This is a genomic window from Geobacter sp., assembly GCF_030834625.1.
Classification (GTDB): domain Bacteria; phylum Desulfobacterota; class Desulfuromonadia; order Geobacterales; family Geobacteraceae; genus Geobacter.
Genome location: NZ_JAUQXO010000028.1, coordinates 1 through 52,644, shown reverse-complemented (window position 1 = coordinate 52,644; position 52,644 = coordinate 1). Strand labels below are relative to the sequence as shown.

At 53.4% G+C, this 52,644-nt stretch carries 45 protein-coding genes; 16 read left to right on the top strand and 29 right to left on the bottom strand.

Features of this window, described 5'->3' with window-relative positions:
- The coding region (locus RCH91_RS07750; RefSeq protein WP_306534065.1) for an ArdC family protein at positions 1 to 751 on the bottom strand (751 nt) is incomplete at its 3' end.
- Positions 752 to 1,281: 530 nt separating this feature from the next.
- Here RCH91_RS07750 and RCH91_RS07745 point away from each other — a divergent pair.
- Entirely contained in the window at positions 1,282 to 2,079 is a 798-nt protein-coding gene (locus RCH91_RS07745; RefSeq protein ID WP_306534064.1) for an ImmA/IrrE family metallo-endopeptidase, read from the top strand.
- Here RCH91_RS07745 and RCH91_RS07740 read toward each other — a convergent pair.
- From RCH91_RS07740 to RCH91_RS07650, 19 genes are all read right to left on the bottom strand, one after another.
- Entirely contained in the window at positions 2,068 to 3,357 is a 1,290-nt protein-coding gene (locus RCH91_RS07740; RefSeq protein WP_306534063.1) for a DUF6035 family protein, read from the bottom strand. The two genes, RCH91_RS07745 and RCH91_RS07740, sit on opposite strands and share 12 nt — an antisense overlap.
- 120 nt (positions 3,358 to 3,477) lie before the next feature.
- Complete coding sequence (locus RCH91_RS07735) at positions 3,478 to 4,368, bottom strand: hypothetical protein (RefSeq protein WP_306534062.1); 891 nt, start codon at positions 4,366 to 4,368, stop codon at positions 3,478 to 3,480.
- Between the two features lie 289 nt (positions 4,369 to 4,657).
- Positions 4,658 to 4,780, bottom strand: coding sequence for a hypothetical protein (locus RCH91_RS07730; RefSeq protein ID WP_306534061.1), 123 nt, complete (start codon positions 4,778 to 4,780; stop codon positions 4,658 to 4,660).
- 13 nt (positions 4,781 to 4,793) lie between these two features.
- Entirely contained in the window at positions 4,794 to 4,967 is a 174-nt protein-coding gene (locus RCH91_RS07725) for a hypothetical protein (RefSeq protein ID WP_306534060.1), read from the bottom strand.
- 12 nt (positions 4,968 to 4,979) lie between these two features.
- The gene (locus RCH91_RS07720) at positions 4,980 to 5,222 is read right to left on the bottom strand and encodes a hypothetical protein (protein ID WP_306534059.1); all 243 of its coding nucleotides are present in this window, start codon (positions 5,220 to 5,222) and stop codon (positions 4,980 to 4,982) included.
- Positions 5,223 to 5,939: 717 nt separating this feature from the next.
- A complete protein-coding gene (locus RCH91_RS07715; protein ID WP_306534058.1) occupies positions 5,940 to 6,197 on the bottom strand; it encodes a hypothetical protein in 258 nt (85 codons plus the stop codon).
- A complete protein-coding gene (locus RCH91_RS07710) occupies positions 6,191 to 6,664 on the bottom strand; it encodes a hypothetical protein (protein WP_306534057.1) in 474 nt (157 codons plus the stop codon). The genes RCH91_RS07715 and RCH91_RS07710 overlap by 7 nt, the downstream gene beginning before the upstream one ends.
- Before the next feature lie 11 nt (positions 6,665 to 6,675).
- Complete coding sequence (locus RCH91_RS07705) at positions 6,676 to 7,038, bottom strand: hypothetical protein (RefSeq protein ID WP_306534056.1); 363 nt, start codon at positions 7,036 to 7,038, stop codon at positions 6,676 to 6,678.
- Between the two features lie 209 nt (positions 7,039 to 7,247).
- A complete protein-coding gene (locus RCH91_RS07700) occupies positions 7,248 to 8,318 on the bottom strand; it encodes a hypothetical protein (protein WP_306534055.1) in 1,071 nt (356 codons plus the stop codon).
- 63 nt (positions 8,319 to 8,381) lie between these two features.
- Positions 8,382 to 9,272: a hypothetical protein gene (locus RCH91_RS07695; protein WP_306534054.1), complete on the bottom strand. Its 891-nt coding sequence runs from the start codon at positions 9,270 to 9,272 to the stop codon at positions 8,382 to 8,384.
- Between the two features lies 1 nt (position 9,273).
- Positions 9,274 to 10,152: a hypothetical protein gene (locus RCH91_RS07690; RefSeq protein WP_306534053.1), complete on the bottom strand. Its 879-nt coding sequence runs from the start codon at positions 10,150 to 10,152 to the stop codon at positions 9,274 to 9,276.
- Positions 10,153 to 10,278: 126 nt separating this feature from the next.
- On the bottom strand, positions 10,279 to 11,604 hold the full coding sequence (locus RCH91_RS07685) for a hypothetical protein (RefSeq protein ID WP_306534052.1): 1,326 nt from the start codon (positions 11,602 to 11,604) through the stop codon (positions 10,279 to 10,281).
- 286 nt (positions 11,605 to 11,890) lie between these two features.
- Positions 11,891 to 13,768 (bottom strand): type IV secretion system DNA-binding domain-containing protein, encoded by a 1,878-nt coding sequence (locus tag RCH91_RS07680; RefSeq protein ID WP_306534051.1) that lies wholly within the window; start codon positions 13,766 to 13,768, stop codon positions 11,891 to 11,893.
- On the bottom strand, positions 13,761 to 14,117 hold the full coding sequence (locus RCH91_RS07675) for a hypothetical protein (protein ID WP_306534050.1): 357 nt from the start codon (positions 14,115 to 14,117) through the stop codon (positions 13,761 to 13,763). Before RCH91_RS07675 ends, RCH91_RS07680 begins: the two co-directional genes overlap by 8 nt.
- 368 nt (positions 14,118 to 14,485) lie before the next feature.
- On the bottom strand, positions 14,486 to 14,785 hold the full coding sequence (locus tag RCH91_RS07670; protein ID WP_306534049.1) for a hypothetical protein: 300 nt from the start codon (positions 14,783 to 14,785) through the stop codon (positions 14,486 to 14,488).
- Positions 14,786 to 14,817: 32 nt separating this feature from the next.
- The gene (mobF, locus tag RCH91_RS07665) at positions 14,818 to 18,555 is read right to left on the bottom strand and encodes a MobF family relaxase (protein ID WP_306534048.1); all 3,738 of its coding nucleotides are present in this window, start codon (positions 18,553 to 18,555) and stop codon (positions 14,818 to 14,820) included.
- A 35-nt stretch (positions 18,556 to 18,590) separates the two neighbouring features.
- A complete protein-coding gene (locus tag RCH91_RS07660; RefSeq protein ID WP_306534047.1) occupies positions 18,591 to 18,785 on the bottom strand; it encodes a hypothetical protein in 195 nt (64 codons plus the stop codon).
- Between the two features lie 13 nt (positions 18,786 to 18,798).
- Positions 18,799 to 19,146, bottom strand: coding sequence for a hypothetical protein (locus tag RCH91_RS07655; RefSeq protein WP_306534046.1), 348 nt, complete (start codon positions 19,144 to 19,146; stop codon positions 18,799 to 18,801).
- A gap of 2 nt (positions 19,147 to 19,148) precedes the next feature.
- Entirely contained in the window at positions 19,149 to 19,352 is a 204-nt protein-coding gene (locus tag RCH91_RS07650; RefSeq protein WP_306534045.1) for an AlpA family transcriptional regulator, read from the bottom strand.
- A 692-nt stretch (positions 19,353 to 20,044) separates the two neighbouring features.
- Here RCH91_RS07650 and RCH91_RS07645 point away from each other — a divergent pair.
- From RCH91_RS07645 to RCH91_RS07630, 4 genes are read left to right on the top strand one after another with little or no spacing between them, the layout of a single operon-like run.
- Entirely contained in the window at positions 20,045 to 20,695 is a 651-nt protein-coding gene (locus tag RCH91_RS07645) for a hypothetical protein (RefSeq protein ID WP_306534044.1), read from the top strand.
- An 11-nt stretch (positions 20,696 to 20,706) separates the two neighbouring features.
- Complete coding sequence (locus tag RCH91_RS07640) at positions 20,707 to 21,573, top strand: helicase RepA family protein (RefSeq protein ID WP_306534043.1); 867 nt, start codon at positions 20,707 to 20,709, stop codon at positions 21,571 to 21,573.
- On the top strand, positions 21,563 to 22,402 hold the full coding sequence (locus tag RCH91_RS07635) for a hypothetical protein (RefSeq protein ID WP_306534042.1): 840 nt from the start codon (positions 21,563 to 21,565) through the stop codon (positions 22,400 to 22,402). Before RCH91_RS07640 ends, RCH91_RS07635 begins: the two co-directional genes overlap by 11 nt.
- Positions 22,381 to 22,584 carry a hypothetical protein gene (locus tag RCH91_RS07630; RefSeq protein ID WP_306534041.1) on the top strand — a complete coding sequence of 68 codons (204 nt, stop codon included), beginning with the start codon at positions 22,381 to 22,383 and terminating at the stop codon, positions 22,582 to 22,584. Before RCH91_RS07635 ends, RCH91_RS07630 begins: the two co-directional genes overlap by 22 nt.
- A 235-nt stretch (positions 22,585 to 22,819) precedes the next feature.
- Here the strand turns inward: RCH91_RS07630 and RCH91_RS07625 are convergent, their stop codons facing one another.
- The 5 genes from RCH91_RS07625 to dnaE form a co-directional block, all read right to left on the bottom strand.
- Positions 22,820 to 22,963 (bottom strand): hypothetical protein, encoded by a 144-nt coding sequence (locus tag RCH91_RS07625; protein WP_306534040.1) that lies wholly within the window; start codon positions 22,961 to 22,963, stop codon positions 22,820 to 22,822.
- Between the two features lie 48 nt (positions 22,964 to 23,011).
- Positions 23,012 to 23,176 (bottom strand): hypothetical protein, encoded by a 165-nt coding sequence (locus RCH91_RS07620; RefSeq protein WP_306534039.1) that lies wholly within the window; start codon positions 23,174 to 23,176, stop codon positions 23,012 to 23,014.
- Positions 23,177 to 23,417: 241 nt separating this feature from the next.
- A complete protein-coding gene (locus tag RCH91_RS07615; protein WP_306534038.1) occupies positions 23,418 to 24,194 on the bottom strand; it encodes a pseudouridine synthase in 777 nt (258 codons plus the stop codon).
- 106 nt (positions 24,195 to 24,300) lie between these two features.
- Positions 24,301 to 25,257 carry an acetyl-CoA carboxylase carboxyltransferase subunit alpha gene (locus RCH91_RS07610; protein WP_306534037.1) on the bottom strand — a complete coding sequence of 319 codons (957 nt, stop codon included), beginning with the start codon at positions 25,255 to 25,257 and terminating at the stop codon, positions 24,301 to 24,303.
- Between the two features lie 54 nt (positions 25,258 to 25,311).
- Positions 25,312 to 28,785 carry a DNA polymerase III subunit alpha gene (dnaE, locus tag RCH91_RS07605; RefSeq protein WP_306534036.1) on the bottom strand — a complete coding sequence of 1,158 codons (3,474 nt, stop codon included), beginning with the start codon at positions 28,783 to 28,785 and terminating at the stop codon, positions 25,312 to 25,314.
- A 307-nt stretch (positions 28,786 to 29,092) separates the two neighbouring features.
- Here dnaE and RCH91_RS07600 point away from each other — a divergent pair, with 307 nt between their 5' ends.
- Positions 29,093 to 31,057 (top strand): TRAFs-binding domain-containing protein, encoded by a 1,965-nt coding sequence (locus RCH91_RS07600; RefSeq protein ID WP_306534035.1) that lies wholly within the window; start codon positions 29,093 to 29,095, stop codon positions 31,055 to 31,057.
- Positions 31,054 to 32,178 (top strand): patatin-like phospholipase family protein, encoded by a 1,125-nt coding sequence (locus RCH91_RS07595; RefSeq protein WP_306534033.1) that lies wholly within the window; start codon positions 31,054 to 31,056, stop codon positions 32,176 to 32,178. Before RCH91_RS07600 ends, RCH91_RS07595 begins: the two co-directional genes overlap by 4 nt.
- Before the next feature lie 233 nt (positions 32,179 to 32,411).
- Here the strand turns inward: RCH91_RS07595 and RCH91_RS07590 are convergent, their stop codons facing one another.
- Both RCH91_RS07590 and RCH91_RS07585 read right to left on the bottom strand, forming a co-directional pair.
- The gene (locus tag RCH91_RS07590; protein WP_306534032.1) at positions 32,412 to 32,828 is read right to left on the bottom strand and encodes a putative toxin-antitoxin system toxin component, PIN family; all 417 of its coding nucleotides are present in this window, start codon (positions 32,826 to 32,828) and stop codon (positions 32,412 to 32,414) included.
- Entirely contained in the window at positions 32,825 to 33,112 is a 288-nt protein-coding gene (locus RCH91_RS07585; protein ID WP_306534031.1) for a type II toxin-antitoxin system Phd/YefM family antitoxin, read from the bottom strand. The genes RCH91_RS07590 and RCH91_RS07585 overlap by 4 nt, the downstream gene beginning before the upstream one ends.
- 139 nt (positions 33,113 to 33,251) lie before the next feature.
- Between RCH91_RS07585 and RCH91_RS07580 the strand changes: the two genes are divergently transcribed.
- The 4 genes from RCH91_RS07580 to RCH91_RS07565 all read left to right on the top strand — a co-directional run bounded on the left by RCH91_RS07580 (position 33,252) and on the right by RCH91_RS07565 (position 42,882).
- Positions 33,252 to 37,178 carry a TIR domain-containing protein gene (locus RCH91_RS07580; protein ID WP_306534029.1) on the top strand — a complete coding sequence of 1,309 codons (3,927 nt, stop codon included), beginning with the start codon at positions 33,252 to 33,254 and terminating at the stop codon, positions 37,176 to 37,178.
- A 483-nt stretch (positions 37,179 to 37,661) separates the two neighbouring features.
- Positions 37,662 to 38,075, top strand: a complete 414-nt coding sequence (locus RCH91_RS07575) for a nucleotidyltransferase domain-containing protein (protein WP_306534027.1) — start codon at positions 37,662 to 37,664, stop codon at positions 38,073 to 38,075.
- Complete coding sequence (locus RCH91_RS07570) at positions 38,065 to 38,487, top strand: DUF86 domain-containing protein (RefSeq protein WP_306534026.1); 423 nt, start codon at positions 38,065 to 38,067, stop codon at positions 38,485 to 38,487. The genes RCH91_RS07575 and RCH91_RS07570 overlap by 11 nt, the downstream gene beginning before the upstream one ends.
- Before the next feature lie 144 nt (positions 38,488 to 38,631).
- The gene (locus RCH91_RS07565; RefSeq protein WP_306534025.1) at positions 38,632 to 42,882 is read left to right on the top strand and encodes a DUF4062 domain-containing protein; all 4,251 of its coding nucleotides are present in this window, start codon (positions 38,632 to 38,634) and stop codon (positions 42,880 to 42,882) included.
- Between the two features lie 107 nt (positions 42,883 to 42,989).
- Here RCH91_RS07565 and RCH91_RS07560 read toward each other — a convergent pair whose 3' ends face one another.
- Positions 42,990 to 44,435: a glyceraldehyde-3-phosphate dehydrogenase gene (locus RCH91_RS07560; protein ID WP_306534024.1), complete on the bottom strand. Its 1,446-nt coding sequence runs from the start codon at positions 44,433 to 44,435 to the stop codon at positions 42,990 to 42,992.
- Between the two features lie 345 nt (positions 44,436 to 44,780).
- Positions 44,781 to 46,160: a cytochrome-c peroxidase gene (locus tag RCH91_RS07555; protein WP_306534023.1), complete on the bottom strand. Its 1,380-nt coding sequence runs from the start codon at positions 46,158 to 46,160 to the stop codon at positions 44,781 to 44,783.
- Positions 46,161 to 46,426: 266 nt separating this feature from the next.
- Between RCH91_RS07555 and RCH91_RS07550 the strand changes: the two genes are divergently transcribed.
- From RCH91_RS07550 to RCH91_RS07530, 5 genes are all read left to right on the top strand, one after another.
- On the top strand, positions 46,427 to 47,356 hold the full coding sequence (locus RCH91_RS07550; RefSeq protein ID WP_306534022.1) for an SIR2 family protein: 930 nt from the start codon (positions 46,427 to 46,429) through the stop codon (positions 47,354 to 47,356).
- Between the two features lies 1 nt (position 47,357).
- On the top strand, positions 47,358 to 49,268 hold the full coding sequence (locus RCH91_RS07545) for a hypothetical protein (protein WP_306534021.1): 1,911 nt from the start codon (positions 47,358 to 47,360) through the stop codon (positions 49,266 to 49,268).
- A gap of 87 nt (positions 49,269 to 49,355) precedes the next feature.
- Entirely contained in the window at positions 49,356 to 50,645 is a 1,290-nt protein-coding gene (locus RCH91_RS07540; protein ID WP_306534019.1) for a clostripain-related cysteine peptidase, read from the top strand.
- 535 nt (positions 50,646 to 51,180) lie between these two features.
- A complete protein-coding gene (locus tag RCH91_RS07535; protein WP_306534018.1) occupies positions 51,181 to 52,146 on the top strand; it encodes a hypothetical protein in 966 nt (321 codons plus the stop codon).
- 271 nt (positions 52,147 to 52,417) lie between these two features.
- The coding region (locus RCH91_RS07530) for a hypothetical protein (RefSeq protein WP_306534017.1) at positions 52,418 to 52,644 on the top strand (227 nt) is incomplete at its 3' end.

Below are 52,644 nucleotides of genomic sequence, written 5' to 3'. Positions count from 1 at the left end.
GCGGCGGCGGAGCAAGAATCGTGGACAAATTTGTTGAGCGTAAAACCACGCTCAAAACTGGGGCAGCGCCGGTCAGCTGCGCGACCGGGCACCACCTTAAACTCGACGGTTTATTGTCTTGACTATAGGGTCCACTCAACGTCACTCCCTTCCGGCCCAATCTGGAGACATGGCCGGTTGAATGTCCAAGCTCATGAAACAAGGTGGAATAAAATGCTTCATCACCGTGAAAAAGCTCCTGCTTAGGCATGGTGACATAATCGAATACGGGTGAATAACTGGCCTTACTCCCTGTTCTGATTTCCGGACAGCGGGGCATTTCGGAGATGATCCGCTCGGCCTCCTCAATGGGGTTGAATTCTCTCTCAAGTTGGACAATTACGGGGGCCTCAATCCCTTCACATTGTTCAATATTGAAAACGGTGTAATACCGCATGAAAGGAATTTCTTTTTCCTCTCCCGTTTCCCGATCTTCCACCTCCACCCTGGACCAGAAAACCACCGGAAGCCCTTTTGATCCGGCCTTTATATTCCCACCCCTCTCTTGAGCTTGCTTAAAGGTGAGATAGTATGGGGAGGAAAAACCAGCACAAGCGAGAAGGAAAGCGTTGATTCCCCGGTAAGGTTTGCCGGTTGTCAAGTTCCGGGGGGCGAGTGCTGCACCATTCCATGGCTTTCGCCACGGTATTTCCCCTTGCTCCAACTTTGAGATAATTTGCTCGGTGATCATGTCGGCTACGCTCTTCTTCATGGTCGGCTCCTCCCTTTTTTCTAGATTCGATCCCCCCTCGATGAATGATGGGTATCTGGATCGTGCGCTTTTTTTTGAGTCCCTTTTTTCTGAGTTCTCACCCCCGCTCACTATTCGGGCGGGGTGAAACTCTGAAAAAGGGACGAATGGCGCACGAGACAGCACAAACAGGGGGTTGCTGAAGCGTAGGGAACCTGAAGACCGTAAGCGTCAAGCGGCATGTCAACGGGTGTTTCGTTGGCGGGGCGATTGAAAAGCGGCAAGGGATGAAGGTGAATGGAAGCGGAAGCGTGATGGAGTGCCGAAAGGCAACACCTTGGCTTATAAGGGGTAAAATTATTTTAGCTTCAGGGTTCAGCTTGACGATGGAGGGGAGCGGAATCGTGAAGCGTGGTTTTCAGCGAATTGATATCGAAACGAAGTGGAGAGATGAATGAAGCGGGGTTTTATTGCTTGTAATGCGTGGAATTTTACAGTAACAACGATTTTAGACAGTTATCCTCTCCGGGATAGGGAAAAGGAGCGATCCAATGCAATTCAAGAGCAATGGTGTTCCGGTATTATCGGATGAAGAAATCGAAGCGATAGCCTATCAGCTTCTTGGCGAGGTTGATTCCTCCTGCCTTACTCTCCCCTCAAAAGTCCCTATTCCCAGCATCCTTCAGTATCTTGTTGATAATCACGGTCTGAAATTCACCATCTCTGATGAACTCGGTTTCCGTGGCCTCAACAAAATACGTGGGAAAACGATCCTGAGCCAAAATACCATTATTCTGGACAGTGAAATTGTACACAATGATGAACCGCTTTTTTTCATGACAGCAGCCCATGAAATCGGACATTGGCGGCTCCATCGGCACAGAAAGATATTCAGCGATAACGAGGAAGAAACCATTGATTCATTTGAAGATGGAGAGTTTAGTTTTTGGGATAAGGATGAATCGAAATTTATCAGCAAGAAAAAGGAATTGATAACCTCAATAGACTGGCTTGAACATCATGCAAAAGTCTTTGCGGCATCACTGTTAATGCCTCGTGTGGCCTTCTATGAAGCAGTTATCAGCGTACAGAGAAATATCGATATCAACAGAAACCTCGGGAAAATTTATCTAAACGACAATCCCAGCAGCAAAAATGATTTTTCCAACACCATCAAAGGATTACAAGAAATATTTGGCCTATCAAAACAAGCTATTGGTATCAGAATTAGAGAACTTAATTTGTTCATTGATAATAGATATCAATGCCAGAATAAAGATAAAGAAAAATTGAGGGCGTTTTCTTTAGAACAAGATAGAAAAATGTCTTTCGATTATCTAGATTATTAATTCTGGAAACAGGATTTGGAATAGCTTGTTATATCTAGTTTCTTGTTCTACTTTTTCGGATTGAAGTTTACTGAGTTTCTTCTTGAATATTCCTTTTTTCTCGTCACGCTGTAATACATCATTATATTTGTTATAACATTTTAGTGCTTTGATATAAATGCCGTAATATTCTTTTCTGTATTCCAATATAGTGTTAGACAAACCAAGCACATTATCATTTTCGTAACCTATTTTATCGTTTAATTTCAGACACAATATTGCTTGAATAATTTTCTTCAAGGCTGTGCTGCTTGCTTCAAACAAAATACCTTTCTGTGCAAATTTATGCTCATATAATTGGTATAACCTATATCTCTCTTTCCATTCAAAATTATCTTCATTTATAATCAATGTCTTGAATTCTTCGATGAAACTATATTCGAGCTTGTTCTTCAGTTTTTTAGTTTCACCTTCAGAATCGTAATAATACACTTTGTAGTTTTCATAATCCCACTTCAATTCATCAATGCTTACAGTCTTATATTGCCATTTGCGTTTAACACAATTATTTTCTAAATACGGCTCTATGTAGTAGCATCCGAATATAAATTTATTATTCGCATTAGTGATAGATATTGTTTCGTTATTGATGATGAATGCGTTATTGTTGTTTGAATAGATTATATCTTTTTCTGTGAATCTCTGTGAGTCTTCGTCTGTGCTAAATTGGTTGAAGAACCACATAATAAAGGTATTGTTTTTCTTATAATACTCTTCACGTTTTACGATTACACTAAGGAATGTGGTGGATAATTGTATTTCAAAAACAATATCAGTATTGTTAAACTTGCCAGATACGTCTGGTTTTTTCCACTCCTTTAAGAGGCCATTGCCTTTATAAACCTCATCTGTTTTCACATTTGAAAATCTATTATCTAACTTAATACTATCAGTAATGAAGTATTTCAACTTCTTATGGAGAGGACTTTCTTTTACTCCATTGTATTTCATTCGTTCTATTTCGTCTTTTGTATATTTATTGTAGGATTTGTATGGACAATCTCCACTATCAACAAAATGTGCGAAATGAATGGATATAAATCCCTGCTCCCTGCCTCTAATTTTTACTGGTTGGTAACAACACGAACATACAAGTAGTGGTTCATTACGTTGGTTATATTCTTCCAGTTTTCTGCGTCCTTTAAATACTTTATCCTCGGGAAGCGCAAAGAATTTCTCAGCATTTATCAGATTTCCTTTTTGGATATCCAATACTACTTCGATTGATCTTTCACTCATTGAATTACCTCCATGGGACTCAGGGTATTTTCTCCGAAGATAAGTTATTTTTCAAGATGTCAAAAACCCCCTTCCGTTTAAAGCGAAGGGGGCTTATTTCTCATCTGTCTCACTTTACGATCAGAATTCCCACCCCACTTTCAAGGTGAACGTGTCGTTTTTCTCACTGCTAGTCTCACCTCCAGTTGTGGTGTCGAACCGTAACCCCTCATACTGCAAACCGCCCACAAAGCGCCCTTTCTTTACGTCCAGACCACCGAAATATGAATTTTTTGCTTCGATTTTGGGCGTTCTGGTAATATTTCGCACTCGTATTTCCTCCCCCACCATATACTCTACCTGACCCGCCTCCACGTTCTTTACCCGTGTCGGCATGATCATCCCGCCGTTCAGTCCGATACTCCAGCCCCCGACGTTTGTTGACGTTTTGAGTCCAAGGCGGTGATAAGAAATATCCCAACGGCTTTCAAAAGGCCGGTCCTCGTCGAAAATATAATCGTCCTGCTTCTTGTTGAAAAACGACAGCTTATGCCCAAAGGAGTAGAAAGGTACCATGCTGCTATATACCTCGCTCAGGAAGGGAACAAACGGAACCAAATCTACCCCTGCACCACCCTCGATTGAGAAGGACTTATATCCATCAGTATTTTCAAAAGAGCTGTCTCCCTCCAGTTTCCCCATGAGTTTCAGCGACTTGAAAACGGAGATATCGCCCTCTGCTCCGAGTCCACCGAAGGGAATACTATGCTTGAAATCCTTCATCTTCTGCGAAAATTGACCTCCACGGAGATAGAATCTCCCTGTAAATTCAGGGTTCACGCTCCCTGCCGCCTCCTTGAAGAAGGAAACGGAATTTTCAAAAATTCCTTTATCAGGCTTCATCATGGCCGAAATTGGAGGCCCCATTTCCTCATATCCTGCCGGAACCTCCGCCGCCTCCTCTGCTTGTACCGCACCTACCCCCGTCACCATCACCATTGCCATTGCCGCCACCAAAATTACTTTTTTCATGTCTGTCTCCCTCCTGTGGGTTGGTTTTGAAGGGATATATGCTTCTTGGAAGCTGAGATTTAAGCTCTGGGCAATTTCAGAAGAGGAAATAAGGGGAGAGGAAGGGGGAAAATGAAAAAGCCCTTTTTACGGGCTTTTCTGAGGAGGGGAATGGTGGAGGGTATGTTAGAGGGTTTGGGGAGGGTATAAGGATCAGAAAGTTCCGAAACAGATGAAACTGAGGCCGGTAGGTACGCAGTCCCACCATGCTATTCCGAAGAGGAAGAAGGAAAGGAGGAAGGCAAAGGGCTTAGAACGGGTCATCGGGGCTTTCCTCCTCTCTCTTTCCTGTATGGGTATTCACGAGAGGGCCGACGATCCGGATTCCCCCGGTAGGTGTTATCTCAATTTTTCCTATGAAAAGTGGTGTCATGGTAGCTTCTCCTCTATTGCTGGCAATTGCTTTGCCGGAAAAGGGTTTGAAACACTGCTACAATGGCAGTTACTTCTAGTCCTTTGCCGGTTATAACACCAAGGGTGATAATACCGATGGCAAGCACTGATAAAGGGTTTTGGCTTATGATATTCAGGATTGATTTTTTAATGGTATCTGTGAGCATGGCTTATCTCCTTTACAAGAGTCCTTCAGGGATTTCTATTCCGTGGGATTTTGCTAAACGCTTAATAGAGAGATTTGGCTTTGGTCCTTCGATCAGCATCAAATCCCGGATATTGTATTTTTTGTATTGGCTCTGGCTGATTTCGCCTCTTTCTTTCAGATTCATTATCAGCTCAACAATTGAACAATAGAATTCAGGAGCGCCGGGGATTGATGTTCTATTAACAATTTTTTCATATTTGATTTTAGTTTTCATGGTTGTCTCCTTTAATATTGCGTTTTGTCTTTAAGATGTATGCATCGAGTGCCCTTCTAATGCTTTCGGATGGGCTAATACCAGTATCGTCTTGAATTTTTTTTAGATAATTTGATTGTTTTTGAGTGATATAGGTACTTATTTTAAGCATTGTCTTATCCTTTCAGTAATATATTGTCCTTGTATGTCTTTATATATACATTGTCTATGCCAATTATTAAGCCTATTATGTAGGTTTAGAAAATAATTAGACAGCAACAATTTACTTTATAGAATATGAATAATGTATTTGACTATAGTTTGAATTAATCATGATAAGAGACATATTCTGTATATATATCTGTTTGGACTAACATTTTTTGACACTGTTATTGAATGTCTGTCAAATATATGTCTATCGTATATACACATATCTTGTATGAGTTTTGTATTTGACTGTGAGTTTGCATGATGCTTGAGTGTCAAGTTTTGTCACATGGATGTTTAATGGGATGATGTTTCGATAAGCGTATGAAAGGCCGGATTATTTTGAAGCTGGCCTGTAAGAGAGAAAGTAATTTTGGAAAGGAAAAAGGGAGGCTCATTTGAACCTCCCTTCTAAAAGCGCCTTTGGTTTTTGTTGGATAATTTCACCGATTTTCATATCTCCACGGCACTAAAATTGAAATTCCTTTCCTAAATGCCGGGTTTCGGGGTTAGAAAACCCTCTGAAGTTGCTTAAAACAATTTTTGTTGCCTCCACTCTGAAGCATCGATCTTTACCCCCTGTTTCCTCCCTCTCTCCGTCTCTTCCTCGCTCTCACCTCCTCCCCTCTTCACCCTTTCAAGATACCGAATCAGCCGTTCAGCCTCTCGAATAGCCGCTTTAGCCTCTCCACACCGCCCACACTTGCAACATTCCAGAACCTTGAAAGCAACATGCAACTCAGCATCATATACCCTCGTATCTACTCCTTTTTTGAGGCTCTTCACCACGTCACCCCCAGTCCACCGACCACCCCCCTTCGGTTGTTGTAGCCGACCTGGATCAGGGCACGATTCCACCGATACATCAGCCCCCCGGCTCCCTGAAAATATTTGTGGAATTTATCTGAGGCCCCTGTAAACCCGATATCTACCTTGTTTTGCCAGCTTGCCCCTGCTCCGGCCCAAACGGTGAGGTTAAGCGGGGTAACGGTATATCCGGTTTTGACCAAGAAACCGACTTCAGGAGCGTAGTTGTAGGACTTCCCAATGGACTCAGCCCCCCAACTTTCCGGGGCATCGTGGGTGTTTCTCAAGGAAAATTCGGAAGCCAACAGACCCTTTCCGAAGATGAAGTCACTGCCCCCTATTTCAATTCCAAGGCTGTCCCTGCCGATATTTGCCAACGTGTACGGTTGTGCCTGAACTATTCCGGCCAGTGAGAGGACAAGCGAGAAAGCCAAAATTATTTTCTTCATGGCCTCCCCCCTTACCGTTGCTCAAAAGCGAGGGGGTTTACAACCCTCGGCGGTTCGTCTGTTTCCGGTACTCCGCACTGTTTTACTTCGGTGAGAACGCCCGACTTATCGAAAAGAAGATCCACCTTGACGTTGCCCCGACTGTATTTCTTCATCTTCTCGCCTGTTTTCAGGGGTACAGAGGTATCCGGCGCACCGAACATGGCCCTTACCTCTGCCTCGTTGGTTTTGCCGATCTCAAGCCTTTCGCATAGCTCCGTGTCGGTCCTTGCGAATTTCACCGCTGCTCCCACACCCTGCACGATGGACCCCACGCAACCCGTTAAAGTCATCGTTCCCGCTACCAATACCGTTGCAATAGTCAGCTTTTTCATTGCTTTTTCCTCCATATCCGTTGTTTTTGTTCCCGTTTCCGGTTCTTTGAAGGGATATATGCGAAGAAAGAAGGTGAAATTAAGGTGTTATGGGATGAAATTTGGTATTTGGGAGGGGAAATAGGTGAGGCTATATGGAGGGAAGCCAAGAAGAAAGGGGGCACAAGGCCCCCTGAAAACCGGCTTTTAAGAAGGAGAATGGTTTTATGCTACTGGAGATTCGAAACATTCAGGTTCTTCTTATGAGAAAAAACGGCTTTGATGGCCTGTTTCTTGATAAGAGCCGCTTCGTATGCCTTCCCATTAGACTCAAGTTTTTCGGTGTAAGTACTGACATCTGTTGCTATTTTTGAATATTTTGAAGTGCTTTTGAGGGCTTCAATGGCGTCTGAATAACTCCACGCCCTTGAAACTCGATAGGTGCCTGTGAAGCCGCTGTAACCTGCTCCATAAATGGGGATAGACCCGGCATAGAGTTGGGGCTTACCGCCCAGAACAAGCGAGGAAAAACCGCACTTAATATTCGTCACGGAGCTGTCGAAAAAACATGGCCCCTGAGCCTTCAAAATCCGCTCGTGGAGGGCTTTTACTCCCTTGGCCTCTGTTACCCCCTTAGCCAACGCTTTATCAAGGGCCTCAGCCGCTAATTTCAAAATATCATCATGTCCAATCGTTCCAGAATCGCTTTTAAGCTGCTCCACCGCTCCGGTAAGGTTCAAGTATGCCGTTCCGATAAAAGCCCCGTACAGGGCGAGACAGTCCCTATATTGGAGGATTTCTTGCTCGTCTGCCACGTCTGAAACCCTGCCATTTGAAGCGGCAAGTTGCTGAAGGTATTGACTTTTTATGCTGTCAATAGCCCCCGGCGCAAGTTCTGCGGATAACCCGAAGGAAGCAGGGAGGCGGGGATTGCTCATAACTCGGCACGATTTGAAAGATTCTGCTGTCTCCTCTAACTCCAAAATTTTGTTGAGAAAAACGGCTTCGAGACTCATTTGCACATCTGCGCTGCTGCTCTGCATAGCCTGCCTTACCTTCCGCAAGGCGTCCTGAACCTGTTTATCAGTCCCGGTACTTCTGCTTCTCTGGGTGCGATTCCCCTTCGAGTCTTTATTGTCCCTGCTCCGCTTGATGCTCCCAGACCGTTCACGATCCTGCTCGGTGCTACGATTGCTCTCAACTCCAACGTCCGGTGCTCCCCAGACGGACCCCGGAAACGGAACGGTGAAAGCGAAAACTGTAAGAAAAGCAAGGGGGAGTGTGAAAAAGAAACGGCGCATGATCTACCTCCTTCGATTTTATGAAGGTAGATATGCGCCGTTTCACGACTCTTTAAAGCAAAATTATTTTCTGAAGTACGCTTTTATCATTTTTTCCGTTGTACTTGGCTGAGATATGACAACCTTGGAAAAGTCAATAGCATTTCTGAGTCCATCTGTTGCTTGACGTTGCCAAATATCATCTATTATCTGATACGTTGCATTGATACTTACACTGTTTCCTTGCTCTTTCAAATAGGTGGATATTTGGTTGATTGTTGCCGGTGTGGTTACTTCAACAACAGCAAATCTTGCATTTTGATATAGTTCTTTCGATTGAGATTTCAATTGTGTTTCTGCCTTCTGTGACGTATCAATTCTATTAAGTTTCCAGTGTTGATTGTATTTTTCATAATCTGGAGAATCGAACTTCAGGTTTGCAATATTGTAAACCATTCTGTAGCCAAGTGACGGGTGACTTACTATCATCATGCTTTCGGTGAATTCGATAACATAACCATCTTCTGTTTTATTGACCACTCCTATCAATTGGCCTCTGCTGGAACGGAAATAAGACCCTTGATAGCTCCACTCCCCAGAACAGGAAGTACAATCAAAGTTTCCACCAATCCCCAAACTCTTTACCGCACCTTCACAAACTGCTTTATCCAGAAACGCTTGCATCCCGGTTGTCAGTCGGCTATTGCCAAACAAACAACCGCTTTTTGCTAGTCCATCGTTACCCTTATCAATGAATTTAGCAAGCTCTGCGGCGGTGAACTGGTGTCCTGTTACACTATACTGTTTAGACAGTTGTTGAACTACGGATTCTCCCTTAATCGGCCATGTCCCGGCAGGTGTGTATTGATAGTTCTGCTTTGGTGTTATGCTATTTAGTGCATCACCGATTACACCGGCAAAGGTAGTGTTAGCCAAAAGCATTAATGCTATTGTCATTGTTTTAATTGATTTCATGTTAGTATCCTCCCTTGTTTCTCTGAATATGTGACGGGTGGCCTTGCAGTTTTATAGCGTCTGCGAGGGCTTTTTGTAAGTCTGGGCTTCTGAACTTCTTCGCAATTTCGATCAGGCCGCCTATTGTGTTATCGTAACCATTAGCTGATAAAGGGGCGGCTTTATATTTGTCCAACTTCAATTCCGGTATTTTAGCCAACACGCTGTTAACATATTCGCCATCAAGCCTTTCACCTAAGCCTATCTTGACGATTGGTTCAGTAAGAGAAGAATAATTTGGCCTTACACTCACTTCTCCCATTGCTATTTCATGTTGCAGGATTGGGGGTATTTCTATTTTTTTGAGTTCCTTATGAATTTCGCTACTTTTAATATCGTCGTCTTTGACCTTGTAATATTCTGATAATATTTTGCCGTTATCCATAATCAGCCTCAAATATACGGGATGACTCGGATAAAGTAGTGGCATGGTCTTTATCATCACAAGTTGCCCTGCATTGATTCCCGGCCAAACCGCTATATCAGCGGTTCCGCAAGAAGTAGTTGTATATTTTTTCTCTGGGATGGTCATAAACATAAGCTCTGTTTGGCTGTCGAAGACAAAAGCGGCCCCAAGATACCCTTCATCCTTGTCAGGACCGCAGACCGTGGAGTAACGGACCAGAAAACCATCATCCGTGGTGTAGGCTGCTACGGAATACTTGACGCTCCTCAACTGTTGTCCCAGTGCCGATTTTTCGTCTATTCTGTCCACAATTTTGTGAAATTGGGTTGAAGATAGGTCCGTTTTGATCGTTTTTGTGCTCACGTTCGATGTTGCACAGCCCCCCAGTATCAAAGCCATTGCCGCCGTTATCATCGCCCCACATAGCCTTTTCATAGTGCTTTCCTCCCTGTAAATGGTTCTTTGATTGAAGGATATGCACCAGCTATGGAGAAAATTAAGCACAAAAAAACCCCGGCTCCGAAAGGGAACCGGGGTGGGGGGTTGCAATGACCACAAATCTCAGATTTTTCGTTTCAGCAGTTCATAAACGTTTATATTTGTTGTTTTGTAGAGTGATTTATCCAGATTTTGTTCGACAATCCTGTATTTTACTGCGAAACCAAAGTTTATATTACTTTTTCTGGCTTTTTCCGCAGTTATTTTATCGAAAGTCATTTCCTCTTTCATAAAATAATCCAATTGCCTGACAACGCTCAGAGGTCTTGCGAGTTTTGCTTGAGGAGGTAATTCTATCGGCTGGTCTAAGGATATTAATTTTATATCTTTGCCTACGTATACAGATATTGAATACACTTGTATAAATTCTTTTGTCTTATTATCTAGGTTGATAGAATTTCCGTTGAAATCCATAACTATATTTTTATCAGACATATTATATACCGGAAAAACAGTTCCGAAGTCTGCGCTATTAATTAATATGTCATAAACAATTTCTTGTTTAGTATTGCTAGATTTTATTGTTTGTGGAGCATTAATAGTAAAGGCATATCTACCTTTCAGATTTTCTTTGTTGTGGATTAAATTCAAATATGAAATCAAATCTGAAAGTTTATTTTGATATTCTTTAAAGTAGGAATCTTGCTCTCTAAAATAATTTATTGCCATATTTGCTGGTATATCTATCTTTTTAATGTCTGTTTCAGGCAATTCGTTTTGCTGTAAGCTGACAAAAGTAGTCGGGTCAAAGCTGTTATCAAAGAATCCGCTCTTATCTATTATGTTTGGTTTGAGAATTATATTGTTTTGTAACCTGCCGTACTTTTCTAAATATTCTTTCCTCAAATCATCAAATTTATTCAATCCTGAAACCCACTTATCATATTCATCGAACAGTATTTTTCTATCTATTCCGGCATTATTCAGGGCCTCAGTGACACCTTGCCGGTATTTCTCTTCGTTAAAATAGCTATATTTGTAATTGACTCCTGTAAGTGCTGCTCCGGGTATTGCTGTCCCGAAACTCAGTACGGCATAAGCTAAGTTTTTTCCTATAGTATCAGACTTTATTGTTTTAAGTTCTCTGAAATGCGATTCTTTATAGTCACAAGGAATACCTTCTTTTTCATCAGGAGTATTGTAAGACCATTTGCCACAAGTTAGTTCATCTATATCAAATGTTGGAGATAAATCATTCAGTAAATAATCTCCTTTAATATTATTGATGTTGGATAGATAGTATTTTCCATCGACAATATTTATATTTGAATACAATTTATTTTTACCAATGTAATCAAATTTGTTAATAGTTACATTGTGATTCAGACTGGAGCATCCTACTAAAATTATTCCAGAGGTGACTACCGCAAGAGTTTTAGCTATTTTCATTTTACCCCCTTTAAACACGATAATTGGAGGTTTTCATTACAGTATTTCGCTTTAATGAACAATCAAAAAATACACACATATGATATTGATTCGGACATTCGCCAGAGGGGGCGTGGAGTGTCTAAAACACCCCCAAGAAAAGAAACTGAATTTATGCAATCCTGGGTTATTGTGGACAGGGCGGGAAATTGAATCGCCCTTCTGAAGTCCTTTTAAATGTCCGATTTGAAGTCCGTTCAGAAGGGCGATTTGAAGTCCGATTGGACTATCACATTTCCCCATAACCTCAGTATTGTTCGATATCTAGCTCCTGTCCTCTCCTTCCGTCTTCCCGGCTCTGCTGTTTCTGTTGTTGTTCATACTCCGGAAAGTCCATATCCGTTGCCGTTGCCTGTTCCTGATCCTGTTCAAGGTCAAGTTCCGGGTTCAGTTTTTTTTCTTGGGCTTTTAGCTCCTGCTGACGCTTCACGATCTCCTCAAGGTCGAACTCCTTTTTCAGCATGAAAGGCTCTTGAAGAAGAGGGTATTTCTTGAAAGGTATGGTGGTTTTGGTAAGCCCGTGGTCCGGCACGTTTACCAGACACTCGAATTTTTTCAGGTTCTGAATTTCGATGGGAAGCAAAAGGCGTTCACTCCTCTTTGCTTGCCGGAAATTCTCACCGTCCCGATTGTCTCCAACGCCGTATGAGAGGCTGATTTCCTTTTCGAAATATTCGGTTTCCCCTACCTTGTCGCTGAGGAGTTTGGCTGTATTGGGATCGGCAACCGAGAACACAACAGAGGTACCGCAACCGTTGTATATAGCGTCCCTGATATCCCTTCCATAAACGGAATCAAGCTGTCCGAAAGCCTGTAAAAGTATCCAGACTGAGGCACCCTTTCCCGCTCCTTGGTTGAGGGCCATTTCGATGGACGGCAGACGGCCAAGGGCGGTCATTTCATCGAGAAAGTAGTAAACTCTTCTGTCCACGTCCTCTTTCATGGACAGGTGTTTCGATATCATGAAGTCGATGAAAAGGCCGGTAATCGGTCTGAGGGTGTCTTTAACGTCTGAATACGAAGCAACGAAGATCCACCCTTCCCCCTTTTCCAGCCAATCGCATATGGAAAAATCACCGTCTGCATGGGCCAGAAACTCGAAACCTTTTGCGTACACCATGAGTTCGGTAAGGAAACTCAGGGCCGTTCTACTGGTGGGGTCTTGGAGGTGTTTCAAGCCCCGTTCACAACCCGGAACTTGGGAAAACATTTCGGCCAATTTTTCACCTGAAGCTGTTACACATTCCCACACTGCTTTGTTGGTTTTCCGGTCCGTGAAGTAGCAATATTTCAAGATGCTGGTGAATATATCCTTGGCCCCTTCTGTCCATATGGGATCACTGTTTTTGGCGGGAGGGGGGATCAAGGCTCCGGCTATCAGGTCGATATCCGTTACCCGCTTTATGTCGTTGAATACCGTCCATCCCAACGTCCGAACGTCGAGCGGATTAAAGAGCTTGTCGCCTTTGCTTTCGTCTCCAAACTGGCCCCAAAACTCACCCTTGAAGTCGAAGACAACGCCCCGTGCTCCTTTCCGTTTTTTCGCTTTCTCGATGATCGGATTGAGCATCTGGGTTTTACCTTGGCGAGGTCTTCCGAGAACAAAAACGTGCTGTATTTCTGCCTCCACGGGGAGGGATACACCGCCGATTCGGAAGTCAGTTTTTTTGTCGGATTTTTTAATTTCAGAATTCATTTCGGATTCGTTTTTGATTTTGGCTCCACGGATATATTCGGGTTTCGATTGTTCCTGTCCACGCTTCTTGAAGAAGCCAACGGCGAAGGAAAAAACGATGGGGGCGACGGGGAGACTTGTCAGGTAATAGAGGACAATTTTTTCCTTGTAGTGGTTCGCTATCTGCACCGAAAGTTCCACGTCCTGAAGAAGTTCCGGGAACATATAAGCTACCGTACTGCCCCCGCCGATGAGGTGAACCAGACGGGCAAAATAGAACTTGGCCGTGAAGATCAGTCCGGCGGTTTTCAGGTTGAAGAAGACGGCAATAAGGAAAAAAACCATTTGGATTCCGACGCCCCAACCTGCCGAATGCAAGAGCATTTTGATATACATCCTGACGCTGTTCCACCATGTTTCATGGCCTTGATATGCGTTACCGTTATTCATTTTCGGTTCCTCCATTGGAGAGGATTTTATGAGCCAGCTTTTCAGCAATTGTTCTTATCTCATTGTTCAAATTCTTTTTAGAATCCGGGTTCTGTAAACCTGCCAATTCGACTGCTCCAATACTCCCCCTTGCGACGTGATAAACAAGTTGAGAGATATTGAGTGAAGTTAGAGGGATGAGCATTTGTCTAAGCTCTTCTATCTGTCTACTTAAATCATTTTTCTTGATTTCACCTCGAATACATTCACGGATCAATTCACTTGTAGTTAGTCCTTTTGTATCACAAAGCCTGTTCAGCTTCTCCCGGTCCTCATAACTGATTTTGCATGTTATCGTTGCCATTCCCATGACATACCTCCTTGGCTGTTTTCTGGTATTACGTTGGTGATACCAATGGATATGCGGGTTTAGAGGTGTTTTTTAAGGTGCGGTAATACCGCAATGAGAGGAAAGTGGGATTACGTAATACCAATTGGATTTATGCAGGGTTAGGTTTGGTTTTGGGGTGTGGTAATATCAATGCTAATTGCGTAGTGTGTGCTGTCATTAGACGTATAGTTTTAAGGTTTGGTTTTTTGTGGTTTTGACTTCAAAACAGGTGGGGAGTTTCAGACTGTGAGATAAAACCTTTTTGGCTTGTAAGGTGGATGGGAATTTAAAAAGGGGCCGGTGATTTTCACTCAGCCCCTTCGAAGAAAAAATGATTTTGAAAATGTCTATGCTGCATCCTCCTCCGCTTCCGATTCCAGTACCGGAACGGTCATCTTGATTGCATCGGAATCGACTGGTTGCCGTTCCCCATTAACGATTTTCTCAACCGATTTTTTCAAGTCGTCAAGGGTCAATCCGGAGTACTCATTTCCACGATACAACAAAACCATTTTTCCAATTTCAGCCATTGTTTTTTCCTCCTGTTGTTTGGCCTTTTCCTTCTCCAAGCGTTCCAATTTTCTCGCTGCCTCAATCTTCCGTTTTGCCTCTTCCCGAAGCTCCTGAGCCGTTTTCCGTTTCGCCATTTGGGGTTCTCCTTTCGTCTCATTTATGGTGGCTACATTTCCATTCCAACGTCCTGAGTTTTTGCCGATGAAGAAGCTGATTCCGACCTCTCCATTTCCTTGGTTCCCTTCCCGGTTTCGGTGTTTTCTTTCATACTGCTTTTATCTCTCTCGATTCCCTTTTCTCCCCTATCAGTGTCTTTCAGAGAGCTTTCGAATTTTTCTGACAAGTCGGATTTTATTTTGTCTGTTTCGCTCTTTCCTTCTTTGACTTCAGATATGCTCTTGTCGTCTGTTTTGTTAAGCTCCCTATCGCTGTCTATTCCATTTTTTTCTTGGTAGTCCAATGTTGATTTTTTGGTCTGCTCTTCACTTACCTGAGTTTTTAATCTATCTGCATCGTCTGTGTAAACTTTCATTTCTTCCTTGCCACGAGTCGCTGCAACATAGAATGAGTTGAAGTTATTTCCACCTTCATTTGTGTCGGCATGGAAAATAATTTTCTCACTCGTTTGACCCTGTGACTTGTAATCTGTGATTACATAGCCGTGATCGAAACAACCATAATTTTTTACATTGAAACTCACTTCGTTTCCATTTTCCAATTTCACGTTCATTTTGCCGAGCTCGTTGATATTCTGAACCTCACCAGTCATTCCGTTTTGCACTCCAAGTTTCTGACTGTTCTTGAGAAATACAATCTTTTCTCCTGTGCTGAAATTCTTCTCCTGAGACTCATAAACGGAGAGACTGCTACCCCCCTTTTTCAAGTCAAACTCGACCACTTCGCCAGTCTTTTTCTCCAATGTCAGGGTATGGTCTTTGGGATTGATGTTGATGATTTTTGCTTCGTCTCCGGCCCTCATTCCTTCACCTGATTTTGATGAAAAAACGTAGTCGCCTTCACGGTAGGACTGGGCAAAGTGCCGGTTAACCGTGTTGATGCTTTTCGGGGTCCGGACGTTTAAGCTGTGGTCTTTTGCTCCGATTTTTTCCTGTGATTTGAGTTCATCCCGGATGCTCTGATTGATTTCCTGACGGTCTGCGTTGCGAGTTGTAACAACGATAGTATCCTTCCAGTTTTTTTCGCTCGTGTAGTCCTTCACAAGTGCGTTGATCCGTTCGTCCCTGTCGGCTATCTGATGGAGGTTTCCGCCCTTCTCAAGCCTCCCAAAAGCCTTGTCTAGTCGCTTCCCTGTTATGTCGGAAACCACCGCCTTGTAGTCGTCTGTTTTTTGCCGTAAAACCTCATTCATCCGGGTAACATCCACCACCCCGTATTTTTGAGAGTCACTGAACATCCGACCCGCTGCCACGCCCAACAACTGCTTGGTGTCCCCAACAAGGATGACCCTTCCGCCTTCTCTTTCCGCCGCTTTGAATAATTGGTGTGCCTGTCGTGAGCCGACTAAAGATGCTTCGTCAACGATGAAAATTTTCTCTTTTCCAGATATTTTAGTTGGTTCCAACTCCTTGCTTACCCCTTCACCATTTTGGGAAAGAACCACTCTGAAAGGCCCCTTGGACAGCACGACATTCCCGTTTTTATCGAGTCCGAGACTCGCCTTGCTGTTCGTCTTCGGTTCCTTAACAACCCTCGATTCGGAATGAGTGATTTTCACTTCCGGCTGACCCATCCAGTTCGTTGTTTCGTATCCCCGCCATTTTGTCTCTACAACCGTTCCGTCCGGCTTCTTGGTCATCGTTTTCCCGAATTTGAAACCCATTACGGTGAAGGTCCGTGATGATTTTTCAGTGGTTCCATCCTTGCCGGTTATCTTCTCGGTCTGGTTCTTTGCTGCAAAAAGGGTAATCCCCTTGCCACCTTCACCAAAACTGCTTGATTTTATTACGTGTTTATTGCCGTCTGCATCCGTCTTTTCTGTTTTGGTGTAACGGCTCATCCCGTAATCTTCCGTTTTGGAGCGGATTTTTGTTCCCTTATCCTCTCCAAAGAGGATCTTTTCTGATCGTTCATATACCTTGCCCCCTCCCCACACGGTATCCCGACTGCTTTTGGTGCCTATCGACAGGTTCCCGGTTCCCCGCTGATATGAGATGGTCCCGCCGTTACCGTGGGGATTCAGCATTTCTATTTTTTCCCCCGGCTTCCTGAAGGTGCTGGGGGAATCGTTGGTAAAGGTGCGCTCATATGTTTTTCCGTGAAATTGTCTCTCGTCTATGTAAAGGGTTCCCTTCGGCTCTCCCTTGGTTTCGGTTCCTGTTCCGGGGGTAGCGGGAGTATCAGAAAGCTCTTTACCGTCCTTGCCTACGCCGATCAGGAAGCTGTCTATCGTTTGCGATTTGATACCCCCTGAACCTTTTTCAAGTTCTGCCGCCGCTTTACCTGTATATCCGAGGCCCACCAATTCGGTTTGTTTGTCGCTGTACGAAGAAAGAACGTTATTCACGAGTTCAAGAGCCGCTGTCTTACCTACCCCGGCGTCTCCTTGCACGACAAGATAGCGGTCGTTGCTGGTAAGGAGTTTTTGGGCGTATTCCTTCTGTCCACTGGTAAGATTCATTCCGGTGCGGTCCTGATAGTCTGCTATCGCCTTCTCTGCCTCCTGTGGGGTCATCAGTGCTTCGACCTGACCCTTACCCGCCGCCATCATGCTCATGATCTGCTTTTCGGTTTTGATCATCTCCTTGGTGGAAAAGTTGTTCTTGTCGAGCTTCACTATTTCGCCGGATTTCTGAAGCTTCGTGAAAGCATCGACGATATCATTGCTGGGTACTGCTCCACCAGATAGGGTAAGAGCGTTTTTAAGAACCTCCCCCTTGGTGAATGTGCTCTCTGTCTCGGTAATGGCCTGTGTCGAAGTCTTCACGTAGTCCTCGGCGCTGAATTGCTTTTCTCCCCCTGCTCCTGCTGCTGTTTTCATGGCTTCCAAGAGGCTGTTTTTGTCCTTTCCTATCTCCGCAAGCTCACCGTTCCACCGTGTTTGAAGTTCCTCCCGGCTCAGGTTCCCTTTGCTGGCCCGTGTCTCGAAGTTTGCCCGTTCCCTGATTTCGGCATCGTGGACACCTTCATTTTTGCCGTTCTCACGAAGCTCGGCGGCTTTTCCCTGTATTTGGTCGTGTCGCTTTGAGAAAACGTCCTCTGAGCCTTCCAAACCATTTACCCTTATATCGACTACCCCTTTTTCATTCAAAATTGTGAAAGCATCAATTCCGGCCCTCTGGAGGCCATTTGCCAATTCGTTCTTGTAAAAAGAATCGAGCATCTGCCGGTTCTCGAACATCGCCTTGTTTTCGACGGCTCTCCAGCCGTCCGGGGTCTGGGTCATGTTCATGACCAACACGTGAGTATGAAGCTGTGGATCTCCTTCACGGCTCGTACTGTGCTCAAACTTCGCTGCTACCATGTTCCCGGTGTCTACCCGCTCCGTTATGCCGTTCACAGTCTGCCGTGCTTGAGAAAGGTTTTGCTCTGCATACTCCATGGTCTTTTCAACGGCTTGCCGGTGAATATCCAAAACCCTTTCGTCTCCCAGAACCAAACCCGCCACGGAAACAGATTTAGGGGCCGAAAAGGTGTAATCGGTTCCTGCTCGGTGTTCGCCGTTCACACCGTCCTTTACCAACTGCTCGCCGGTCGTGGGGTGGACACCACAAATCACCGCCTGAAAATTCTCTTTTTCCACTGAACCGGATAATCCAAGGGCTTCCGCTCCCTTTCCTTGCCACTCGCTGTTATTTTTAAAAATGCTGTTATTTCCAAAAATGGGGTCTTTTTCGTAGTAGTATCCTGCCGCTTGTGATGCTGACGCATTGTGAGTGCTAATCATGCTGTCCTCCCTTCAGTTTAATGCTCTGTTTGTGGCTATTTCCAGATAAGGCCGAGAATTAATAAGACTATTAGAACTGCAAGCACTAATAGAACAGGGCCTATGATTTGGTTGATTCCTTGCCGGTAGTCGGCTTCGTTGTGGTAGTCGTGGAGGAAGTCTGTGGTTGCGCTGAAGCTTTCTTTGAGGGCTTCTTTGGCTGTATGGAGGAGTGTTTTCAGAGTTTTCATTGTTGGCTCCTTTCTATTTTTTTATACTCTTGAGTAGGTCATCGTTTTTCAGGTCTTTTCCAAGGGCATCGAGGTCTCTTTTGAGGTCCAGCATGTCTTTTTTCTGCTGTTGATCCAGTGCATCGGCTTCGGCCTTGGCTCGTTTTGCCTCTTCGAGTTCGGATTCAGCGGCCTTCTTCTTTTCGTCCCAGAACTGACGTTCTTCTGAGGAACGGGAAAAAGACTTCATTTCCTGAGCCCACTCCTGTTCAAACTTCACTTCGTTCAGGTTCATTTGGGTTTCCTGCGTATTCATTTTTGTTAATACTATGATGAGGGTTATCGCAAGCACCGGTGCTGTAAACATGAGAATTTTGAACATTTTTAGTTTCCTCCATTGTGTTTGGATTTACGGCCTACTTTTGGTCTGATAAATGATTCAATTTCTGAGCGTTTAAACCATAGATAACAATCTCCGAGTCTTTTTATTGCTTTCAATTTGTTTGCCTTCGCATATCTGTATATTGTTGCCTTGCTGCATCCATAGAGTTGTGTCAGTTCATTGATGTTGATGTATTCGTTATTCATTTCGTTGCCTCCTTGATATTATTTACTAATAGATATGCACACTTCATAAATTGTTTAAGACGAATAAAAGCGAACTAAAAACCTTTTTGCTTATAAGAAGAAGTCGTTTTTTGGCATGAAATTTGACTTTCTTCTTTAAAAGCTGATTTGGTTTTTCAGTTCGCTTTTATTCGTGTTTTGTTTTTAGTTTTGCTTTTCAAAAAAAGAGGGAGGATCATAAAATCCTCCCTCGCTTCTTTATAGATTCTTTATAGAATCTTTACACTCGAAAAATGGCTTACAATATGTTGATTTTATTGATGAATTCAAAACGGTCGGTTAAGATAACCCCACGCTTTGGTTAAGATAACCCCACGCATCGGTTAAGATAACCCCACGCTTTTTCCTTCCGCTCGGCCCCTGTCGGTCCAAATAACCCCACGCTTGCTTGTTCATAAAAAATCCGGCTAATCCAGCACCATTCCTGAGTTTGCACCGATTACCGCAACGCTGGAAGGTCACATTTTCCTGTTGTCAGTTTTACCAAAAGTTATAAACATCTGTTTTTGTTCATTTTTTTTCGCAAAACCTCTTGAAAATAAATTTCCAGTGTGATATATCTTAATCATAATTTTGAACCGCCCTGAATCTGCATGGGCCTTTAAAAAAAAATACCGCTTATACCAAATGGTATTTTTTGAAGGAGGCCCAAAATGTTCAGTTCAACTACTCCCACCGTTCAAGCAACAATCGAAAACAACTCCTCTCTTTGGCCCAAAGTCGAATCGTTAATCAAATCGGTTATCAGAAGATCATGTTTTTATAAAGACATGCACGAAGATGTGTTGTCTGAAACAAAAATACTGTTCTTACTGAATAACAAAAATAAAAATCCTTCTGTCTGGTTCCTGAAAAAAACAGTCCTTTTCGCCTGCCGTAACCTTGGCCTCTATCGCCCAAAGTCCAAACAGGACGAACAAACACAGTCAATATCTTTTGCCTCCCTCGAAACCCTCCAAGAAAACGGTTTTGATATAGCCGACACTCGCTATACCGAAAATAAGGAGACAGACCGCCTTAACACTCTCCTCGAATATGCCCTCACTGACCCCACCTTTGTAAAAGCGGTAGCCCTTATAAAAGAGGGCCACGACCTCTCAGCAGTCGCAAAAAGGGAGGGTATAAGCTGTTCCGGCCTGTGGCAGTTCCTGCGCCGGGAAGGGCAAAAAACTCTTCAAGAAATTGAAAGCCCCCAAATGCGGCTTATTTCGGCCAATGAGGTAAAGGTAAAAGCCAAGAGCCGCCCCGTTACAACCAAAAGCAAAGCCTCCACCAGCCAACAACTCCCGCTGTTTGCCGCTTAGGAGGTTTTGTCATGGAAAATGTTGTCACGATGGATTTGAGCAATTGTTTCGAGACAGAACCCCCTCCCCTCGACTTCGTTATTCCCGGTTTCCTCTCCGGGGATGTCGGTGCGCTCGTCTCTCCCGGTGGATCAGGAAAATCCTTTTTGGCTTTGAATATAGCCGTGGCGACTTCTACCGGCCACGATCTGACCAGCGGGGCCTTGGGCGTGACGAGTACCGGGAAAGTAACTTATTTGAACGCCGAAGATGCCCCAGACGCTCTACGCCGTAGACTCCACGCCCTTGGGCAATTTCTCTCCCCGGACGTGCGAAACGAAATGATAGAGCATATGACAGTAAAAAGTCTGAGGGGTCTTAACTGTTGGCTCTTGGACGAAACCGGAAAGGAAAACGCAAAGGCTGTTGACTGGCTTTTGAACGAAGCCAAGGACCAACGCCTTGTCATACTCGACACACTTAGGCGCTTTCATCTTGGAGACGAAAACAGCAGCGGTCAAATGGCGCACTTGCTAGGCATTCTGGAGTCTATAGCTTCCCAGACCGGAACCGCTTTTTTGTTCCTTCATCACACCAACAAATCGGCGGCGACAAACGGAAATGGGGGCGAACAAGGTGCTTCTCGTGGCTCTTCGGTGCTCGTAGATAACGCCAGATATCAAGCGAACCTCACAACGATGACCCCCCAAGAGGCCCAGAAACTGGGGCTTCAGGAAGAAAGACGGCGCTGGCATGTGAAGTTCCAAACATCGAAATGCAACAACGCCGAACCAAATGAGGAAATATGGCTTTTCCGGAATACCGGGGGGATTCTCACAAGAGCGGATTTCGGAAATGCCGTGAATTCAAATGTAAGGAGGTTTAGCCGTGGCTACTAAAAGGGATATGACACCATCTGTGCGGGTAGAAATGGACTTTATCCACTATTCGTTCCTTGGGACCGGGAAAGAACGATTTTCGGGAGTGCGTAAAATTCCTTATAAGGGTGGATATTTTGAAATTAGCGGCTTAGAAATACCAAATTGGCACGACGGAGATGTTTTTTTGGGTATTTTGAAGGCTTTTAACGAAAAACGGAAGGCTGGTCTTGCATATGAGGGGGAAATCACAAAAGAACGGAAGACTACGGCAATCCAACTGAGCACAAAAGAACTTTGCTTCTATGCTGGTGCACAAAAGGGTGGAAAAACAAAAAATACTATTATTGACAGCCTAAAAAGATTTCAAAAAACAACGGTTGAAGCCAAAAGAATCGATGAAAAAGGTAAAATCATTGATTGTCAAACGTTACATACCATCCTGTATGCCGACTGGACAACCGATAAAAAGACAGGAGAAAGACACTTTGAAATAGCGATAAACTCGGCATTTCTGGACCAATCAAAAAACAGAGGATTGTTGCTTCACTTTCGTAGCATTCAGATGATGTCAAATCAGATCGCAAAAGGATTGTGGGCAATTATTCAAACTAACAAAAGAACAAAATACTCTTTAGATTATTTGAAAAAACAACTCTGGATCAAATACGAAAAGAATATGGCTATATTCCAAATAAAAGAAGCTGCTAATCAAATTATTAAAATTACATCCGATAGCGTTGACTCTAAAAGACTAATACATTTTTATTGGACCAATGAGACTACAGATGATTTTCTGAATGTTGTAATCGACAAAGGAGATAAACCATGCAAGAAAATAAAAAACTAGGCAAAGTATGCGGCGTTGAAATATTAGATTCAGAAGGTGATTTCGTATATCTCAAAGTTAAAGCTAAACTCTCCAAATACTCTAATTGTGACGGTGATATAGAACCCGGAAAAGTCTGTAACTTATATTATTCAGAAGTAGACGGCAGGTTATATGTTAATAACCTTTACATCAAAGAGTAAGAGAGGGGGCCAAAAGGCCCTTTTCTCTTTTCCTCTTCCGCTGGATTTTGCTTCCGCCCCTCTCCCCCCCCTCAATTCGGTTCCTGTTTCCGGCTTCACATTCCAATATTAAAAATCTTGTCCTCTTATACCGTCTGGTATAATTTACCCAAAATTATTTTGTACCACAAATTGTACCACAAAAAGCGACTCTCTAAACTTGTAAGTGCCTGAATTTGTTGAAATTTAAGTTTAATTAATAGTTTCCAGTCTTCGGCACCATAAAAAACAAGGGGTTAGCTGCTTCGGCAGCTAACCCCTTTCGTTTTCCCTGTTCATCTGATGTATGTTCTGTTGTCACACCGACAGCACCACCCATGCGGTCAAGGCCACTGTCCATCAACTCTCCAACACTTTCCCGAGGACAATCTCTCCGACGGGTTGCGGGTCAGTATCTCACTACGGCCCCTTCCGGGGAGTCAGTGACGCTCCAATGGTCAATCAGTTTGTGGTTGCTGGAGATATGATGACCCAGGGTACGGGCCACAACTCCTTCCTTGACCGTCACCGAAAACAGGCAGAGTCCGTATCCATCGTAGCAGTTCACAAACATGGCCGTTACCTCCTTGCACCCTTGTCTGGAAGCAGTCTGTACTAATTGCCTCTTGACTCAATTCAATGCAAAGCCCTTGCCATCTTTTTAAAATAACGCTTCGATCCTCCCGAACTCCCCACTGGCTGCCTTTTCCGCTGTCCTGCCCCACCAGGAAACCTGTTCAGACACCCGCACCGAGATAGAATACCATCCAAAATGCGTGTTTTTTACACACTAGTGTGGGAATTCGTAACATTCGTTACGTCTTCCGGGGACGAGGCGACGGGACGCGTCCGGCTGATGGTGCCCTCCGTCCCGTTTTTTTCCCCTCAGCAAGGGCGCTCACCTCTGCCGGCGTGAGGTGTCGGTATTGTCCCTGCTTCAGCTCACCCAGTTCAAGGGACCCGTACCGAACCCGCCGCAACCGCACCACGGAGAGACTGACCGCTTCGCACATCCGGCGGACCTGGCGGTAGCGTCCCTCGTGGATTGTTATGGAAATCCAGGTATTGTTGTCGCTTTGCTTGGTCAACGCGACCCGGGCCGGGGCGGTCTTGCCGTCTTCGAGATCGACTCCCTGTTCCAGTCGGACGATCTGTTCCCTGGCAACCGTCCCCCGGATCCGCACAAGGTACTCCTTGTCCACCTCGTGGCGTGGGTGGGCAAGACGGTTGGCCCATTCGCCGTCGTTGGTGAGGAGCAGCAGACCCTCGGTGTTGTAGTCGAGGCGGCCAACGGGGAATACTCGCACCCCGAGCCCCTTAAGAAGGTCGGTCACGATGGGGCGCCCTTCGGGGTCCTTCAGGGTGGTGACATACCCCACCGGTTTATTGAGAAGAACATACACGCGCTTCTCGTCAACGGTGACCGGTTTGCCGTCAACGGTGATGGTGTCCCGGGAGGGGTCGGCCTTGGCTCCCAACTCGGTGACCGACGCACCGTTCACCGCAACGCGTCCGTCAGTGATCATTCGCTCGGCCTCCCGGCGGGATGCGACTCCGGCCTGGGAGAGTATCTTCTGCAACCGTTCTTCCATTTGAACTCCAGAAAAGGCTGAAGGCTAAAGACTGAGGGTGAAAGGTAAAAACCTTCCACCCAAAACCCTTAGCCTTCAACCCTTAGTCTTCAGCCTTCAGCCCGCCCTATTCCGCAAACCGCGACATCTTCCTGAACTTCTGGTACCGCCCTTCCACAAGCTCCTCCACAGAAAGCGCCTTCAACTCCTTCAGGTGCCGGGCAAGTGCCCCATGGAGGTTCTTTGCCATGGTCTCGTGGTCACGGTGGGCGCCGCCGAGGGGCTCCTTGATGATCTCGTCGATGACGTCCAGCTCCTTGAGGTCAGGGGCGGTCAGCTTGAGGGCTTCGGCGGCCTGGGCTCCTTTGGTGCCGTCTGACCAGAGGATGGCGGCGCACCCTTCGGGGGAGATGACTGCGTAGATGGAATATTCGAGCATCAGAACCCGGTCGCCAACGGCGATGGCCAATGCCCCGCCGGAGCCCCCCTCGCCGGTGATGACGACGACAATCGGCACAGTCAGCGCCGCCATCTCGCGGAGGTTACGTGCTATGGCTTCGGCTTGGCCCCGTTCCTCGGCGCCGATGCCCGGGTAGGCGCCGGGGGTGTCGACAAAGGTGATGATCGGCATCCGGAACCGCTCTGCCATCTCCATGAGGCGCAGGGCCTTGCGGTACCCCTCGGGGTTGGGCATGCCGAAGTTGCGGTAGACTTTCTCCTTGGTGTCGCGCCCCTTCTGGTGGCCGATGACCATGACCGGCTCGCCGTCCAGCTTGGCCATGCCGCCGACGATGGCGTGGTCGTCGCCGTAGAGACGGTCGCCGTGGAGTTCAACGAAGTCGGTAAAGATATGAGTGATATAGTCAAGGGTAAAGGGGCGGTCAATGTGGCGGGCCACCTGGACCATCTGCCAGCGGGAGAGGTTGGCGAAGATCACCTCCCGCATCTTGTCGACCTTTTTCTCCAGCTTGCCGACCTCAGTCTTCAGCTCAGCGTTGTCGCTTGCGATATCGGCCAGTTCCTGGATTTTCTTCTCCAGTTCCACGACCGGTTTTTCAAATTCGAGATGGTATTGGGAAGCCATTGATCTTCTCCTTTGCACGATTCCATGTAATGTATTTTCAACGCTGTAGAGCGGTTACTCGAACGACACGGCATGATAGCCGAAGAGGTTCTTCACTTCAAGGGAGAGTTCCTCGCTGGGCGCCACCTGGTACGAATCGGGGAGGGCGATGGTGGCCCGGCACTGGGCGGGAATCTCGATGGCGAGAAGCGTTTTGCAGCTGCCGGGATGGCGGCGCATGATCCCCTTGAGGGTTTCAAGGCGGCTGCGGTCAAGGCCGTCGCCCACCAGGGTGAAGACGACCCGCTTGGTCTCGCGGCTGCTCACATCCTTCAGGAGCACCACCTCGTTGGCCATGATCTTGATGCTCTTCTCCCCCTTGTCGATGGTACCCGAAATCAGGAGCGGGTCGTCGGACTTGAGGTACTCGGAGCCGGCGGCAAAGGCCTCGGGAAAGACCACGACCTCCACGGAACCGAGCAGGTCCTCCAGGGTGGCAAAGGCCATCCGGTCTCCCTTCTTGGTGATCAGTTCCTTGAGGGAGGTGACGATGCCGCAGAGCTTCACCTCACTCTTGTCGGCCCGCTCGTCAAGGGTGGCAGTGTCGGCGGTGGAGAAACGCTTGATCTCCTTCTCGTAGCGCCCCAGGGGGTGGCCGGTGATGAAGAAGCCGAGGGCCTCCTTCTCCTGCCCCAGTTTCAGCTTGTCGTCCCATTCGGGGATATCGGGGAGTTGCACCTTCCCCTTCCCCTTGCCGTTGCCGTTGGTCCTGACGATCTCCTCGGCGCCGAAGAGGGAAACCTGGGCGCTTTCCCGCTCCTGCTGGATCTTCTGGCCGATGGCCGTGGCGTCTTCCAGGGCCGCCATGAGCTGGGAGCGCCGGGCACCGGTGGAGTCGAAGGCGCCGCACTTGATGAGAGCTTCCACCACCCGTTTGTTGACCTTGCGGAGGTCGACGCGCTCGCAGAAGTCGAAGAGGTCCTTGAAATCCCCCTCTTTCCGGGCCTCAATGATCGCCTCGATGGCCCCCTCCCCCACGTTTTTCACGGCGCCGAGGCCGAAACGGATCGAGTTGCCCAGGACCCGGAAGGAGTGATGGGAGGCGTTGATGTCGGGGGGGAGCACCTCGATCCCCATATCCCGGCAGTCGGCGATGTTCTTCACCACCTTGTCGGTATTGGCCATGTCCTCGGTGAGAAGCGCGGCCAGGAACTCCACCGGGTAGTGGGCCTTGAGATAGGCGGTCTGGTAGGCCACCAGGGCGTAGGCGGCCGAGTGGGACTTGTTGAAGCCATACTCGGCGAACTTGGCCATGAGATCGAAGATGGCCCCGGCCTTCTGGAGGTCGATGCCCCCCTTTTTCGCCCCTTCCAGGAAGATGTCCCGCTGCTTGGCCATCTCGGCCGGGTCCTTCTTGCCCATGGCGCGGCGCAGTAGGTCGGCGCCACCAAGGGAGTAGCCGGCCAGGGTCCGGGCGATCTGCATGACCTGCTCCTGGTAGACGATGACCCCGTAGGTATCCTTCAGGATCGGCTCCAGCTGCGGCAGGTCATAGACCACTTTCTTGCGGCCGTGCTTGCGGTCGATGAAGTCGTCCACCATGCCGGAGCCCAGGGGGCCCGGCCGGTAGAGAGCGCAGGCGGCGATGACGTCCTCGAAGCAGGAGGGCTTCAGCTTGACCAGCATCTCCTTCATGCCGCTCGATTCCAGCTGGAAGACGCCGGTGGTATTGCCGGCGGAGATGAGGTCATAGCTTGCCTGGTCGTCATCCCGCAGGGTGGCGATGTCGAAGGCAGGGTCCTTGTCCGCCCGGATCAGCCGGACTGCGTTGTGGATGACCGTCAGGTTCTTGAGCCCCAGGAAGTCGAACTTCACCAGACCGATCTTCTCCACGTACTTCATGGAGTACTGGGTGGTGAGGGAGCCGGTCTTCTGGTCCTTGTAGACGGGGCAGAATTCCTCCAGCTCCCTGGGCGCCACCACGACGCCGGCCGCGTGGGTGGAGGCGTGGCGGGCGAGCCCTTCGAGGCGGAGGGCTATCTCAAGCAGCTCCTTCACGCGGTGGTCGGCCTCGGCGGCCTCCTTCAGGCGCGCCTCCTGGGCGATGGCGTCCTTCAGCTTGATCCCGAGGACTTCGGGGATGAGCTTGGCGATCTTGTCCACCTCGCCGTAGGCCATGTCGAGGGCGCGCCCCACGTCGCGGATGACGGCCCGGGCCGACATGGTCCCGAAGGTGATGATCTGGCAGACCTTGTCGCGGCCATACTTCTCGGTGACGTACTGGATCACCTCCTCGCGCCGGTCCTGGCAGAAGTCCACGTCGATATCAGGCATGGAGATCCGCTCCGGGTTCAGGAAGCGTTCGAAGAGGAGGTTATAGGGGATCGGGTCGATGTCGGTGATCCGGACGGCGTAGGCGACCAGCGACCCGGCCGCCGAGCCCCGGCCCGGCCCCACCGGTATCCCCTGGTCCTTGCCCCAGTTGATGAAGTCGGCCACGATGAGGAAGTAGCCGGGGAACCCCATCTGCTTGATGCAGTCCAGCTCGATCCGGAGGCGGTCCCAGTACCCCTGTTCCTGCTCGGGGGTCATGGCGGGGTTCTTCACCCGGATCGTCTTGAGCCGCGACTCGAGCCCCTTGCGGGCCTCGTCCTCCAGCATCTGGTCCAGGGACTGGTCCTCGGGGGGCTCGAACTGAGGGAAATGATAGGTCTTGAAGTCAAAAGAGAGGTCGCACCGCTCGGCAATCTTCACGGTATTCGCGATGGCCTCGGGGGCGTAGTGGAAGGCGGCAGCCATCTCTTCCGGAGTCTTCACGTAGAACTCGTCGGTGGAGAAGCGCATCCGAGCCGCATCGTTCATGGTCTTGCCGGTCTGGATGCAGAGGAGCACCTCGTGGGCCCTGGCATCCTCGCGGTTGAGATAGTGGCAGTCGTTGGTGGCCACCAGAGGGAGCCCCACCTCCCGTGCCACCTCCAAAAGCCCCTTGTTGGCCCTGGCCTGCTCCACGAGGCCGTTCTCCTGGAGTTCGATGTAGTAGCGGTCAGGGAAGAGGTCCGCGTACCAGCGGGCCACATTCACCGCCTCGGCAATCCGGTCCCGCTCGCTGAGGTAGGCCACCTCCCCCTTCAGGCAGGCGGAGAGACAGATGAGCCCCTCGGCGTTCTCGGCCAAGGCCTCCTTGTCGATGCGCGGCTTGTAGTAGAACCCCTCCTTGAAGCCGATGGAAACCAGTTTTGACAGGTTCCGGTAGCCGGTCATGTTCTCGCAGAGAAGGAGCAGATGGTAGCCGGCGCCCGCCTCCCCACCCTTGGCCTCCTTCACGAAGCGCGAGCCCGGGGCGATATAGACCTCGGCGCCGATGACCGGCTTCACATCCTTGTCCTTGCACTTGAGGTAGAACTCCATGGCGCCGAACATGGCCCCGTGGTCGGTGATGGCCACGGCCGGCATGCCGGTGTCCTTGGCCTTCTTGACCAGGTCGCCGAGGCGGATGGCGCCGTCGAGGAGGGAGTACTGGGTGTGGAGGTGGAGGTGAACAAAGCTCATGGGGTACCCTGTTCGATCGCTGCGCCCGGTGGGGCGCGGATCGCTGTGCGAGGAAGGCAATTTTATTTTCGCTAAAAAATTCTATAGATTATGCCATGAAACAGCCGAGACTGTCAACATGACACAAACCCCGCCAGGTTATGCCTCAACCAAGCTAATCCACCAAATTAATTACGGTTTGCCCTTCTTCCTCGCCATGGTCTCCCCGCAATCGTGTCATCCATCTCCGCCGGCCGGTAGCAAGCGGCCTATTTTCCATTATAATGAAAGACTACGCCCACCTACCCATTCATAACCTGGAGGCCCCATGCCCCTGCACGCCTTTGTCATCATGCCCTACGGCACCAAGGAAGGGATCGACTTCGACGCCGTTTACGAAGAGCTCATCAGGCCCGCCCTGGAGAGCGAGCGGTTCCAGGTCTACCGGGCCGACGACGAGATCATCGCCGGCAACATCCGCACCGACATGTTCCAGGAACTGCTCCTGGCCGATCTCGTGGTGGCCGACCTCTCCATCGACAATCCCAACGTCTGGTACGAGCTGGGGGTGCGCCACGCCCTCCGGGCCCGGGGGGTGGTCCAGATATGCTCCGCGGCCCGGGAACGGATGCCCTTCGACGTCTATTCCGACCGCAACCTAAGCTACCGGCTCGCCGGGGGGCGCCCCGACCCCGCCTCCCTCGAAACGGACCGTCAGGACCTTGCCGAAATGGCCCGGGAAACCATCGCCGCCTGGCACGGCAGGAAGATCAGCCCCGTGTTCCACCACCTGGAATTTCTCCAGGAGCCCGACTGGAAGGAGCTGAAGGTGGGCGAAGCCCTGGAGTTCTGGGACAAGTACGACGACTGGGCCGACCGGGTGGAGGTGGCCCGCAAGAAGGACCGCCCCGGCGACATCATCGTCCTTGCTGAGGAGGTGCCGGTGCAGGCCCTGGCGGTGGAGGCCTACCGCACCGCCGGCCGGGCGCTCCACCGGCTCGGCAGGGTCCCCTTTGCCCTCGAACAGATCGAGAAGGCCCTCGCCATCGACCCCGACGATCTGGACTCGCTCCAGCAGAAGGGCGTTCTCCTGGGGCGGCAGGGCTCCGTCGCCGAGAAGATCGTCTGGCTCCAGGACCTTGCCGAGCAGTTCCCCGACAACCCGGAAACCCTCGCGCTGCTGGGAAGGGTCAGGAAAGAGAACTGGGTCTGCACCTGGCGCCGGACTGCAGCGACGCCGGAACAGATGGTGGCCGAGGCCGCCTCCTGGGAAGGACTCCTCCACGACGCCATCTCCCCCTACAAACGGGCCTTCCTCAAGGACCCGCGCCACCTCTACGCGGGGATCAACGCCCTGACCCTCACCGTTCTGCGGCGGCACCTGACCGGAACCGGCGACGACGCCAAAATCCGCACCCTGGAGGGGGCGGTCCGCTGGGCGATCCAGTCGGCCATCACCCGTGAAACCCCCGAGCGGCGCGACTACTGGGCCCGGACCGCCTGCGGCGACGTCGAAGTTCTTTCAAGCGACACTCCGGTGGTGGTCAAGGCGTACCGAAACGCCACCATCGCCGCAGAAAACGACTGGTACGCCCTCGACTCCACCCGGGAACAACTCCATGTGCTGCGCGATCTCCAGTTCCGTGTCCCCCAGGTGGAGGCGGCCATCGCAGTCTTTGATCAGGCGCTCTCCGTGATTCCCGTACCGTGGGAGCCGCGACAGGTCTTTCTCTTCAGCGGCCACATGATCGACGCCCCCGACCGACCCGAGCCCCGCTTCCCCCCCGACCAGGAAGCCGTTGCAGCGGCCGCCATCGCCCGAAAACTGGACGAACTGGGGGCCGGCCCCGACGACCTGGCCCTCTGCAGCGGCGCCTGCGGCGGCGACATCCTCTTCATCGAGGCATGTCTTGCCCGGGGGGTGCGGGTGGAAATGCGAATCACCTTCGAGATCCCCGAATTCCTCAACCGGTCCGTCACCTTTGCCGGCGAGGGGTGGCGCAACCGCTTCTTCGCCGTCAGGAGCAACCACCTCACCACCCTCTACATCATGCCCGACGAACTGGGCCCAACCCCGGCCGACATGAGCCCCTACGTCCGCACCAACCTCTGGCTCCTCTACACGGCACTTGCCTGGGGAGAGGAGAAGGTCCACTTCATTTGCCTCTGGAACCGCAAGGGAGGCGACGGCCCCGGCGGGACCGAACACATGCACGACGAGGTCAACAAGCGGACCGGACAGGTCCATGTGCTCGACACGAACAAACTATTCACTCAAGGAGGGACACCATGAGCCAGGAAGCTCTCAAACAGCGCATCACCACCCCGGGCCCCAAGAAGATCCTCACCCTCGACGGCGGCGGCATCCGGGGCATCATGACCGTCGAAGTGCTGGCGGGGATGGAGGAAATCCTGCGGCAGCGGCTGAACCGCAGCAGCGACTTTGTGCTGGCCGAATACTTCGACTTCTTCGCCGGAACCAGCACCGGCGCCATCATTGCCGCCTGCCTATCCCTCGGCATGTCCACCGCCAGGATCCGCGACTTCTACGTGGCCAGCGGTGAAGAGATGTTCGACAAGGCCTTTCTCCTCAAGCGATTCCGCTACAAGTACGAAGACGAAAAGCTGGCTTGCAAGCTCCAGGAAGAATTCGGAACGCACACTACCCTCGGCAGCGACAGGCTCAAGACCCTCCTCATGATGGTCATGCGCAACGCAACCACCGACTCCCCCTGGCCCGTCTCCAACAACCCCGGCGCCAAGTACAACTGCCTCGACCGCCCCGACTGCAACCTCAATATTCCCCTCTGGCAGCTGGTCCGGGCCAGCACGGCCGCGCCGGTCTACTTCCCTCCGGAGGTCGTCTGCATGGGGAGTCACGAATTCATCTTCGTGGACGGTGCTGTCACCACTTACAACAACCCCGCCTTCCAGGCCTTCCTCATGGCCACGGTAGAACCCTACAACCTCGGATGGTCTACCGGCGAAGAGAAGCTGCTGATCGTATCCGTCGGCACCGGCACGAATCCCCATGCCAACGCCGACCTGGCCCCCGAGGAGATGAACCTCCTCTACAATGCCGGCTCCATCCCGTCGGCCCTCATGTACGCCGCCCTCAACGAGCAGGACTTCCTCTGCCGCACCTTTGGCAAATGCCTGGCCGGCGACCCCCTCGATCGGGAGGTATGGGACATGATCGGCAAATCGGGGCCAGTAACGCCCAAGCTCTTCACCTACCTCCGTTACAATGCAGAACTCACGCGGGAAGGGCTCGACAGTCTCGGTCTTTCCCACATCGAACCGAAAGACGTTCAAAAGATGGACTCGGTGGAGCACATCGGCGCGCTCCAGGAAGTGGGAAAGGCCGTGGTGGCGAAAAAGATGAAGCCGGAGCACTTTGTGTCGTTCCTTTAGCAGGTTGTTCGACCCCGAGACCCTTGACGAGCTGGAGCGGATCGGGGATGAGCTGGCCGTGGAATTTGACGGGAAACTGGAGGAGTTTGCGGGGCTGGTTCATATAATTCGGTCAGTTTACCGACGGAGTTATCTTGATGCCGGTCTTTAGACTTTCGCGGGTCGTTGATAATAGATTACGGGGGATAAGAGGTGATGCCCTTGGCGGGAAATCACCCGTAGCTTGCGGGGGATTACATCCGCTGTCGGTTCCGGTACAATTCGATAAATTTAGCGGGAGACAGGACGATCACTCCCTGACAGAGGGATGGAGAGAAATGGACGTGATTCCCCGTCACGAGGCATTCCGCGCCGCCGGCAAGGGCAACCTCCAGAAACGGTTCATCATCGGGGTCCGGCAGGGGATCAGCAAGGGGAGCTGAGGCAACGGCGATGCCACACGCCTCGATCTGGTCCAGGAGGGCGGCGACCTTTTCCTGGTCGAACCTGAACTTCGGCCGAGCCAGGACCTCGGCATACTCGGTGATGATCCGGGCGTCAAGGCAGAGAGTGAGCATTCCGGCGGAAACCATCCGGACGATTTCACCGCACGTGCCGAACGGTGAGAGAAGACCGGCCACGAGGACGTTGGTATCAAGGACGATTATCACCGTGCCCGCTCTTTCCTGACCGCCCCGATCTCGGCGTTGATCTCATCCAGCGTGATCCCGTCGGCCCCCTGCTCCACCGACCGGCGCTGCAGCGAGGCCACCGCCTCCACCGCCCGGGCCCGGCGGAACGCCGCCAGGGACTCTTCAAGGTTTGCTTCGCTGATTGCCGCAAGGATGGCAATGGGGCGGCCGTTGCTGGTGATGATCATCTCCCGCTCTTCGGGAAGCTCTTTCCAGACCTGGGCCGACTTCCCCCGCAGGTCGCGAACACTGACGAATTTCATGGCTGTGTCCTCCAATTGTGTACTTGATAGTGGACACGATTGTCACTCGTAAGTCAAGGGAGATTTGGCAGAAGGATTGCCACAAGACCAACGGCACAGAATCACTCCGCATGCCTCTGTTTCTACAAGGACCTAATCCATGACCAGCCACATCACCCCACGCGTCTTCATCTCCTACGCCCGCAGCGACGGAGAGGAATTCGCGCGCCAACTCAGAGAACGGTTGGAGGCCGAGAAAATCCCCCTCTGGCAAGACCGTGTCGGCATGGAGGGGGGGCGCGATTGGTGGCTGCAGATCACTAAGGCCCTCGACCAAGTCGAGTTCATGGTCCTCGTCATGACCCCCAACGCCCTCGTCTCCCAGATGGTCCGAAAGGAATGGCGCTATGCCCGCCAGCAGGGGGTCTGCGTCTATCCGGTCAAGGCCGCTTCTGACCTTGATTTCTCCACGGTGCCCCGCTGGATGTCCAGCGCACACTGGTATGACCTGAAGCACGAGTGGCCCAAGTTCGTCAACGACCTGAACACCCGATGCCAGCAGCCGCGCGTCCCTTTCATGGTGGAGGACCTACCCGAGGGGTTTGTCCCCCGACCGGACGAATTCAACGCCTTGCGCTCGCTCCTTCTTGATTCCGAACGCGAAGAGCCGATCGCTATCACCGCAGCCCTCAGGGGGGCCGGGGGCTTCGGCAAAACAACCCTCGCCCAGGCGCTGTGCCATGACGAGGATATACAGAATGCCTTTGACGACGGCATCCTCTGGGTGACACTCGGTGAAAAGCCTGGGGACCTGACTGGTAAGATTGAAAATTTGATTTGGATTCTTTGCAAAGAACGGCCGAACTTCAAATCTGACGTGAGTGCTGCCTCGTTCAGGTTGGCAGAACTACTAGCTGATCGGGACATTCTGTTAGTCATCGACGACGTATGGGATTCGGCCCACCTGAAACCATTTCTGCAGGGTGGGCCGCGCTGCGCCCGGCTTGTCACGACCCGGATGGAGGAATCCCTCCCTCAGTCGGCACGGCGCGTCGATGTGGATGCCATGACCCGTGACGAAGCAGTTCAGCTCCTGTGCTTTGGGATTGAGACGACATCAGCTGACCGGGAACCTCTCGAAAACCTTGCAGAGCGCCTCGGCGAGTGGCCCCTGTTGCTGAAACTGGTGAACGGTGTCCTGTGGCAGCGGGTCAAACATGGGCACACTTTGCCGGACTCCCTGGCATACGGCAACAAGGCACTCGGGAAAGGAATTACCTTTTTCGACGTAAAGCAAACGGAGAGCCGGCATCAGGCTGTGAAGAAGACCATCGGCGTCAGCCTGGAGTTGCTGAGCCATGAAGAGAATGAGCGATTTACGGAGCTTGCCGTCTTTCCCGAGGATGTGGACATTCCACTGGCTACCCTTGAGAGATTGTGGGGGAAGACGGGAGGACTCGATGAAATCGATGTGGAGGATATCTGTGGACGTCTCTTTCGCATGTCGCTCCTCCTTCGGTTCGACCTGGCGACCCGGCAAATCCGTCTCCATGACGTGATCCGTCTTTATCTCCTGGAGCAGCGCAAGAAGGATATCCGGCAACTTCACGAGACCCTGCTCTCCCTCCACCGGCCAGAATCCGGGTGGTCGGCGCTCCCCCCTGAAGAACCCTACCTCTGGGACCATCTTGCCTACCATCTCTCCGAAGCAGGAAACTACGATGAACTGAGAACCATTTTCGAAGATGACCGGTGGCTCTATGCACGGGTGACACGAAGTGGCTATATCTACTCCGGCTACCTTGCAGACCTGGCTGTGGCGTGGAAGATGGCCGACGGCAAGGTGGCGGAGGATGAAACGTATATTGCTGACTGCTTTCGCTATGGCTTGATCAAGACGAGCATCAATTCGCTGGCTAATAAATATGAACCGGAACTGATTGTCGAGGCGGTTAAAACAGGTCTCTGGTCGCCAGATCGGGCAATCAGCGTTGCTGAGAATACGCCCTCACAAGAGCAGGCGTGCAAACTCCTCACCCTGCTGTTGAGAACTGACAAGCTTACAGACACCCAACGCACTAGAGCCGGAAACAAGGCCCTGGCTTTTTCCGTTGTGATCGACGGCGAATGGTCGCGCGCAAAGGCCCTAGCCGCCGTGGCCGGACAGCTGAGCGGCGCGGAAAAGGCAGCAGCGCTCAGGCAGGCACTTGATGCCGCACTCGCCATCGGTGACAAATGGTCGCGGGCAGATGCCCTAGCCGCCCTGGCCGGGCAGTTGAGCGGTGAGGAGAAGGCAACGGCTCTACGACAGGCACTCGACGCCGCACTCGCCATCGACGACGAAAGGTCGCGGGCAGATGCCCTAGCAGCCCTGGCCGAGCAACTGAACGGCGCGGAAAAGGCAGCAGCGCTCAGGCAGGCACTCGACGCCGCACTCGCCATCGGGGACGAACGGTGGCGGGCAGAGGCGCTGGCCGCCGCGGCCGGGCAGTTGAGCGGTGAGGAGAAGGCAACGGCTCTACGACAGGCACTCGACGTCGCACTCGCCATCGACGACGAAAGGTCGCGCGCAAAGGCCCTAGCCGCCGTGGCCGGACAGCTGAGCGGCGCGGCGAAGGCTGCAACACTCCAAAAGGCCCTCGATGCAGCCCTCGCCATCAAGGAAGAGTATATGATGGCAGACGCCCTGATCGCCGTTGCTGGGCAGTTGGGCGGCGCGGAAAAGGCAGCAGCGCTCAGACAGGCACTTGATGCCGCACTCGCCATCGGTAACGAATGGTCGCGGGCAGATGCCCTAGCCGCCCTAGCCGCCGTGGCCGGACAGTTGAGCAACGCGGAAAAGGCAGCAGTGCTCAGACAGACACGTGATGCCGCAAAACGGTCGCGGGCAGATACCCTAGCCGCCGTAGTCGCCGTGGCCGGACAATTGTGCGGCGCGGGATACCCTCCTATCCTCCAGCAGGTACTTGATGCTGCTCTCACTATCCGTGATGAAAGGTGGCGGGCAAGAGTCCTAGCCACTGTGGCCGGGGAGCTAAGCCGAGAAGAAATTGCTCCTGAGCTCCGAAAGATACTCCACGCCGCTTACAGAATGTGGGACATAAAATGTAAGCTGCAGGTGCTGACGGCTATAAAAGGACACCTCAGTGACGAGGAGATGAATGCCGTGCTAACGTACGCCCTCAACCCCGAACGAGCCTCTGACTGGGACCCATGGGAACAATATTGGGATGTAAAGGGCATGCTGCATTGCGGTAAACGGGAACCCGCAACATTCGTGCAAAAGCTTATAGCCGACATCTCTACCAAATATAAAACATGGCTGAGGCGGGCGATTGCAGCTAAGGCTAAGCTGTTCAACGACAGCCGCAAAGTTGAATCGGTCAGAAAAGGTATACTTAACTCCTATTACAATATGGAGAGGGCTCGGTTGCTGGTTGGCGATGCCGAATGGTTCGACGGGGAGAGAAAGGCTGCTGTGCTCCGACAGGCCCTTGACGCCGCTCTCGCTATCAGTGACGAGTGGTCGCGGTTAGAGACCCTGGTCACGGTGGTTAGGCAGCTCAGCGGCGTGGAAAACGCTCATGCCCTAAGGCAGGCATTCGACGCCGTACTCAATATTAAGCACGGAGAGGCACGGGCGAAGGCGCTGGCCGCTGTGGCCAGGCATCTGAGCGGCGAGGAAAAGGCTGCGGTAATCAAGCAGACCCTAGACACTGCACTCGCCATCAATAACCAAATGACGCGGGTGAATGCGCTGACCGAAGTTAGCGAGGAGCTAAGCGACAAGGAGAATGCTCCAGCGCTCTACAAAGCACTCTTCGCTGACCCCAATATCGGGAACGAGAAGTGGCAACCCAAGGTGCTGGCTAATTTACTACCTCATTTAGACAAAACCACTGCACTTAACCATGCTAAGGACTGCCTGCACCGGCTTGAAACTGCTACTCGAGCAGACTTTCTCGATAACTGCTTTGCTCTACTCCCAAAACTGACCCTACAAACGGAAACCATCCAGCGCATCGATAAGTCATACACCGACATCAAGACCAAATGGTACTTCGTTGGGGAACGATCTAAAATGTGATGACGGAGTGTAAGTGCGCTACTCTGCGATCCCGGCGATTTTGAGTTCTGGAATCTGAGAAAAATGTTTGTCGATGGTAAGGAACCCCTGAGGGGACGCTGCTAGGGAGAAGCTGCGGGGTCAGGAGAAGCTGCGGAGAAGCTGCGGGGTCAGGGAGAAGCTGCGGGGTCGGGAGAAGCTGCGGGGTCGGGTTTGACTTTCTGACATTTCCGCTGACCTGAAGACAAAATCTTGGAATTAGATCTGTCCCGGATTTCAAGATTTCCCCCGGATTTTCGATTTTCGAAGGGCGAGGATGACCCGTCGATACATGATCTACTAGCGCGAGTTGCGGTGGTTCCGAAGGCAGGCATGTGTTAACGGCCATACCCTCCCCCCCCCTCCCATCGGAGGGGGGGCCGTAAATCCGTATGTCCTTATCAATTCAAATCTTGTCACATCCTGATCCAGTTGCTACTATTTTGAATCATGAAAGCAAAGGCGATGAAAATCACGGCAGACCGGAAAGAAACCTTACTGGCCGAAATCAGGGGGTGCCTTGAAAAACACAGGGACATCGTCTTTGCCTACGCACACGGTTCCTTTGCCACGGAAGACAACTTCAATGACATCGACATCGCGGTCTTTCTCGACAATATTCCCGATTCTCCGCTCCAGACCGAACTCGTTCTTGAAGCAGAACTGGAGAATGCCGTTAGGGATTTCCCCATGGATGTGCGGGTACTGAACAATTCCCCTCTGTCGTTTCGCTACAATGTGATCCGCTTCGGACAGCCGTTGCTCGTGAATGATGACGACATCCGCAGCGACTTCGTGGAAACCGTTATCAGCAACTATCTCGATTTCGCCCCCTTTCGCCGGATGTATCTCAGGGAGACCCTCGGCCTTGCACTATAACCCGGACAAGATAAGGAAGATTTCTTCCGAAATACTGGCCGCACTGGAGCGGCTGGAAGATCTGCGAAATCTTTCCCTCAGCGAGTTCACGGCCGACCCGCACAAGGTTGGAAGTGCCAAGTACAGCTTGATTGTTGCCATCGAGGGAGCGGTGGACCTGTGTAACCACGTCATCGCCAAAAACGGTTTCAGAACACCGGAAGATTATGCCGATACGTTCCGGGTCATGGAGGAAAAAGGGGCATTTGCCGCCGATTTCGCATCGTCACTGACCCAGATGGCGCGGTTCAGGAACAGACTCGTGCATATTTACTGGAACATTGACGATGCCGAGTTGCACCGCATCATCGCTACGAGGCTCGATGATATCAGGAGATTTCTTAAGGAATTGGGTAAATTCATCGGGAGTTGAGTCGACCCTGGTGAAGGTTTCGACGACAAGCATGAACGGAAATGTGAAAGCCTGCTGGATTGGACTGCAGGCTTTCGTGTTTCGGGAAGGGATAACGGTGCGGGTCGCCCCCCTCCACCGGTGGCTCCTGGAGACAAACCCATCATGAAAACCATCCGCCTCTTCATATCCTCCACCTTCCGAGACATGCACGCAGAGCGGGACTGGCTGAACCGGGTCGTCTTCCCGGAACTGCGGAGCCGCTGCCGGCGGCGGGGGGCGGAGTTCGTGGGGGTTGACCTCCGCTGGGGGGTGACGGAGGAGGATGCCCGGCAGCGGGGGGCGCTGGGGGTCTGTCTCGACGAGATCGGGCGATGCGACCTCTTCCTGGGACTCCTGGGGGAGCGATACGGCTGGGTGCCGCCGCCGGAGGAGGTGCCGGCGGAGCTCTTCGCTGCGGTGCGCGACGGCGGGCAGGCGAGCGACGAAGAGATTGCCCTCATGGACGCCTGCTACCAGTGGGACCGGACCACGGTGCCGGCCCGCTTCCGGCTTCGACGGGATGTTGTCTTGCCCCCGGAGACCGCCGAGACCCTGACCCGCCTCTGGCAGCGATCCGGGCTTCCCGGCGCCGGGGAGTCGGTGACAGCCCTGGAGATCCTGCACGGCGCCCTCGCCCTTGGGCAGCCGCGGGGGAAGGCCATCATCTACATCCGCTCCGAGGGAATCCACCGCCATCCCGGGTTTCCCCCGGCCTTCGTGCCGATCTTTGCCGAGGCCCAACCAGAAGCACAGCAGCGGCTGGCCCGGCTGCGTGATGAGGTCCGTTCTGCGGCAAGCCCCACTCTGGTGGTGCGGGAGTACCGGCCAGGCTACGCCGGATTCAGAATCGAGCCCCTCTTCCTGCCGGCGACGGTGGCCGGAGCGGCGCTGAGTGACGGTGTCATCCAGCCGCAAGAGTGGGATGGGCTCAGCGAGGAGGCCCGGCAGGCGGTCACGGCCCACGGCACCGTCGCCCTCACGGGGATGGAGGAGTTCGGGACACGGGTTCTGAATGATCTATGGTTTGCCATGGAGCCGCTCCTGAAAAACGGGAAGCGCTTCGAAATCACGGGGCAATCCTGGCACGAACGGTTCGCCAGGGAGCGGGCCGCCCGCTGCTTTGGCCGCGACGATGGAGTTGCCGCGGTGATGGGCTATCTCAGGGATCACGGCGACCACTCGCCGTACGTACTTACCGGATTACCTGGCTGCGGCAAGTCTACCCTCATGGCCGCCTGCGTTGAGCGGTTGAGGGAAGAATCCCCCGACACAGTGGTGATCCCCTGGTTCGTTGGCGCGGCCCCCGGCTCCACGGAGCTGACCGTCATGGTCCGCTCCCTTTGCGAGCAGCTGCGCCGCGCCTGCCGGCTGGACCTGGAACCCTCCCCCGATCCGGACAAGCTGAGGCTCCAGCTTCCTGCCTTCCTTGCGGCGGCCGGGGCAGTGCGGCCGGTGGCCCTCTTCATCGATGCCCTCAACCAGCTGGACCCGGTGGGCGACAGCCACGAGCTGGCGTGGTTCCCCCGCACCCTGGCTCCGACGGTGAAAGTGGTGGCCAGCACCCTCGCCGGCCCCTGCCTCGACCGGCTGACGGAGCGCCTTCCGGACGATCACCTCGCCATCCTCCCCCCTCTGGCGGAAGACTCCCGTGCAACCCTCATGGAAGAGCACCTGGCCCGGCGGGGGAAGCGGCTTTCCCTTCCCCAGCAGACCCTTCTCCTCGACACGGAGGCACGGCCCGAAGCGGCACTTCCCCTCTATCTGGTGGCGGCCCTGGAGGAGCTCTGCTGCCACGGCGACTTCGAGACCCTGGCCGAGCGGATCGCGGCCCTGCCGCCGACTGTGGCGGAGCTCTTCGACCAGATCCTGGAGCGGCTGGAGCGGGACCATGGCGCCGACCTGGCCGCGGCGGCGCTGTCGGCCATTGCCGTTTCCCGGGACGGGCTTCTGGAGCCGGAGATCATCGACCTGCTCCGGGAGGGGGGCGACGCCGCGGCACCCCTCCCCTGGACCCGCTTCTACCGCGCCCTGGAACCGTACCTCCGCCCGTCCGGCGAGGAGGGTGGCGGAGGGCTCATCGGTTTCTTCCACGACCAGCTCCGCTTTGCCGCCTTCCGCCGCTACCTGGCAATGGATACCCCTGCCGCGGTGCCGAGCGGCCCGTTCCGACAGACCCACGGGCGGCTGGCCGACTACTTCCGGGCAGGTGCCAGGAAAAACGATGCCGACGGATCATGGAATCCCGAGCGCCCCCGCCCCTTGGCCGAACTCCCCTTCCACCTGGCCGGGGCCGGGAAGCAGACCGAACTGCGGGCGCTCGTATTCGATTTCCCCTGGCTCCTGGCAAAGTTCCAGGCCCTCGATGTGGCCGCGCTCCTCGCGGACATTCCCCTGCTTCCCCCCGAGCCGGCCCTCGCCCTCCTGGCCCACAGCCTGAGGCTTTCCACGAGCGTAGTGGCCGCGGACAAGGATCAATTTGCCGCCCAGCTGGCGGGACGGCTCCTGTCGCGGCCGGAGCCGGAACTTCAGACCCTGGCGGCCCAGGCCGGCGCACGACGGGGCGAGGCGTGGCTGCGGCCGGTGACGCCGGCCCTCTACCAGGCCGGCGGTGCCATCGAGCGGGTCCTCGGCACCCACACCCATCCGGTGCGGGGAGTCGTCATCACCCCCGACGGCAGCCGGGCCGTCTCCGCCGCCGACGACGCGACGCTGCGGGTCTGGGACCTGGCGAGCGGCGCGGAGGTGATGGTTCTCAAGGGACACGAGTCCGAGGTGCTGGCCGTGGCGGTCTTTCCCGATGGCAGACGAATCGCCTCGGGCTCCCGGGACGCCACCGTCCGCCTCTGGGATACGGAGACCGGAGAGTGCCTCCTCATCCTGCGGGGGCACACCATGCCGGTCAGCTCCCTGGCCGTGGCGCCCGACGGCACCTGGCTCGCCTCGGGCTCCTGGGACAACGCGGTGCGGCTTTGGAATCCGGTAACCGGCCAGGAGCGGGGAATCATCTGGGGCCATGCCTACGGGGTGAATGCGGTGGCCATCACCCCCGACGGCCTGACCCTCGTTTCGGCCTCCTTCGACCGGACCATCAAGACCTGGGACCCCTCAAACGGAGAACTCCGCCGCGTATTCGAGGGGCACAGCCGGCAGGTGCTGGCCGTGGCGGTGACGCCGGATGGCCGCCAGCTCATCTCCGCCTCGGAGGACTGCACCCTGAAGCGGTGGGACCTGGGGGAGGGGCGCGAGCTCTGGACCTATTACGGCCACACCGACGGGGTCAGCTGCGTCGCCGCATCCCCCGACGGGCGGGAGATCATCTCCGGCTCCTGGGATTTCACCCTCCGTCGCTGGGACCTGGACCAGCCCAAGGCCCGGGAGGTCCTGCGGGGGCACACCTTCAAGGTGAGCGCCGCTGCCATTACGCCCGACGGCGCCACCGCCGTCTCCGCCGCCCAGGATACCACCCTCAAGATCTGGAACCTGGCCGGCGCGACGTCCTCGCCACCACTCTCCGGCCACGGCGCAACGGTCACTGCCGCGGTCTTCACCCCTTCAGGCACCCGGGCCGTCACCTCATCCTGGGACCGGAAAGTCAAGGTCTGGGGAGCCGCCACCGGCGCCGAGATTTTCTCCCTTGCCGGCCACGAGACCTGGGTGCGCGATGTGGCACTCACCCCCGACGGCCGACGCGCCGTAACCGCCTCCCACGACCGCACCGTGCGGGTCTGGGACCTGGAGGAGCGGCGGGAGCTCTGGACCTTCCGGGGCCACGAGGCGGAAGTCTGGTCGGTGGTGGTCACCCCCGACGGCCGGCGCGCCTTCTCCGCCGGGCAGGACTCCACCCTGCGGGAATGGGACCTGGAAACCTTCCAGCATCTCAGCGTCATGGGGCTCCCTTCCCCGGCCCGGGTAACCGACTGCTCCCCCGATGGCACACTCCTGGCCCTGGTGGCCCACTTCCCCACCTTCATCATCCGGGATCTCCGCTCCGGGAGCCTCCGCCCCTACCCTCCCCAGCACCGGGACCAGGTGAACGACGTGGCCTTTCTCCCCGACGGACTCCGGGTCCTCACCGCCTCCAGCGACCGGACCCTGAAGCTGTGGCACCTGGCCACCGGCCAGGTCATGTACACCCTCCGGGGGCACAGCCGGGAGATATGGAGCGTCTCCATCACCCCCGACGGCCGCCGGGCCGTCTCCGCCTCCGACGACCGAAGCCTCATCCTCTGGGACCTAGAAGCCCTCAAGCCCCTGGCCGCCTTCACCGGCGACGGGGCGCTGGTACCGGCCGCCATAACGGCCGACGGCAAAACCATCATCACCGGCGACGAGGCGGGGGTGGTGCATCTGCTGCGGGTGGAGGGGGTGCGGTAGGAATCTGCGCTGACGGAGAAACCGGGGAAAGATGGGCTGGTGTATAAAGGCGGCAATCGGAGGTTAAGGAAACTCCCTCCGATTGCCGCTTTTCTATTGTGCGGTTCTCAGTTCGGAACGGACGGCAGCTCCACGCCGGCCATTTTCTGGACCATGCGGACCACCTGGCAGCTGTAGCCGAACTCGTTGTCGTACCAGACATAGAGGACGCAGCGGTTCCCCTGGGCGATGGTCGCCAGGGAATCAACAACGCCGGCGTGGCGGGAGCCGACAAAATCGCTGGAAACGACTTCAGGGGAGTTGGTGAAGTCGATCTGGTTCTGCAACGGGGAGCCCAGGGAGATTTCGCGCAGGTGGCCATTGAGCTCCGCCACGCTCGCCTCCTGAGCCAGTTCAAGATTGAGGATCGCCAGGGAGACGTTGGGGGTCGGCACGCGGATGGCGTTGCCGGTCAGCTTGCCGGCCAGCTCCGGGAGCGCCTTGGCCACGGCCTTGGCGGCGCCAGTCTCGGTGATGACCATGTTGAGGGGGGCGCTCCGGCCGCGGCGGGATGCCTTGTGGTAGTTGTCGATCAGGTTCTGGTCGTTGGTGTAGGAGTGGCAGGTCTCCACGTGGCCGCTGACGATGCCGAACCGGTCGTTGACCGCCTTGAGAACCGGCACGATGGCGTTGGTGGTGCAGCTGGCGGCGGAGAAGATAGTCTCCGCCGGGGTGATCAGTTCGTTGTTGACGCCGGCCACGATGTCGGGGATATCCCCCTTGCCCGGGGCGGTGAGGAGAACCTTGGCGATACCGGGAGCCTTCAGGTGACGGCCGAGGCCGTCGCGGTCGCGCCATTTGCCGGTGTTGTCGATAAGGATGGCATTGCTGATGCCATACTGGGTGTAGTCGACGCTCTCGGGCGAGTCGGCGTAGATGATGCGGATCATGTTGCCGTTGGCGATGATGGCGTTCTCTTCCTCGTCGATGGTGATGATGCCATTGAAATGGCCATGGACCGAGTCGCGGCGCAGCAGGCTTGCCCGCTTGGCCAGGTCGTCAGGGCCACCCTTGCGGACGACGGCGGCCCTGATCCGCAGCTTTTCACCGCTGCCGGCCTTCTCCACGAGAATCCGGGCAAGGAGGCGGCCGATGCGGCCGAAGCCGTAGAGGACGATGTCCCGGGGCTCGCTCAGGATAGGGCTTCGGCCGGTGTTGACGGTGGCCAGCTCCCGGCGCACGAAATCGTCAACCCCGATCCCGCTTCCCTCGGCCTTGTAGCGGACGGTCAGCTTGCCGATATCGACCCGCGCCGGGGCCAGGTCGAGCCGCGCCATTGCCTCCACGATGGGAAAGGTATCGAGCACGGAGAGTTCGTCATCGAGAATCAGCCGGGCAAAGCGGTGGGATTTAAGGATGTCTATGGTGGTGCTGTTGACGAGCGTTCGGCCGTAAACCGTGGTCACGACATTGTGCTCGCGATAAAGTTTGCCGATCAGGGGGAGCATGAGTTCGGCACACTCCTCCAGGTGCTGCCATTCCATGAGGTAGGTCTTCTGCATCTGGTTGTTCATGTAACGACTCCTTCTTCGTGATTTTCTGTGGCGGGCTGCTGAACATCTCGCACAGGCCGCCCTAGTATTACAAAATTTAGGCAAAGTGAACAACACATATTCTTCATGTCCTCGGCAGCCAGTGAGCAGACACAGCACCGTCGACAATTCTGCATCAATGCCTTCCAGAGGTGCCATCGACGGACCGCGGGCATGTTGATTTTAGTTAGAGTAAAAATTGACGAGAAACGTTGTAGAAAGTCCGGCCACGGGTCCTGCGGGGGAATTGGAGGAGTCAAGCTGGATTGGGAGAAAAACCCCTGGAGCGTCGCTCCAGGGGCAGTATTGCTTCCGAAGGAACGACAATCAGTCATTCATCATGTAGCCGTCCGAGAGGGTCTTCATGAATGCGACAATGGCGTCTTCTTCCATGTCGCTCAAGCCAAGATTTCCCAGTTCGGTACTGTTCACGTTGGCAGACACTTCCGGCGCCGGCCAGCAGGTCATTTTCTCCCGAGGGTCACCCGAGTTGCAGGTGGGATACTTGTCCCGCGTGTTGTAAAAATGCACGATTTCCTTCAGGCTCTTGAAGTAGCCATTGTGCCCGAAGGCCTTGACGAACATCGGATAGGGGCGCTTGTCCACATTCCTGAGGGTCGGCACCTTGTGCTTGCCGTAGTTCTGATCGGCATACATGGCGAAATCCATGCGGGTAGTGAGGAAACCGCCCAGCCCCGGGTCTATCCAGTTCGGGCCACCTTCAGGCTGGCCGTAGAACGGGTTCTCCGGGTTTTTCGGAATTCCCAGGTTGTCGAAGGTGTAATCCGTAAAGAGTGGGTTCGACTTGCAGCCGTCATACGCAACGGCATCGGAGCATCGTGAAGAGCCGCAATCATTGTCGCCGGCACATTTCTGTTCCATAGTGCTTATATGGCAATTGGCGCACTTTCCCTTGCCGTTGAAGAGATTGAGACCCAATTTTTCCTTGGCCGACAGAGCAGCCTTCCCCTTCAGGTAGGCATCGTACTTGGACGAGAAAGCGTTCGATTCTTTGGAGTCCTCATAAGCGGCAATAGAGTATGCGATGTCGTTGTATGCCACATTAACCTGTGCCCTGGTCATGTCATCCAGGGTGAACGGCCCCTGGTACGGATCTGAACAGGCATTTTCGAAATTGATGGTGTTTGGCCACGCGATCTCGCACGCACCAGGCCAGACCTGCTTGAAAAGCATGCCGTAGTCCTCTGAATTACAAACCCGGTACACAACGCACGCGGCATCCGGAAGGGCCTGCTCCTTCGGGTTCAGGAACGGACCCTGGGCCTGATCGGCGGCCGGATTGCCCAGTTTCTCGCCCGTTGCCCTGCCGTCCCAGAAGTTTCCGCCCGCAAACATCCCGTCGGAAGCGTTAATCAGACGAAAGAAGGGGCTCGTTGTGGCATAGGCCGAGCTGGGGGGCTTACGGTTGCCGAACTGCCCCTGAACTGATCCTTCGTATACCGCACCATGCTTGTTAATTTCCTTGTCGGGTCCGGTCCAGCCAACCTCGGGGGCGTGGCACGCGGCGCACGCCTGGTTCTTGTTGAGGGAAAGCCTCTGGTCGAAGAATATCTTCTTGCCCACTGCTTCGTTGCACGTCAATCCCGACGTCCCCGACGTTCCTGATGTTCCAGATGTCCCCGCCAACGCCGCTCCGGCAGAGAGAAGCAGAACAGCAGCCATAGCCAATAGTCTCTTTGTAACCATCCTTGGTCCTCCTTTGTGCGTTAGAAGCCTTGGCCGCCGGCTGTGCATCAAGCACCGCAATGGCAGGCCAACCCACATCCCTGTGTAGCTGTTCCACCTCCTCCCCAAAGAAACGATCCATTAGTAAAATTAAATAATACTCGATACTTGTGGGGTGTCAAACGGCAATCTCGATTAAAGCCAGACCTTGAAGAGACGCCAGATCGCCTTATACTGATATACGTCAGGCAGCACCCAGTACTAACAGATTTCTTGTGAGGTGTTATATGGCTGAACCACCCTATGGGGTCATCTGGAACCGCATGAAAGCAGGAAAAGTCGTCCCCTTCCTGGGGGCGGGTGCATCCATGGCCGGCCGTTCCCCCGGTTCGTCCTGGGATCCCCGCAGCCCTGCCTTTCTCCCCAGCGGGCGGGAGCTGTCCAACTTCCTCGCCGACGAAACCATGTTCCCCTCCGAATTCCCGGGAGACCGGGATGACCTGGCCAAAGTGACGTCCTACTACGCCGATGTCTCGGGGCGGCGCCTCCTGCGGGAGCGCCTGCGCGAAGTCCTCAATCACGCCTATCAGCCGGGAGAGCTCCACACGTTCCTGGCTTCCGTGCCCGCCCACCAGGTCATCGTGGCAACCAATTACGACACCCTCCTCGAGCAGGCCTTTCGCAAGGCCGGCAAGCCCTACGACCTGGTGATCTACCCCGCCGACCGCAAAGACATCGCCAATGCCGTTCTCTGGTGGCCCCACGGCAAAACGGAACCAGTCATCAAGGCCCCCAACGACCTGGACATCGACCTCGCCAACACGACGGTCATCTACAAGATGCACGGCACCCTGGAGCCCGATACCGACACATGGGACAACTTCGTGATCACGGAGGAGGACTACGTGGAATTCCTCTCCCGGATGACGGCCAACACGGCCATCCCCGCCATCTTCTACGACCATTTCCGGGAGCGGAGCTTTCTCTTTCTCGGCTACAGCCTCAGTGACTGGAACCTGAGGGTCATCCTGAAGAATCTGAGCAAGTGCTTTTCGCCCAAGCGGAGCGGCGATCAGGATGAGGAACCGCTCCCCTCGTGGGCAATACAGTTCAAGCCATCGGAGCTTGCCCGCAAGCTCTGGGAGAAGCGCAACGTCAGCATCTTCGACCTGACCCTGGATGAGTTCACCCTGAAGATGAAGCAGCAGGGAGGGTAGCATGGCATTGCCACGTTCATTCTGCCCCTATGTGGGTCTTCAGCCATACACGGAAGAGGAGCGGGACTTCTTCTTCGGCCGGGAGCGGGACCAGCGGGTGATCGCCTCGAACCTCTACGCCTCGTCCATGACCGTCCTCTATGGGGCCAGCGGGGTCGGCAAGAGCTCGGTCCTCATGGCGGGCGTCGTGCCGATGCTCCGCGCAAAGCCCCGCACCGCCGTGGTCGTGTTCCGGGAGTGGCAGCGGCCCGATTTTCTGACTACCCTCAAGGGCGAGTGCCTGAAGAGCGTTGCGCTGACCACGAAGAAAGCCGTAAAGACCTCCGCGGACCTTCCCCTGGACGAGCTTCTTTTCAGCCTTGGCGAGGAGTTCGGCGGCACCATCCTCATCCTCCTGGACCAGTTCGAGGAGTACTTCCTCTATCACCCCGAATCGGACGCCGGCAACCCCTTCGACAGCGAATTTGCCCGGGCGGTTAACCGCGACGATGTTGACGCCAACTTCCTCCTGGCCCTGCGGGAGGACGGGCTGTCACGGCTCGACCGCTTCCGGGCGCGGATACCGAACCTCATGGGGAACCTCCTGCGCCTGCGGCACCTGGACGCGGCGGCCGCGGAGGAAGCCATCCGCAAGCCCCTCGCGGCCCATAACGACCGGCTGGCACCGGGGGAAGCGCCCGTAACCATCGAGGACGGGCTGGTTGGGGCGATCATCGGCCAGGTGCGGTCGGGATCGGTCTCCCTCGCCCCGGCGGCGGGGGCCGGACAGCCCCAGGCAGCCGAGGGGGAGAGCCGGATCGAGACCCCCTTTCTGCAGCTTGTCCTCACGCGCCTGTGGGAAGAGGAATCGGGGGCCGATTCGCACACCCTCCGGCTGGCCACGCTGCAAAAGCTTGGCGGCGCCCAGGAGATCGTGCGGACCCACCTGGATGCGGTAATGGCAAAGCTGGAGCCACGGGAGCAGACCCTCTGCGCCGGCTTCTTCGACCGGCTGGTGACCCCTTCCGGCACCAAGGTCGCCTGCCGCCTCGACGACCTGGGGAAATGGGCCGGGAACCTGGCGGACCAGGTGCTCCCCGTGGTGAAAGTACTGTCGGAGAGCCGGATCCTCCGCACCATCGCCCCCCCGGCGGACCAATCCGGCACGCCCCCCGGCTACGAGATCTTTCACGATGTCCTCGCCCCGGCGGTCCTTGATTGGCGCCGGAGGTTCGTGGAGCAGCAGACCCTGGAAGAGCTCAGGAATGAGGAACAGAAAAAACACGAACAGGAGCGGGCAGAACGGGAGCGGGAGCAGGAGCTGGAACAATCGAGGGAAAAGTCGAAGCGGATGCGCGTCATCGCCACGGCGGCCCTCTGCACCATGCTCCTCCTTGCCGGTCTGGCCTTCTACGCATTCCAGTCAAGCAAAGAGGCTATCACGGAACGGCAAAAGGCGCAGGCGGCGGAGGCCGAGGCAAGGCAGTCGCGGGACCTGGCCCAGCAGCGGCTGCGCAGGATCAAGGGGAGCATTGCATTGATAAAAGCGGCCCTTTCCGACGAGCCGTTCGAGAACCTGGACAAGCTGTCCGCAACAACCCCGGAACTCTTCAACAAGGAGCTGAAGTTCAAGGTCACGTACAAGAGCCGCGGCTACAAGAATCCCGATGGCCATGATGTTTACTACTTCAGGATCTTCCCCGACCCCGCCTCCCTCTCCGCCGGACAAGGCCCGGTCGCATCCATAACCTACCGCATGGCCCACCGAACCTTCGCGGTCCAGCTGGTGACGACCGGACCCAACGACAGGTTCACCGTCGCCTACAACGGCTGGGGAACCATCGATGTCATCGCCATCATTGAATACGCCGACCCGGAAGAGGCCCCGACAATCGCCATAATCAACATGAGCAAGGTGATGACGCCGGAATGAGATGCTTTCGGCTTCCTTGAATCGGACCATTTTGGCCCTATACTTTGAATATACACAGGACGATATCAACAGCTCAAGGAGGACACCATGGCCACGAAAGCACCAACCAAACGGAACTGGACCATCATGGTCTATCTCGCCGGAGACAACAACCTGGACAGCGCAGGAATGGTGGACATTAAAGAGATGAAGACGGTGGGCACCACCGATCAGATCGCCGTCCTTGTCCAGCTCGACCGGGCCGGGGCCAACATGCAGACCGTCCGCTACTGCCTGAAGAAGGGGACCTCGCTGGCCAAGGATGCGGTGCAGTCCCTGGGCGAAACCAACATGGGGGACCCGAAGGTGCTGGAGGATTTCGTCACCTGGGGCGCCACCACCTACCCGGCCGACCACTACCTGCTGGTCCTCTGGAACCACGGCGCCGGCTGGGATGACGCCAACCTCTACGAGGGGGACGTCTTCAGCGGAGCCGCACCGCCCGTTTCCCGCAAGGCCGAGCCGGTGGTCACCCGCGGGGCAGCCCCCGGCGCCAAAGCGATTCCCCTGGCGCAGGCAAGGGCCGGCATCAGGCGCACCCGCCGGGCCCTCTTCAGCACCACCGTGCAGGCCGCCGTCAAGGAGCGGGGGATCGCCTTCGACGACCAGGCCCAGGACTTCCTGGACAACATCGAACTGAAGAAGGTGATGACCGCCATCAAGAAGAAGCTCACGCGGAAGATTGACATCCTCGGCATGGACGCCTGCCTCATGAGCATGGCCGAGGTGTTCTACCAGATGCGCGACGTGGCCGACTACAGCGTCGGCTCCGAAGAGACCGAACCGGGCGACGGCTGGCCCTACGACCGCATCCTCAAGGCCCTGGCCGCCAAGCCGGCCATGACCCCGGAAGAGCTCTCGAAAACCATCGTGACCCAGTACCTGGCCTCCTACAAGGCCACCGAAAACGTCACCCAGTCGGCTGTGAAGCTGGCGCGGCTCAAGCCCCTGGCCACGGCCATTGACGGCTTGGCAAAGGCCCTGAAGGGAACCCTCGCCGACGCCGCCTCCCGCACCGCCCTCATCAACGCACGGGCCCAGGTGCAGGAGTACAGCCGCCCCTATGACGACTACTGCGACCTCATCGACCTCTGCGATCTGCTCGTGAAAGGGGTAGCCAACCCGGCGGTCAAAACCGCCTGCGCCGCCGTCAAGGATGCCGCCGCCGCGGCCATCGTCGCCACCGGGTACAAGGGGCCGGCCGTGGACAACTCCCGAGGCATCTCCATCTACTTCCCCAAGCGGAAGCTCTCGCCCCTCTACAAGACCCTGGACTTCACCAAGAAGAGGGCCTGGGACGAGTTCCTCAAGGCGTATCTGGCGGGGCTGGGGAGATAGCGGGCTGGCCCCCATGAAACAGAGGACAATGCATTGACCCGAGAAATCCCCCTCCCTTGACGGGAGGGGGTCGGGGGGTGGGTGAAGCAACAAGCGACACTGCCCAAAGTTGGAACAGGCCCCCTGCTTCCCACCACAGTTTCTCCTGCCATATTCTCCTTTGACATGAATAAACAGGCCGTCATATAGTGCTGAACAATTGGAAGGCCCTTACAATCAGCTTCTTCCGGCCCCATCGTTCTGCGGGGAGAGGAACTCCTGAAAGAAGTCGTGCAGATGGGCGGAAACCGCTCAACAGCCAGAATGGAACAGTTCTACCTTCTGGAATCATCGATGAAACGGATAGTTGGGGAATTGTAGTTTTGGATTCTGCAGCTGGGAATTGAATATTCTGGAAGATGGTCGGATCTGGTCAATATCGAGTTGGATTAATAAGAATAAGGAGGAAGCAAGTGCGGATTCCAAAGTTGGAAACTTATAACTGCTTTCGATTCAGTTTGCAGGTTTGCAATCCTGACCGGATATGTGTCCAAAGATGAAGAGGCGTATAAACCCGGAAATATTCACGCTGTCTGGCGTATGCCTTAATGGTGACTTCAACCCGCACCATGTATGCCCACAATATCTCGAAAAGATAACTGAGAGCTTGGGTTATATGACCCTTGTTTCTAGTAATTGTAAAGCAATTATTGAAGTAGAATGGACTAAGTTACTTCCAGACAAACCGACCACCATTACCATAATAGCTAGTGGTTGTACCAAAAAATCAATTAGAGACGATACAATAAGGATTAGACACTACTCCCATCTAATAGAGGCATACATTCATTTCGTTTTTCTTGCTGCTAATATTGCATCGCCAGGATGCATCAGCTTTTATAGCTCGAAACTCAAGCATTCGTCACTTGCCGAAATTGACACAAAATTTATGCTTTCAGGCGATACCTATGGTTTAATGATAGCTATAGAAAGCTCAAATTGGCCAGAGATCTGCAATATAGACATCAATGATGTTAAGGCTTGGCTTGAAAAAGTCGGTTATGGTATCAAACAAATTGCAACTACCAGAACTGACAATACACTCTTTTCCTTTTTATACTTATCTTCCACAAATGAATGGCTCCTTGATGGCGTACTATGGATATCTTATGCTCTAGAAGGCCTGTATGATACTCCAGCCTTCAATATCAAAAGTGCTCTCACGAAGAGAATTGCTCTATTGCACGGAATGCCAACAGCCGCAGTTAAGAAAAAACTCTCACGTTTCTACGATATTCGGAGTTCGCTTTTCCACGGTAGAATGAAAATTCCACACCCAATGCATAACGAGGTATTAGACCAGTCAGTATGGGATTGGGATGAATCACATGATGTTGATTGTGTGGCATTGGCAGGACGAGTGGTAATAGCTTCAATACAGCAACTGGTCAGAAACGATTTCAGCCATTTAACTTTTACCGAGTCTTTAAACGGTACCCGCCCTGGTTTGGATGGAAGCTGAATACGAGCGCACCGGGATGCGAGGGGGGGACGTTAGGGGCCAGAGCCTGACATTTGACAAGCTGGTAATTTTCGGAGGAACCTTAGAGAGGGCGCAGAGTCAGGCCTGAAGGAATGAAAGACTCTGAAAGCGGCTTCCAACACGCCCTTGGACACTGGCGCGGCATACGACGCCGCACAGGTCAAGGGCGACCCCGTTATACAACACCGAATAAGCCCCGAATATAACGGAGTACTCCTTCGCGGGCACAATTACCCTAGAGGAGGAATTAATGCAGCTTGACCGACTTCTGCAACAGAGCGTGCTTGAACAGCTTCGGGAACACTACCCTGACGAAATTGAAGTTTCTGAGCTGGAGTTGAGTGGACCCTATAGTCAAGACAATAAACCGTCGAGTTTAAGGTGGTGCCCGGTCGCGCAGCTGACCGGCGCTGCCCCAGTTTTGAGCGTGGTTTTACGCTCAACAAATTTGTCCACGATTCTTGCTCCGCCGCCGCT

Coding starts and splice junctions, on each gene's coding strand:
- RCH91_RS07745 (WP_306534064.1), top strand. CDS start 1,282: ATGCAATTCAAGAGCAATGGTGTTCCGGTATTATCGGATGAAGAAATC.
- RCH91_RS07740 (WP_306534063.1), bottom strand. CDS start 3,357: ATGAGTGAAAGATCAATCGAAGTAGTATTGGATATCCAAAAAGGAAAT.
- RCH91_RS07735 (WP_306534062.1), bottom strand. CDS start 4,368: ATGAAAAAAGTAATTTTGGTGGCGGCAATGGCAATGGTGATGGTGACG.
- RCH91_RS07730 (WP_306534061.1), bottom strand. CDS start 4,780: ATGACACCACTTTTCATAGGAAAAATTGAGATAACACCTACCGGGGGA.
- RCH91_RS07725 (WP_306534060.1), bottom strand. CDS start 4,967: ATGCTCACAGATACCATTAAAAAATCAATCCTGAATATCATAAGCCAA.
- RCH91_RS07720 (WP_306534059.1), bottom strand. CDS start 5,222: ATGAAAACTAAAATCAAATATGAAAAAATTGTTAATAGAACATCAATC.
- RCH91_RS07710 (WP_306534057.1), bottom strand. CDS start 6,664: ATGAAGAAAATAATTTTGGCTTTCTCGCTTGTCCTCTCACTGGCCGGA.
- RCH91_RS07705 (WP_306534056.1), bottom strand. CDS start 7,038: ATGAAAAAGCTGACTATTGCAACGGTATTGGTAGCGGGAACGATGACT.
- RCH91_RS07700 (WP_306534055.1), bottom strand. CDS start 8,318: ATGCGCCGTTTCTTTTTCACACTCCCCCTTGCTTTTCTTACAGTTTTC.
- RCH91_RS07695 (WP_306534054.1), bottom strand. CDS start 9,272: ATGAAATCAATTAAAACAATGACAATAGCATTAATGCTTTTGGCTAAC.
- RCH91_RS07690 (WP_306534053.1), bottom strand. CDS start 10,152: ATGAAAAGGCTATGTGGGGCGATGATAACGGCGGCAATGGCTTTGATA.
- RCH91_RS07685 (WP_306534052.1), bottom strand. CDS start 11,604: ATGAAAATAGCTAAAACTCTTGCGGTAGTCACCTCTGGAATAATTTTA.
- RCH91_RS07680 (WP_306534051.1), bottom strand. CDS start 13,768: ATGAATAACGGTAACGCATATCAAGGCCATGAAACATGGTGGAACAGC.
- RCH91_RS07675 (WP_306534050.1), bottom strand. CDS start 14,117: ATGGGAATGGCAACGATAACATGCAAAATCAGTTATGAGGACCGGGAG.
- RCH91_RS07670 (WP_306534049.1), bottom strand. CDS start 14,785: ATGGCGAAACGGAAAACGGCTCAGGAGCTTCGGGAAGAGGCAAAACGG.
- mobF (WP_306534048.1), bottom strand. CDS start 18,555: ATGATTAGCACTCACAATGCGTCAGCATCACAAGCGGCAGGATACTAC.
- RCH91_RS07660 (WP_306534047.1), bottom strand. CDS start 18,785: ATGAAAACTCTGAAAACACTCCTCCATACAGCCAAAGAAGCCCTCAAA.
- RCH91_RS07655 (WP_306534046.1), bottom strand. CDS start 19,146: ATGTTCAAAATTCTCATGTTTACAGCACCGGTGCTTGCGATAACCCTC.
- RCH91_RS07650 (WP_306534045.1), bottom strand. CDS start 19,352: ATGAATAACGAATACATCAACATCAATGAACTGACACAACTCTATGGA.
- RCH91_RS07645 (WP_306534044.1), top strand. CDS start 20,045: ATGTTCAGTTCAACTACTCCCACCGTTCAAGCAACAATCGAAAACAAC.
- RCH91_RS07640 (WP_306534043.1), top strand. CDS start 20,707: ATGGAAAATGTTGTCACGATGGATTTGAGCAATTGTTTCGAGACAGAA.
- RCH91_RS07630 (WP_306534041.1), top strand. CDS start 22,381: ATGCAAGAAAATAAAAAACTAGGCAAAGTATGCGGCGTTGAAATATTA.
- RCH91_RS07625 (WP_306534040.1), bottom strand. CDS start 22,963: ATGGACAGTGGCCTTGACCGCATGGGTGGTGCTGTCGGTGTGACAACA.
- RCH91_RS07620 (WP_306534039.1), bottom strand. CDS start 23,176: ATGTTTGTGAACTGCTACGATGGATACGGACTCTGCCTGTTTTCGGTG.
- RCH91_RS07615 (WP_306534038.1), bottom strand. CDS start 24,194: ATGGAAGAACGGTTGCAGAAGATACTCTCCCAGGCCGGAGTCGCATCC.
- RCH91_RS07610 (WP_306534037.1), bottom strand. CDS start 25,257: ATGGCTTCCCAATACCATCTCGAATTTGAAAAACCGGTCGTGGAACTG.
- dnaE (WP_306534036.1), bottom strand. CDS start 28,785: ATGAGCTTTGTTCACCTCCACCTCCACACCCAGTACTCCCTCCTCGAC.
- RCH91_RS07600 (WP_306534035.1), top strand. CDS start 29,093: ATGCCCCTGCACGCCTTTGTCATCATGCCCTACGGCACCAAGGAAGGG.
- RCH91_RS07595 (WP_306534033.1), top strand. CDS start 31,054: ATGAGCCAGGAAGCTCTCAAACAGCGCATCACCACCCCGGGCCCCAAG.
- RCH91_RS07585 (WP_306534031.1), bottom strand. CDS start 33,112: ATGAAATTCGTCAGTGTTCGCGACCTGCGGGGGAAGTCGGCCCAGGTC.
- RCH91_RS07580 (WP_306534029.1), top strand. CDS start 33,252: ATGACCAGCCACATCACCCCACGCGTCTTCATCTCCTACGCCCGCAGC.
- RCH91_RS07575 (WP_306534027.1), top strand. CDS start 37,662: ATGAAAATCACGGCAGACCGGAAAGAAACCTTACTGGCCGAAATCAGG.
- RCH91_RS07565 (WP_306534025.1), top strand. CDS start 38,632: ATGAAAACCATCCGCCTCTTCATATCCTCCACCTTCCGAGACATGCAC.
- RCH91_RS07560 (WP_306534024.1), bottom strand. CDS start 44,435: ATGAACAACCAGATGCAGAAGACCTACCTCATGGAATGGCAGCACCTG.
- RCH91_RS07555 (WP_306534023.1), bottom strand. CDS start 46,160: ATGGTTACAAAGAGACTATTGGCTATGGCTGCTGTTCTGCTTCTCTCT.
- RCH91_RS07550 (WP_306534022.1), top strand. CDS start 46,427: ATGGCTGAACCACCCTATGGGGTCATCTGGAACCGCATGAAAGCAGGA.
- RCH91_RS07545 (WP_306534021.1), top strand. CDS start 47,358: ATGGCATTGCCACGTTCATTCTGCCCCTATGTGGGTCTTCAGCCATAC.
- RCH91_RS07540 (WP_306534019.1), top strand. CDS start 49,356: ATGGCCACGAAAGCACCAACCAAACGGAACTGGACCATCATGGTCTAT.
- RCH91_RS07535 (WP_306534018.1), top strand. CDS start 51,181: ATGAAGAGGCGTATAAACCCGGAAATATTCACGCTGTCTGGCGTATGC.